This window comes from Soonwooa buanensis (assembly GCF_900167905.1).
GTDB classification, from domain to species: Bacteria; Bacteroidota; Bacteroidia; order Flavobacteriales; family Weeksellaceae; genus Soonwooa; species Soonwooa buanensis.
Genome location: NZ_FUYZ01000005.1, coordinates 173,015 through 230,685 on the forward strand (window position 1 = coordinate 173,015; position 57,671 = coordinate 230,685).

Here is a 57,671-nt window from a genome sequence, read left to right on the forward strand (position 1 = left end):
TTTTTTGAAAGTCTTAAGTTCTTCCGCAATATCTTCGTAATCTTCGTCGTCCGCAAGTGGCGTGATGTCCACGATAAAAAGTCTAATGTCCAAGCCGATTTGTGGCGCAGCAAGGCCAATGCCGTTAGCACCATTCATGGTTTCGAACATATTGTCTATCAAAGTCTGTAACTCAGGATAATCTTTGTCGATATCGTGAGCCACTTTTCTTAATATTGAATCGCCAAAGGCGCGTATTGGTAAAATCATTGTTGATCTAAAAAATTTTGCAAAATTATGGTTGCACTTACGCGGTCAATAAGACCTTTTTCTTGTCTTTGTTTTTTATTTTTTCCGCTTTGACTTATAAAAAATGAAGCCATTTTGGAAGTAAAACGTTCATCCAAACGATGTACTTTTTTATCAGGAAATTCAGTTTCAAAAACTTTTAAAAACTGCTGAATGTCCGTTTCTATTTCAGAAAGTTGTCCTTTGAGGTCGGTTGGTAAGCCAACAACAACTGCTTCTACATTATTCTTGCTGAAATAATCCTTTAGGAAATCGATCAACTTTGGCGTTTCAACGGTCGTCAATGCGCTTGCGATAATCTTAGCATCGTCGGTTGCTGCAAGTCCTGTTCTTACTTTTCCGTAGTCAATTGCGAGGATTTGTCCCATAGGTTTGCAAATTTACGAAAAATTTTAGGCTTTGAAAATTGTTTTAAAAGAGAAATGATTTAATGTTTAAGATTTAGTATTTTTGCCCTAGATATTTGTAAATAATGGCTTTAGATATTATAAATCTGACGAAGAAATTTGGTGACCAAGTGGCGCTTAATGATGTTAATATTTCAATTAATAAAAACGAAATTATCGGACTTCTAGGTCCAAATGGTGCAGGAAAATCAACGCTAATGAAATCTATTGTTGGTGCTTTGAAGATTGATGAAGGTCAAATTTTATTGGATCAAAAAGACATCACAACGCACGATATCGAAAGCAAAAAGAAGATTGGTTTTCTCCCAGAAAATAATCCTCTTTATCAAGAAATGTTCGTTAAAGAATATCTTCAGTTTGTGGCGAATATCCACGGAATCAAAAAAAATAGAGTAGACGAGGTTATCGAATTGGTTGGGATAACACCTGAGAAATCAAAAAAAATAAGTCAACTTTCTAAAGGTTATAAACAGCGTGTTGGCCTTGCACAAGCGATTCTTCATCAACCAGATTTATTGATTTTGGATGAACCAACCAATGGTCTAGATCCTAACCAAATTGTCGAAATCCGAAATGTGATTAAAGAAATTGGGAAAGAAAAAACGGTGATTTTGTCAACGCACATCATGCAAGAAGTGGAAGCACTTTGCTCACGTGTGATTTTGATTCATAAAGGAAATATCATTCAAGATTCTCCAATCTCAGAATTCAAAGGGAAATACGAAAGTCTCGAACAGGCTTTCCAAAGTTATACAGAAGCTAAACAATAAGAGTGAAAGAAGCGCGATGTCCTTGGACATCGCGCTTCGTATTTAATAATTAAGCTTGTAATTCTTCAACAAGTTTTTCGACTTTGTCAATATATTTTCCGTAATAATATTGAAACCAGAATTTTCCTAAAAGCCATAAAAATAGTAGTCCAGCCAAGATAGATCCGACAAAATAAATTGCTAATGCTAGGTCGGGCAAATCTCTAGATTTTGGAATAGATTCGATAACGATAATCATTTCGCCAACCAAAAATGGCACAAAGCTAATGTAGAACGATAAATAGTATTGCTTATTAAGATTAAATTGAGTTAACAAGTCTTTTAACGATGTTAAAGTTTCTAATTCGGGATTGCTGATTTCTTTGTAAAGTTTGAAAAATTTAGCATAGAAAAAGAAGGTAACCACAGTCATTGCTGCTACCAAAATTTCTAGATACAATCGGAATCTAAATGGCATCTGGATTCCCCAAATTGCAACCAAAACAAAGGCTAAAAGTATAACGGTTGACCAAAACTCCCAACGCATATTGCGACGGATTTTTTCTAAAGGTAGATTGAGGCTTTTTCTTTGTTCTAGGCTGACTTCAGGCGTGTTTTGGCCTTCGTCATTATCCCAAATATTTTTTAGTTCATCTATATTCATTTTGTTGTAATTTATGGATTAGATAAAATGTCTTTTAATTTATTTTTTGCACGATTCATTTTTACACGGACGTTGCCTTCAGAAATTCCCATTTGTTGCGCAATATCTTTTCCCGAAAAATCTTCGAGATAATAGAAGATAAAAGCTTTGTCAATGGGATTAAGTTGTTGGATGGCTTCGTACATTTTTTGTAATTTCTCTTCTTTTTCGTGGTTGTAATCTTCTTGTTCAATTTTAAAATTTGAGACTTCTACATTGTCGATAAAACTTCTTCTTTTCTCTGATTTTAAAAATACAATAGCAGTGTTAAGCGCTACACGATAGAGCCAAGTCGAAAATTCGCTTTCGCCTTTAAAACTCGAAAAAGCCTTCCAAACCTGAAATGTAATCTCCTGGAAAAGATCTTCCTGATCCTCCCGATTGTCCATATACATTTTCGAAATTTTGAAAATGATGCCTTTATGCTTTTCGATTTTTAGTAAAAACTCAGATTCTAGAGTTGTCATTTATTTTAGTTCTCACAAGGTTAGTGACTGATTCTTTAAAATGTTACAAAAAAATAATATTATTTTTTCGAGGCTCAAATTTGATAATTGATAATTTAGTTTTAAAATATTAGATTTGTATCACATCAAAGATAAAATTATGAAAAGAACACTTTTAGCATTGGCTGTAGTCAGCTTAGTTGCTTGTAAAAAAAATGAAGATGCTAACGCGAAAACTTCCACTTCGGTAGGTGACGTTGTCAACGGTGCAAAAACGCTCAACAACTTATCCGCATCTATGGATGATATCGAGAAAAAAATGGAAGAGTTGAAAACAACAGCTCCAGCAACTAATGATGAGCTAAAGTCTATTCTGCCAACAACCGCACTAGGCTTAGCAAGAACCGAAATAAGAGTAGGAGATAGCTCTATGATAGGATTGGCTTCGGCAGATGCAAAGTATAGCGACAACGCCGATAAGTATGTTGAAATTAGCATTGTGGACGGCGCAGGCGAAGCTGGTAGCGGCATGCTTGCTATGTTGATGATGGGGCTAAAAGCAGAGTCAGAAAAAACAGATGCTGAAGGTTATGAAAAAACGACCAATTTTAATAATGTACGTGCAAGCATTTCTGAGAAGAAAAATGGAGAAATTATGGAATCCGAAATTCAGTATCTTGTTAAAGACCGTTATGCAGTAAAAATAGAAGGCGAAGGTTACACGCTCGATCAACTAAAAGCTGTGATGAGCGAGATTAATACCTCTTCATTAAAATAAATTAAGAGTCTGTTTAAATTTTATTGTTAAATTTTGACTGCTATTTTGAGATGAATTTTTCACTTCGGATTTGAAGATTTGGTGGACTAAATCAAGAATACGAGGTGAAAAATTGGCTTAAAAGAGCTACAAAATATAGCAAAGATTATTTTAAATGTATATTAGCAAATTTCGTTAAAATTTTTAAATAGACTCTGTAGCTTCCGAAAGGAAGTTTTTTTTGTTTTAAATTTGATTTAAATTTAAAAAATAATGAAAGTTTTAAAAATATTAAGTTTCGGATTGTTGCTGGTTGTTGGATTTTCAAACGCTCAACAATCGACAGTATTAATGCGCGGTAAAGAAATAAAAACTTTTGCAAAACTTCCTAATGTTGGTACTGCAGCTCCTAATTTTGAATTGACAGATGACAAAATGGAAAGCAAAAGTCTTGAGAGTTACAAAGGAAAATATTTAATCCTAAATATTTTTCCGAGTGTTGATACAGGCGTTTGCTCGCTGTCGGTAAGAAAGTTTAATGAGATGGCTGCGGATCTTCCCAATACCTCGGTGTTATGTATTTCTAAAGATTTACCCTTTGCGCAAAAGCGTTTTTGTGGTGCAGAAGGTATCAAAAATGTTGTGATGTTGTCAGATTTTAGAACAGATTTTGGAAAACGTTACGGCGTCGAAATGATAGATGGCGCATCACGAGGCTTGTTAAGTCGCGCGGTGGTTGTTATTGATCCACAAGGCAAAATCGTCTACGAAGAGCAAGTCGCAGACATTAGCCAAGAACCTCACTATGATAAAGCTTTAGCAGCGATTAAAAAATAAAAAAACAGTCTCAAAATTTTGAGACTGTTTTTTGTTTAAAAAAGATTGTATTTATTTCAGTTTTTTCAAACCAAAAGCAAGCATGATTTGGAAAACACCAATCATAATAAATGAAATAGCGGTGTAGTACACAATTGTTAAACCTCCAAATACAGGATTTACAATCATTAGTATAGCGAATAATAATCCCAAAATACTAAAAATCATCACGGTTCCCCAAGATTTAATCCCAACTTTTTTTAATGCTAAAGAGGATCCAATCCCCATAATCGAACGAAACAAAATCGTAATCCCGACATATAACGGCAATATTGTCGCACTCAAAGCAGGTGAGGAGATTAGCATAATCCCTAAAATTAAATCAACAATACCTCCAGCTAACGACCATCCCCAATTGGGATAATGTCTGTTGCTAAAAGCGTTAACAACTTCCATGATACCTGTAACAAAAAAGATAGCTGCAAATATCATCGATAATGTTAAATAAGAAGCAAGCGGTGTACGGAAAATATATATTCCACTAATGATAAAGATAATCCCTGTAATTAACGGAAGATACCAGTATTTGTACGGATTTGTGTAGTTTTGACTCATTGTAATAATTTTTTGAATACCAATAGACTTGCAAAATATATACCTTACCCGACTTTCATGATATTTATTATGCGATACGTTAGATTTAAAATTTTGTCGTTTTTTTAAACTTTTATTAAATGAAATCGAGAAGCTTTAGTTTTATCTTTTATTTAATAAAGCATTAACATATTTTTGAAATTAAAGACAGTAATTTTATAATTCAAAAATCACAAAAAAATGGATACATTATCACAACTTAAAGAAGAATTAAAAAACGAATACGAAACAACTAAAGCATTTTTTGATCGTTTTCCTGAGGATAAAAATGATTACGCACCGCACGAGAAAAGTATGAAATTAATGCCGTTAGCGTCACATATTGCTGAGGTTTTTGCTTGGCCAAAATTTATTCTGAACACATCAGAGTTAGACTTTGGGAAAGGCGATTATCAACCAGTTAAGATTTCAACAAAAGCCGAACTTCAGCAGAAGTTAGAAGACGATTACAATGCGGGAATTGCGAGTCTAGAAGCGGCGACCGAAGATCAACTAGAACCAAATTGGGCTATAAAAAATAATGGCGAAACGATGATGGAATGGACAAAGTATGGCGCTATCCGACATGCGTTGAATCAAGCGACGCATCACAGAGCGCAGCTAGGCGTCTATTATCGATTAAATGATATTCCATTGCCACCAAGCTACGGACCATCTGCGGATACAGAATATTAATTTGTCCAAGTTTTAGGATGAAATATTAGCATCATTTCAAATAGATGTTGAAGTAACTCAATTGAGAGTAGTAATTATTAAATATTTAAAACTCGTAACAGATTTTGATTGAAAGATTAAAATTTTGGTGCGAGTTTTTTTGTTTTTAAAATCATATTTAGTTTTTCTTTATTTATTGATGATAGAAATGTTAAATTTCTATCAGGTTGATATTATTGAAATTAAATTGTTAAAAAGTGTATAAATTTAATTAAAATGACGATTGTTGTTAATGATTGTTTGTGTTGCCGAGAAAGGAATTTTATTTTTGAGTAAAATTTAAAAGTATGAAAAAATTATTATTCCTTTTATGCGCTTCACAACTAAGTTTTGCGCAGCAGTCTGTTTTCTCTCAGCCGCAAAAAGACCAACTTAATTCCTTTAATTCGCCATCTCTTAATGATACGACACAAAAAAGTATTTTTATTGCAGACGATTTCGAACTAGCAAAGGCAGTTAAGATTGAAAAAGTAAAGGTTTTCGCAAAAACTGATGCTGGCTTTTTAGATGCAGGAAATCTTATTTCTTGGAACATTTTAATTTTTCAAGATCAATCTGGCAAGCCATCTGCCATTCCAGGAAAAAATGAAACTGGCGTAGTTTACAAATTTAGCAAATTAGCTTCTCAAGGAGGTGTGACCGTAACGCAGGCTGGAAATGATGCTACTAATATTTCGGTTGAGTTTGATACGACTGATAATAGTTTTGTTTTTCAACCAAATACAAAATATTGGATAAGTGTGTTCCCAACTGTAAAAAGCGAAGAGAATTTTTTTAGCGAAAAGTTTTTCTATTGGGCGGCATCAACAACGACCACACCTAAGCTAGAACAAGCAAAAATGGTGGATCCTGATGATATTATGATGAATAGTTATACGACTTGGACCGACCTTAAAGGGCCTTCTATGGGGATTACAGGTATGGCTTTCGAATTGTACGGTAAAGATGCTTTGTCAGCTAACGACATTACTAAATCTGCTATAAAAGTCTATCCAAATCCAACTTCTAAAACACTTAGTATTAATGCTAAAAATGTTAAATCGACAGAAGTTTATTCTTTGGATGGAAAGTTGGTTTTAACATCAACAAAATCAGAAGTTAATGTTGAAACTTTAGCAAAAGGAACTTACACGCTGGTTGTGACTTTTGATAACGGACAAAAATCGACAGAAAAGTTTATCAAGAACTAAAATATTTTTTCCCTTTAAATAAAAAAAGCCAGTTGTCATCAACTGGCTTTTCTTTTATCTATCATAAAGTTTGTTGTAAAGATCCATAAAATGTTCTTTAATCACTTTACGTTTTAACTTCAAAGTTGGTGTCAACATTCCGTTTTCCTCAGACCAAATCTCGGGTGTTAATTCTATTTTTTTGATTTGTTCCCAATGACCAAGATTCTTGTTAATGTTCTCCATTTCTTTTTCGATGGCAGCTTTTAGTTCTGGACTTTTTGCAATCTCTTCAGGCGTTGTCCCAATGTTGACATTGTTGTCTTTCGCCCATTTTTTAGCATAATCGAAATCGGGTTGTATAAGTGCTGTTGGCATTTTTTCACCTTCGCCAACAACCATAATTTGTTCAATAAATAAAGAAGCCTTCGCAAGATTTTCGATGACTTGTGGTGCAACATATTTACCGCCCGACGTTTTGAACATTTCTTTTTTTCTATCGGTAATAAAAAGGAATCCATCTTTATCCAAATGTCCAATATCACCTGTTTTGAAGTAGCCTTCATTATCAAAAGCATCTTTAGTTAATTCTGGATTCTTGTAATAACCTTGGGTTACAGTTGGTCCTTTAACCGTGATTTCGCCATCTTCCGCTATTTTAACGTTAACATTAAAAAGAGGTTTTCCGATGGAACCCATTTTCATAAATTCGAAACTGTTAACCGAAATTACAGGCGAAGTTTCTGTCAAACCATAACCTTCCTGAATCGGAATGCCAGCTGCCTGAAACATAATATTAAGACGTGTAGAAAGTGGCGCAGAACCAGATACTAAAGTTAAAATATTACCTCCAATACCAGCTCTCCATTTCGAGAAAACTAATTTGTCAGCAATCTTGTGGAAGAAACTTTTTGGTGCACCAAGTTTATAATTTTCGGCAATTTTGAGTGACCATAAGAAAATACTTTTTTTGATGCCGCCAGCTTCGGTTCCTTTTTTATAAATTGAATCATAAACTTTCTCGATAACACGCGGAACAACCGTCATATAATGCGGTTTTACTTCTTGAAGATTTTCACTAAGCTTGTCTGTGCTTTCAGCGAAATAAATAGCAAAACCATTGTAAGTAAAAAGGTAGAAAATCATCCTTTCGAAGACGTGACACATCGGTAAAAAACTCAATGCACGACTGTCGTTGCCTTGTCTGCGCGGGATTCTGTCTTCGCAACCAATGATGTCTTGGACGATATTGTTGTGTGTTAACATCACGCCTTTTGGTTTTCCTGTCGTCCCAGAAGTGTAGATAATCGACACTAAGTCGTCTGGATAAATTTCCTTTTTAATATCGTCAACTTCAGCTTGAAGGCTGTCATCTTTCCCAAGTTCTAAAATATCTTCCCAATGTTTAGCAGCATTAACTTTATCAAAAGTATAGATCTCCTTTATCAAAGGAAGTTGATCACGGATTTCATTAATTTTATTAAATAACTTTTCATCCGATACAAAGCAAAATAACGAATCCGAATCGCCAAGATTATAGACGCAATCGGCCTGCGAAATCGATGGATAGATAGGAACCGTGATAATGCCGAGTTGCAAAGCTGCTTGGTCGATAATGCACCATTCGGTTCTGTTGGTTGTGGTGATAAGTCCTATTTTGTCACCTTTTTTTAAACCTAATTTTATTAAACCTCTAGAAAATTGATTGCTTTTTGCAATGAAGTCTTCAGTTGAAAGATTTCTCCAACTTCCACCAATTTTGTCATTGATGTAGTCTTTTTTTGGAAATTTTTCTAGTGTAATATAAGGAATATCGAAAATTCGAGTTAATGTCATGTTGTTTGTAACAAAGATTGAATGCAAATATAACAATTATGAGTTTTTTCAAAAAAATAAAGCTATCCAATGGATAGCTTTTTATGTTAATTATTTTCTGTCGTACAACTTTTCATATAAATCGATGAAAGCTTCTTTGATGGCTTTACGTTTAAGTTTAAGAGTTGGTGTTAGTAGTCCGTCATCTATTGACCATACTTTTGGTGTGAGTTCAATCTTTTTAATCTGCTCCCACTTGCCTAATTTTTTATTAAGCGTTTCCATCTCTTGCATGATTCTTTCCTTTAGTTCTGGGCTTTTTGCCATTTCTTCTGGTGTTGTACCAATGTTGAGGTTTTTAATTTTAGCCCAATTTTGTGCGAAATTAAAATCTGGTTGTACCAAAGCGGTTGGCATTTTTTCACCTTCACCAACAACCATGATTTGCTCAATAAATTTTGAAGCTTTAGCATGATTCTCGATAACTTGAGGAGCAATGAATTTTCCTCCAGAAGTTTTGAACATTTCTTTTTTTCTATCGGTGATAAATAAGAAGCCATCGTCGTCAATGTGTCCAATATCGCCCGTTTTGAAATAACCATCCTCTGTGAAAGCTTCCTGCGTTTTTTCGTCGTCCTTGTAATAACCACCAAAAATAGAAGGTCCTTTAACTGTGATCTCGCCATCAGCAGCTATTTTAACATCAACATTACTTAGTGGAACGCCTACAGAGCCTAATCTCATTTTTTCGAAACTGTTAACCGAAATTACGGGTGAAGTTTCTGTTAAGCCATAACCTTCCAAAACTGGGATTCCCGCAGCTTGGAACATTCTGTTTAATCTTGAAGATAAGGCTGCCGAGCCAGAAACTAATGTTATTAAATTTCCGCCCAAGCCTTCTCTCCATTTTTTGAAAACCAGTTTGTCAGCAATAATATGCGCAAAAGATTTTGGCGCTTGTAGATTGTATTTTTCGGCAATCGAAATTGACCAAAGGAAGATTTTAGATTTAATACCACCAGCTGAAGTTCCTTTATTATAAATAGAATCGTAAACTTTTTCTACCAAACGTGGAACAACTGTCATGTAGTGAGGCTTGGCTTCTTTGACATTTTCACCAATTTTTTCGATGCTCTCGGCATAGTAAATCGATATACCATTATTAACGAAAATATAATATACCATTCTTTCAAAAATATGACAAATCGGTAAAAAACTTAATGCACGAAGGTCTTTATAGTTAATGCTTTTGTCTCTTGGGATTCGAGAATCGCTTCCCAAAACATTTGACACGATGTTTTTGTGTGTTAGCATCACGCCTTTGGGACGTCCTGTTGTACCAGAAGTGTAGATTAATGTCACCACGTCATCTTCTTGTATGCCTTTGGATAGATCTTCAACTTCTTGCTGTGTCGCATCATCTTCTCCAAGATCTAATATTTCTTTCCAATTAGGAGCGCCGTCTACATCATCAAAACAAAAAACACCAGCCAAAGATGACACCTCAGGCTTTACAACCTGCATTTTTTTGTATAAGTCAACATCTGATACGAAGCAATATTTTATTTCGGCATTATTAAAAATATACACATAATCTTCCTCCGAAATGGTTGGATATACAGGCACCGAAATAGCGCCGATTTGAGAAATTCCCAAATCCATAATGCTCCATTCTGTACGGTTGTTGCTTGTGATTAATCCGATTTTGTCACCAGGTTTTATCCCTAGTTTTAACAGTCCTCGAGAAATTTTGTTTGCTTGGTTAATAAACTCTAAGGTGGACGTTTTTTTCCATTCCCCATTCTTTTTCGTGACCAAAGCATCATTTTTAGGATATTGATTTAGAGCCTTATGAGCAAAATCAAACGTTCTTTTAACAGACATATCGTTAAATATTTGATAATTTTTAAATTAAATTTAATAAAAAGTAGGTTTTCGTAAATATAGTTTTTTTTAGTCAAATGGCAAAAATGTATTTTATTCGATACATATCGTTATAATTTTCGTAAAAATCGTAAATTTACAAGCAATTAATACTAGTAATTGATATGGATTTTAATTTATCAGAAGAACAACTGATGATTCAGCAGGCAGCTAGAGATTTCGCTCAGACTGAATTACTTCCTGGTGTTATCGAAAGAGATACACATCAAAAATTCCCGACAGAACAAGTTAAGAAAATGGGAGAACTTGGTTTCCTAGGTATGATGGTTGACCCAAAATACGGAGGAGCTGGTCTTGACAGTGTATCTTACGTTCTTGCAATGGAAGAAATTGCAAAAATTGATGCTTCTGCTGCAGTAGTAATGTCAGTTAACAACTCTTTAGTATGTGCTGGTCTAGAAAAATTTGCTAGCGAAGAGCAAAAAATGAAGTATCTAAAACCTCTTGCAAGTGGAGAAGTTATCGGTGCTTTCGCATTGTCTGAGCCAGAAGCTGGATCTGACGCAACATCTCAACGTACAACTGCTGAGGATAAAGGTGATTATTATTTATTAAACGGTACTAAAAACTGGATTACTAACGGTGGTAACGCATCTTATTATATCGTTATTGCGCAGACTGATCCAGAAAAGAAGCATAAAGGTATCAACGCCTTCATCGTAGAAAGAGGTTGGGAAGGTTTCGAAATTGGTCCAAAAGAAGACAAATTAGGAATTAGAGGAAGTGACACGCATTCTTTACTTTTCACAGATGTTAAAGTACCAAAAGAAAACAGAATTGGTGAAGACGGATTCGGATTCAACTTTGCAATGGCGGTTCTTAACGGCGGTAGAATTGGTATCGCGTCTCAAGCTTTAGGTATCGCATCTGGTGCTTACGAATTGGCGCTTAAATATGCTAAAGAAAGAAAAGCTTTCGGTACAGAGATTATCAACCACCAAGCGATTGCTTTCAAATTAGCTGATATGCACGTTAACATTACAGCGGCTAGAATGCTTTGTTTCAAAGCGGCAGTTGAGAAAGATGCGGGTAAAGATATCTCAGAAAGTGGCGCTATGGCAAAACTTTATTCGTCTCAAGTTGCGATGGATACAACTATCGAAGCGGTACAAGTACACGGTGGATATGGTTATGTTAAAGAATATCACGTAGAACGATTGATGCGTGATGCGAAGATTACACAAATCTACGAAGGTACCTCAGAAATCCAAAAGATTGTGATCTCTAGAAGTATTGCTAAGAAATAATTTGTTGTTATCTTTATCAATTAAACATAAATTATCATGAAATATTTTTGGATTTTTTTGGCAGCAGCAGTGCTTTTACTAGGCGGTTTTGTTTGGTATAAATTTTATTTTGTATTCGGAGAAGGCGTTAAATCTGGTTATCTAAACTATGCTGTTAAAAAAGGAAATGTTTTCAAAACCTATGAAGGGAAGTTGATCCAAGAAGGATTTGGCACGACCAAAGTTGGTGGTGCACTTGGAAGCAATCAGTTTGAATTTTCTATCGAAGATGAAGCTGTTTTCAAGCAATTAGAACTTAATAGCGGAAAGTATTTCGATTTACATTACAAAGAATATCATGGTAGCTTGCCGTGGCGAGGAAATACAGTGTATGTCGTTGATAAAGTTATCAGCATGAAATAATAAAAGAGTCCCTTTCAGTAATGAAAGGGATTTTTGTATTTTTAAACTTCGTATTAAATCATTATTAAATGAAATATCTAATCCTTTTAGCTTTTGCATCGATAAGTCTATATGCACAAGAAACGCAATTAACAGATGCGTTAGCAACTAAGTTATCCGAGATGCCTTTGAAATGCATTGAGCAAGAATATCCAAATAAGACTGCTCATATTATCAACTCTTTACAAGAAGTTAGCTTGTCACCAAAAGATCTGCATCCTTCTTTTTATGGTTGTTTTGACTGGCATAGCTCTGTTCATGGTCATTGGATGTTGTTGAAAATTTTAAAAGAAAAACCAAATCTTGCGCAATCTTGGCGTATTACAAAGATTTTAGACAAAAGTTTCAATGCCGAATCTCTTAAAAAGGAAGCACAATATTTTACTAAATATGATCTCGCAAAAAACTTTGAAAGAACCTATGGTTGGGCTTGGATCCTGAAGCTTGATGAAGAATTAGCCACTTGGGATACACCACAAGCTAAGACTTGGCATCAAAATATGAAACCTCTTACAGATGAGATTTTGCGAATGTGGAAAGATTATCTTCCTAAACAGACTTATCCTAACAGAACAGGCGTTCATCCCAATTCTGCTTTTGCAATAGGTTTTGCCATCGATTGGGCGAGAAAAATTGGCGATAAAGATTTTGAAAATCAATTGATACAAAAGGCTAAAAGTTTTTATTTAAAAGATGAAAAAACGCCTGCCTATCTAGAGCCAGATGGTTCGGACTTTTTCTCTCCAAGTTTGGAAATAGCCGATCTTATGCGTCGTGTGCTTTCTCAAAAAGATTTTGAAAATTGGTTGGATCAATTTTATGATAAGAGAAGTCTCGAAAATATTTCTCAAATACCAGTTGTAAGCGATTTGTCAGATTATCAAACGGTACATTTGGTGGGTTTATCTTTTAGTAAAGCTTGGTGTATGAAGGGGATTTCCAGAGCTTTATCTAATAGTCATCCACTTAAAAAACAATTTGAAGATACAGCGGAACATTTCTTAAAAAACGGAATGCCTTTAATGTTTAGTAGTAATTATGGCGGAGATCATTGGTTAGCTAGTTTTGCAGTTTTTGCTATTTCAAATGTAGATTAATTTTATTTTTTGCTATATTATTTCTATATTTACCGAAAAAGATGAAAATATTTACAACAATAGCAATTGGATTGTCTTTAATGTCATGTAATGGCACTTCTAGCATGCATGCGCAAAAAGGTAAAACAATGCAGAAAGTAGAATATACAGAAGAGCGTAGGTTGAACAAAGATTTTGATTCGAAAGAAATTTTTGCATTATCAACAATGGATGAAGTTACAAATCTCTATGGTAAACTGCAAGATCCACAATTCAAACGTTCTGCACCTATTCCTATTATAGAAGCTGGTGAAAGTCTATTAGTTGTAAAGCCAAAGGCAAGTTCTGCAACAGATTACTCAGATATTGAAATCGAAAGTATTCAAAAAGATGAAAAAAATATTATTGTAAAATATAAAAAAATTGAAAACTGGGAATATAAGGAAGCAAAACAAACGCATCCTGTTTTAATTTTAAAAATTGAAAGTAGTCCTAAAAATTTAATTTTAGAAAAAATAAAATAATATAATCGCAAAATAAATTTTAATGAAATCAAAATTATTATTGGGGTTAGGGGTAACTCTAATGTCTACTGGAGCTTTCTACGCTCAACAAAATTCTTGGATGAACATTGCTACAAAGAATGTGTCTAATGCAAGAGAAAGATCAATTACTGTAACAGACTACAAATTGTTAAGCCTTAACAATTCTCAGTTTGAAGCGCAGTTATCAGCTATCGGAAAAAACTCAGGGAAAACATTAATGAAGTTCCCTAATGAGCAAGGTACTACAGATACTTTTGAAGTGATAGAATCTTCTACAATGCACCCAGATCTACAAGCAAAATATGCTGATGTTAGATCTTTCACAGGGGTTAAAGTTGGAGATCCTTTAACGAGAATTACCTTTACTTATGATCCATATTTTGGACTTAATGCAAGTGTAAGAAGTGGAAAAGGTATCTATTATGTAGATTCTTACTCTAAGGATAACAAAATCTACATGATGTATAATCGTAAGAATGCATCTTCGGAACGTAATTTTAACTGTCTTTTTGATGAGCACGGCGAAAAAGAAATCCATCAAACAATGGAAAATGCTAGTCAAAGCAAAACAGTTAAAGACGGTCAAATGCGTAAGTATAGACTCGCTTTGGCTACTGCTGTAGAATACACATCATATACAGCAAATGCAGCTGGAGTTGGTAATGGAACTGACGCTGAGAAGAAAACAGCAGTTATGGCAGCTCTTAACTTAACAGTTAATAGACTTAACGAAGTATATGGTAACGATCTATCTGTTAAGCTAGAATTAGTGCCTAATAACGATTTGTTAATATTTATCGATTCGGATAATTATAATCCATTAAGTGCATCTTCTATGTTAGGGGCTAACCAAACGGCTGTTGATAACTTAATTGGAAAACCAAATTACGATATTGGTCACGTATATTTCCAAGCACAACAAGGAAATGACAATGGTGTAGCTTATCTTCGATCTGTTTGTAATAACAATTTGAAAGCAGGTGGGGTAACGGGTTCTGCAAATCCTGTGGGTGATCCTTTTGTTATTGACTATGTTGCACACGAAATGGGGCACCAGTTTGGAGCTAACCATACACAAAACAATAATTGTAACAGAAATGATGGTACTTCGATAGAGCCAGGTAGTGCTAGTACTATTATGGGCTATGCAGGTATTTGTTCGCCAAATGTACAAGGTAATAGTGATGCTTACTTCCACTCTGTGAGTATAAGAGAGATGTACGCTCATGTTACAGGTGCAGCTAGTTGTAGTGTTAACACGGCTACAGGTAATAATGCGCCAACTGCAGATGCAGGTCCAGATAGAACGATCCCTAAAGAAACACCTTTTGTACTTAAAGGGATTGGCTCTGACCAAGATGGTGATACCATTACTTATAACTGGGAACAAATCGACACTGGTGCTGCAACAATGCCTCCAAGACCTATTAATACTGTTGGTCCAATGTTTAGATCAATGACTGCGACAGTTTCTCCAGAACGTTACTTCCCAAGATTATCAACGATTATCGAAGGTTACAATCCTAATGTTAATGCACAAACTAACTATAGAGCATGGGAAAAACTTTCTAACGTAGCTAGACCTCTTAACTTCTCTCTTTTGGTTAGAGATAACAATCCAGTTGGTGGACAGTCTGGTAGAGATGACGTAAAGTTGACGGTATCTGTTGAAGCAGGACCTTTCCTTGTAACTTCTCAAAATGCTGCGGATATCGTTTGGGATTTAGGTTCGACACAAACAATTACTTGGGATGTTGCAAATACAAATGTTGCTCCAGTTAATACTGCCAATGTACAGATTTTATTATCGACAGATGGTGGTTTAACGTTCCCTCATGAGTTGGTAGCGAGTACACCAAATAATGGATCATATACATTTACAGTGCCTGGAGGATTAGGTGTTAGTGATGATGCAAGAATCATGATCAAGGCGATTGATAATGTATTCTTAAACGTTAACAAGGTTAAATTTAAAATTAACTCAGACTTAGCAACAAGTAATGTAGAGGCTGCTAAAGAGGTCGTTATCCATCCAAACCCTTCTAAAAATGGTATCTTTACTATCGAAGTAGATGCTAAAAATGTATCATACAGCGTCTTCTCAGCAGAAGGTCGTCTAGTAGCGATGAAAAAAGATCTAAAATCTTCTGGCAAGCACTTAGATAAAATTGATTTATCTCAATTAGGTTCAGGAGTTTACTTCTTAAAAGTTGATGCTGATGGCAAAGTTTCTTCTAAGAAATTAGTTATTGCTAAATAATCAGGCAAAAACACATAATAAGAAAGCTACTCAATTTTGAGTAGCTTTTTTTTGTTTCATTAATTTAATGAAAAGTTATTTTTTAATAATCTTTCTAGAGATTACATCTTTACCAGAGTAAATATTAACGATGTAGTTACCAGGAGTCAAGTTTTGTATATTAGCTTCAGAAGCTTTTGTTTCCAAAACGATATTTCCTGACATATCAAAAACACGGATTTTTTCGATATTACTAATTCCTTCAATTTTTATTAAATCAGAAGTTGGATTTGGGTAAATTTTTACTGCCGTTTTGTTAGCTTCAGAAGTAGCAAGTCCAGGAACGCCTTTTATTTTAATATCATCTATTCCGATAAAGGCAATATCTGTACAATTGTAATGTCTAAACACTAATTTAATATCTTGTCCTTGATATTCTGTAATCATAAGACTTATATTTTTTGCCGTTTGCGTATATCCTGCATCAAGCGTTTCTTCGAAAACTGGAGTTTCTGTTCCTGTAAAGCTTGCATCTGCAGGAATGATATAGACTGCATAATGTTCTTGAAAAAGTTCGTCATCAAAAGCACCAACCTTAAAAGTTAAGTTGTAAGCATCTAATGTAGGAGGTAATGTAATTTTAGGACTTACCAAAATGTTATCCGGCGTAAAGGCTTCTAAAAACCAAGACCACGAGGTTGCAAAATTCCCACTAAATGCTGGCATATCTTCTTCCTCCGCATTATAAAATTCCCACTTTTCGCCATCACCATCCCGGTCGATATTAGTCCATTTGTCGATGTCGGCTTGAGTATCAAATCCTTCTTGAAAAACTGTAGCATATTGTCCATACGCGCATGCCGCAATAGAAAATGTTGCAGTAAAAAATAGTTTTTTAATCATAAATAATATTTTAAGTTGACCAAATGTACTAAAAAACAAAACACTCGCCCAAGAGCAAGTGTTTCGACAATTTATTTTAAACTAAAAATTTAATTAAACATTAAATCTAAAGTGCATAATATCACCATCTTGTACGATGTATTCTTTACCTTCTACAGAAAGCTTTCCAGCCTCTTTTACTTTAGCTTCAGAACCGTAAGTCATGTAGTCGTCGTACTTAATAACTTCGGCACGGATAAAGCCTTTCTCAAAATCTGTGTGGATAACACCAGCCGCTTGCGGCGCCGTCCAACCTTTCCCGATTGTCCAAGCTCTAACTTCTTTAACACCTGCCGTAAAGTACGTTTGAAGTTTCAATAATGCATAGGCTTGACGAATCAATCTATTAACGCCTGGTTCTTCTAGACCTAGCTCTTCTAGGAACATTTGACGCTCTTCATAAGACTCTAGCTCGTTGATGTCAGCTTCGATTTGTGCGGCAAGAACAACAACTTCTGCGCCTTCATTTTTCGCCATTTCTTCGATTTTAGCAATCCAGTCGTTACCGTTTTTAATTGAGTTTTCGTCAACATTACAAACATAAAGAACAGGCTTGTTAGTCAACAATTGTACTTCGTCGATAATCGATTTTGTTAAATCATCAACTGGGAATTCTCTTGCGTTTTTTCCGTCCTCTACAAATTGTTGAAGCTTTTGTAAAGTTTCGTAAGTCAAGATATCTTCCTTCTTACCAGATTTGATGAATTTTTTTGCTTTGTCAACTGCTTTTCCGATTGTTTCAAGATCTTTAAGCTGAAGCTCGATATCGATAATCTCTTTGTCACGAAGTGGATCTACAGAACCTTCTACGTGGATAATATTACCATTATCAAAACATCTCAAAACATGGATAATAGCTTCACATTCGCGGATGTTAGCAAGAAATTGATTACCAAGACCTTCACCTTTGCTAGCACCTTTTACAAGTCCTGCGATGTCAACAATCTCAACAACTGCTGGCAAAACACGCTCAGGATTTACGATTTTTTCAAGTTCGAAAAGTCGTGGATCTGGTACCGAAACCGTTCCTAAGTTAGGTTCGATAGTACAGAAAGGGTAGTTCGCAGATTGCGCTTTGGCATTACTAAGACAGTTAAAAAGTGTTGATTTTCCAACGTTAGGAAGTCCTACAATTCCACATTTCATTATATGTCGATGTTTATTTAGTTAATATTTAATAATTTGAATATTGAATTTGCTTCAAATAATCGCGTGCAAAGATAGTGATTTTGTTTTTTAAATTTTAATTTTACATCGTCGCAGAAAAGCGATTAATATTGTTGAAAAGCTTTAATAATGGGAAAGAAAAAGAAGAGAGAGTTTTTGTCTTCGGAGTTGGTGAAAAGTTTTGCAAGAATCCATGGATTTGAGTCAAAACTTCGGGCTTTTGAAGTTAAAGATTTCTTGCAGGATTATCTTTCTACTGATCTTTTTAATGAAATAGAGTCGGTTAATATTGATGCAGATCAACTTTTAATAAAGATAAAATCACCTTTGTTAAAAAATGATTTTAGACTTCGAAAAAGTTTTTATTTAAATAAAATTAAAACCAATCTTGGCGACGATTTCGATTTTAAAGATCTTTTGGTTTTGTAGAAGATTTCGATTTTTCCATTAATTCTTGCGCTTTTCCGTCTAGTCTTGAACGTATCGGAATAAAGAATCTCAAAGGATTTTTGATAAAGTAATTAAAGATTTCTTTAAAGATGGCACCAACTTCGGCAGTATTCATTTTTCTTGAACGAAACGCCAAAATCATCGAAAGTCCAAAACTCACAATAAAGTTGAAGAATCCAATTAAAAATACAGTGATAAAGCTTATCCAAAACGTGTAAGAATCTACAGAAAAGTCTTTGCCATAAAGTCCTAGCGCAAAGTTACCAGCTGCAAAGGTAATGTGTCGAATATCGAGGTCTAATCCGAAAAATAAACCAATCGGCGCCGTCGCACCTAAGAAAACCCCGAACCAAAAGTTAGAGACAATCCCAGCCCAGTTTTTAGAATAATACTTAGAAAGGCTTTCTGCAAACTTGTTTCCGAAGAAATAATTGATAAATGGATTCTTCGCAATACGTTCTGGTATTTTATAAAATATAGAGTTGTTACCAATATTACCAGAAATAATCCCAGAAATAAATAAGAAAAAACCAGCAATACAAGCATGGAAAATAGCTTTTGACTCAAAAGGGTTGAGGTCGGTCAGCAACTTGGTCGATTTGTCGATTGCAAAATTTTGTTTAAATAAAACTTCGAGTCCATATACAATCGCCAACGCAATCGGGAATGCCAACAAGACGTTTCCAACAAAAGCAATAAACTGAGTTCTAAATAATTTTGAAACCAAATGCGCAAAATCTGTAAAGTTTGATTTTCTACTTTCTCCGTCTGCTAGCACTTTTGCCATAGTCGCCGCTGTCATTGCAGGCTGCTTGGTCGCAAGTGTAAAATGCATGAGGTAGATCATCACAAATCCCATCGCATAGTTAAGCGAGTACAAAAATGCGTGACTAAAATCGCTACCTTCGAGACTACCGTACAACATTTTGAGAACACAAAGTGCCCCAACGATAACACCGCCACCACTAGCTTTCCAAAACATTTTCATGTAATCTTTAGCGTTAGATGTGATGTAATGCGTTCCTGTTTCTGCCGTGTGGTTGGTAATCAGGTGTGACATCAATCGCGTACTGTCAGAGATCAAATCCTGTACATTATTCTTATGAGATTTGTAGCGAAGAATATTGAGAAACAACTGTTTTGATCGTACGACGTAATCTTCAGGCGTATCGATAACAAAGATTTGCAGAATATCGGACATTCTCGTCAACTGCTGACGAATCTTTAAAAGATAAAGATTAATCTTACTAGAAATCCCATATTTGCCGCTGTTCTTAAAAGCGATATTTACGAAATCTTGACATTGTTGTAGATAGACTTTTATCTGCTTGTAAACTTCATCCTTTGAGTTGAGCTGGAAGTTAGGATCTTCTTTGAATTGTGTTATTAAAATATCCAATTCGTTTTGTAAAGCCAAAAATGGATTATCGAGATTACGATACTTGGGTACCATCTTCATAACTTCCACATCCATCGCATTCCCGATAACGCGCCATGCTAAAACATTGAACGCAAAAAGCAATTCTCGTTTCACATGAGCATTAGCAACAAATCGGTCAACCTTCAAAAGTCTAAAAAGCTCACTCAGCTTATCTTCTTGCGAATTAATAAAAAAATCTAAATCTTTTTTTGGTGTAACCGAAACAAAATCCACGAGATACCAAATAGTATCTTCGTTTTCGATGCTTGGCAGAACTTTATTTAGAAGTCGTTTTTTCAGTTCAGGGAAGAAAGCGTTTTCGGATAAAATATCCGCTTCTGTTAAAGATAGATTGAATGGTTTATCTTTAAAAACGTTATGTATGTAATAACTAAGATTTTCTGTAATATCTTGGTTATCTTTAAGATAAGCTACAAAAACGCCGATGTCTTCTTTCTTTACCGCAGCTATTAATTCAGCAAGCGGATCTAGAGAAAAAGTTTCGTTTTTGGCACTAAAATATTTTTTTAGAACCGTACTAAAATTGTCTTTGTTTTTTAATCTTAAAGCCATAAGTCTTGCAAAGATAATTATTTCAGAACAATGTTATTCATTTGGCGCATTACCCAATTGTGCTTTTTGCGCAAATAAGGTGTCGGATTTTTTGGATCGTATTTTTTAGGATTAGGCAGTACAACAGCAATCCAAGCGGCTTCGCTTTTTGTTAAATCTTTAGCGCTTTTACCAAAGTAATAATTAGATGCTGCTTCTACACCAAAAACGCCTTGTCCCATTTCGATGGAGTTAAGATAACGCGCAAGGATAACGTCTTTGCCCCAAACTTTTTCGATAATAAATGTATAAACAACTTCCAATCCTTTTCGGAACCAACTTCTACCTTGCCACAAAAAAACATTTTTTGCAGTCTGTTGAGAAATCGTACTTCCGCCACGACGGATTTCGCCTTTCTTCTCGTTGTGTTTTAATGCCTTTTCTATGGCTTTTGTATCGAAACCATTATGCGTAAAAAATAATTGATCTTCGGACGCTATCACCGCTTTTTTTACATTATTTCCCATATCATCATAAGAAATATAGTCGCGCTCTAGCTTTCCGTATTTAATAATACCACCCAATTGCGTCCACGTTATTGGCGGATTAAAAAATATGCCAAGTGCTATGAATAGGATATTAGCAATGATTATTACTAAAATTAATTTCTTTAAAAATTTAAACATTTGATACTGTTTTCATGGGCAAAAATACTTAGATTTTAATAATTTTCAAATGATAAAGTATCAAGAAAAATTCATATCAATTCTAATTTTAGTTTTTGAATAAAAATCACGATTTTTGCAATCTGAAATTTTATTATGTCTTTAGAAAAAGAAATTAGCAAAAGAAAAACATTTGGTATTATCGCGCACCCCGATGCTGGTAAAACGACTTTGACGGAGAAGTTACTACTTTTCGGTGGAGCGATCCAAGAAGCTGGTGCGGTTAAGTCCAACAAGATAAAAAAAGGTGCAACGTCTGACTTTATGGAAATCGAACGTCAAAGAGGGATTTCTGTAGCGACGTCGGTGTTGGCTTTCGAATATAAAAATCATAAAATCAACATTCTCGATACGCCTGGTCACAAGGACTTTGCAGAAGATACCTACAGAACTTTAACTGCGGTTGACTCGGTGATTGTGGTTGTTGACGTTGCAAAAGGTGTTGAGGAACAAACTGAAAAATTGGTTCAGGTTTGTCAAATGAGAAATATTCCGATGTTGGTTTTCATCAACAAATTGGATAGAGAAGGGAAGGATGCCTTCGATCTTTTGGATGAAGTTGAACAAAAATTAGGTCTTAGCGTTGTACCACTTTCTTTGCCAATCGGTATGGGAAGCGACTTCCAAGGGATTTATAATATTTGGGAAAAGAACATTCAATTATTTTTAGAAGAGAAAAAACAAAAAGTTGGAGATTCGGTGAAGTTTGATGATATCAACGATCCAAAAATCGACGAAATGATTGGGGAAAAAGCTGCTGCCCAACTTCGTGAAGAATTGGAATTGATCGAATCTGTCTATCCAGAATTTGATAGAGAAGCTTATGTTAATGGTAATCAACAACCTGTTTTCTTTGGTTCGGCTTTAAATAATTTTGGTGTTCGCGAGCTTTTGGATGCATTTATTGAAATCGCGCCGATGCCACAACCAAAAGAGTCAGACCTTAGAATCGTAAAACCTGAGGAGAAAAACTTTACTGGTTTTGTGTTCAAAATCCACGCGAATATGGATCCAAAACACCGTGACCGTTTGGCTTTCGTGAAAATTGTGTCAGGAACTTTCAAAAGAAATGAAAATTATCTTTTGGTGAGAGATGGCAAAAAAATGAAATTTTCGTCACCTAATGCATTCTTCGCTGATAAAAAGGAAATTGTTGAAGAGAGTTTCCCAGGTGATATTGTTGGTCTTCACGATACAGGGAATTTTAGAATTGGTGATACTTTGACAGCTGGTGAAAAGCTAAACTTCAAAGGTATTCCGAGTTTCTCACCAGAACATTTCCGTTTCATTAATAACGATGATCCTCTTAAGGCTAAACAGTTGTCAAAAGGTGTTGATCAATTAATGGATGAAGGTGTTGCGCAGTTATTCATCATGGAAATGAATGGTCGTAAGATTATTGGGACAGTTGGGGCGCTTCAGTTTGAAGTTATCCAGTATCGTCTAGAACACGAATACGGTGCAAAATGTTCTTATGAGCCATTGTCGATCCACAAAGCTTGTTGGGTTGAGGCGGATGAAAAGTCTGAGGAATTCCGTGAGTTTGCAAGACTTAAACAACGTTTTTTAGCGAGAGATAAATACGATCAATTGGTGTTCTTGGCAGATTCTTCATTCACCATTCACATGACGCAGGAGAAATTCCCGAACATTAAATTACACTTCATAAGTGAATTTAGAAATCAAGATTAAATTTTATTTCAGATAAATTATAAAAAGCCAATTTGGAAACAAGTTGGCTTTTTTTGTTTTATTTATTTTGAATTTTAGGCTAAAAAAGATAGAAATAAAGCTTTGTTAAAATATTATAAAAGCTTTTAAAATATTATAAATTGTAAATAACTAAATAATAATTAACTATTAATATTGTTTTAATACAAGCTAAAAAAAAATTAAGTAATGAAAAAAAGTAGTAAAATTATTTACCTATTGTTGTTTGTATTAGGATTTACGATCTTGTCATGTCGAGATGACGATGATGATAATCCCTATAACCCAAATGACGCAGGGATACCAAAAATTAGTTTTGTAACTAATCTTGCCGATGACGCTAATGTTAAATTCTACATTACAACAAAAGATGATATCGAAGTAGATTTTGGCGATGGAAAGAAGATTAAACAAACTAAAAGTACAACGACTGACGAAATTATTGTAAATTCTAAATTACTAGGTAAAGAGGTAAAAATCTATGCGCCTAATGCTAATAGTATTTCAGAATTTTCGATTTACAACCAGAAGCTTGCAAGCGTAGATGTTAGAAACGCTGTAGAGTTAGAAGAATTGGATCTTGCAGGTAATGAGCTAACAAGTCTTGATGTATCAAAAAATACTAAACTAGATTATCTTGACTTTAGTGAAAATAAGATTAAACAAAGTGCTTCCAATGCAATTCTTAACGCTTTACCTAAAAGAACAACTGATGATAAGGGAGATGTTTGGGTATTTTATAACAAAGATGGAAGAGAACAAAACGAAATGCCTAGTCAACAAGCCATTGATGCGGCTATGGCAAAATTTTGGTCAGTTAATCATCAAGGTGGCGATGAAAAATCAACATCAACCAGTCCTAAAAAATCTCTAGGAAGAAACTAGAAGAGTTTGTGTTTTTTTAATAAAGAAGAAAGCCAGTCTAATTGCGGACTGGCTTTCTTTGTTTTGTGATTAAATAGGATTAACCTAAATAAGGATATTTATAATCTTTTGGAGATACAAAGGTCTCTTTAATAGATCGTACAGATACCCAACGTAGAAGATTCATTTTAGAACCTGCTTTGTCGTTAGTTCCTGATGCTCTACCACCACCGAAAGGTTGTTGACCAACAACAGCGCCAGTTGGCTTGTCGTTGATGTAGAAGTTACCAGATGCATTTTCTAAAGCTTTGTAAGCTTCGTCAATGGCATAACGACATTGTGAAAATACAGATCCAGTTAAAGAATATGGAGACGAAGAATCTACCAACTTCAATGTCTCTGCCCAATCTGCATCTTGGTAAACATAAACAGATAGGATAGGACCGAAGATTTCTTCAACCATACTTTCGTATTGAGGATTGGTTGTTTCGATAACTGTAGGATGTACAAACCAACCTTTAGCATCGTCATATTTACCACCAATTGCAACAGTTGCTTCAGAAGACGCATTTGCTCTATCGATGTAACCTTTACATTTTTCGAAAGAGTTTTTGTCAATAACAGCATTAACAAAATTAGAAGGATCTTCTGGAGAACCAACTTTAATAGTTGACATTTGGTTTTCCATTACTTTTTTAACATCGTTCCAAAGCGATTGAGGAATATAAGCTCTAGATGCCGCAGAACATTTTTGACCTTGGTATTCGAAAGCACCTCTTACCAAAGCAGTTGCAACAGCTTCTACATTAGCCGATGGATGTGCGATTACAAAATCTTTACCACCTGTCTCACCAACGATTCTTGGATAAGTTCTGTAGTTGTGGATATTATCACCAATCATTTTCCACATTCCTTGGAAAACTCTAGTAGAACCTGTAAAGTGTAGACCAGCAAAATCTCTGTGAGCCATTACTTTCTCAGCAGTTTCTTTACCGTCAGTGAAGATCATATTGATAACTCCGTCAGGAAGACCAGCTTCTTTTAGGACGTCCATAATAACTTTAGCAGAGTATATTTGTTTGTCAGATGGTTTCCAAACTACAACGTTACCCATCATCGCCATACAAGCTGGTAGGTTACCAGAGATTGCAGTAAAATTAAAAGGCGTCACCGCAAAACAGAATCCTTCTAATGGTCTGTATTCAACTCTGTTCCAAATGCCGTTATCAGAAATTGGTTGCTCAGCATACATTTCTGTCATAAACTCCGCATTGAATCTTAAAAAGTCAATAAACTCACAAGCAGCATCAATTTCAGCTTGGTGAACGTTTTTAGATTGACCAATCATCGTTGCTGCGTTGATGATATCTCTATAAGGACCTGCAATAAGGTCCGCCGCTTTTAAGAAGATAGAAACACGTTGTTCCCAACCTAGTGCATTCCATTTTGCTTTCGCTGCTAGTGCTGTATCAATTGCTTGGTCAACGTGCGACATATCACCTTGGTGATAGAATCCAAAATCATGTTGGTGATCTTGTGGCGATTGTAATCTAACGTGGTTGTTGGTTTTAACATCTTTACCATTGATAACCATTGGAATTTCGATCTTTTCTGCCCACATTTTTTTGTAAGTGGCGATTAAGCTTTTTACTTCTGAAGATCCTGGTTCGTAAGAATTTACAGGTTCGTTAATCGCAATAGGAACTTGCGAAATTGCTTTTGACATATTGTAGTATTTTTATTTTTGAATTTAAGTCTTACAAATTTACCCAATATTTAATGAAAGAAAAAATTAAAATACCTAATGTTTGGTACAGTTATCTTAAAGCGATGTTTTTTGTTAAATTTTTAAAATTTGATTAATACTGTTTTAAAATCCTATATAAATTATTTATTTTCGCACCGAATTAATTAGCTAAATATAAAAATTATGATTAAAAAATTACTTTTTGCTGGTGCTTTAGCATTAGCTTTTAACACAATGACCGCTCAAGTTCAAGTATGGAAAGATGATTTCGAAGACAAAGATATTTCTAACTGGACTTTATTAGATGAGGATGGAGATGGACATAATTTTATTCCTTATGATCCTTCAATTGCTCAAAACGGACAACGTAATTATATGTCATCAGTATCTTACGACAATGATACTCAATCTCCACTTACTCCAGATAACTGGGCTATTTCTCCAGCTATCAATGTAACAGGAGCGACAGGTCTTTCTTTATCTTATTTAGTTGGACCACAGGATCCAGATTGGGCTGATGAGACTTATACAGTTTATGTTTCAACAGGAAATACAAAAGCAGATTTTTTAGCTTCTGCAGTTAAATTTTCGGAAAATATAGGTGACGATCCAGATGCATTGTTTGGTGAATTGGTTGAGCGTACAATAAATTTATCATCATTTGAGAATAAAGAAAAAATTTATGTTGCTATAAGACATCATAATTCTAGTGACATGTTTTTGATTAACTTTGATGACGTTACAGTAAAGGCAACAACGCTTGCAGTTAGCGATGTTTCTAAAACAAAAGTTAGCATCTATCCTAACCCAACAACTGAAGTACTTAATGTTTCTGCTGGGTCAAAAGTATCAGCTGTTGAGGTATTCGACATGATGGGAAGAAAAGTATCTGACGCTACATTGGTTGATGGTAAAGTAGATGTTAAGAATCTTACAAAAGGTGCTTACGTTCTTAAAGTTACTGCTGAAGCAGGATCAACTTCTCACAAGTTTATTAAAAACTAATTTAGTTTTAAAATATTTCTTAAACGCTCCAATTATTTGGGGCGTTTTTTTTATTATTAAATTTAATCTAAAACTAAAACTAAAACTAAAACTCTGTTGGGAAGCTTTACTTTATCTCGCATTTCTTATATTTGAAATGCATAAAGTTTTTATTAAATGAAAAGGATATTCTTGAGTTTGGTCTTGGTGACGCAAGTTGCTATGGCACAAAATGTTGCAGATCAATTGGATAAATCGACGCAGAAACTTCTTAATTCTTCAGGAGCATATTCTGCAAATTTATCTTTCTATGTTGCTGATGATAGTGGGAATTTGGTGTACGAATATCAGCCAAATAAAGGTCTTTCTACGGCAAGTACGCAAAAGATTTTTACGGCAGCAGCAGCTTTAGAAACTTTAGGAAAAGATTATCGGTACACGACGATGGCAAGTTACTCTGGACAGATCAAGAATGGTAATTTGGAAGGCGATCTTTGGGTGAGTTCTAACGGTGATCCAACTTTGGGAAGTTGGCGCTATGATGATTACAAACCCGATAAATTTAAAGAAAAACTTTATCAAGCTTTACAACAAAAAGGTATAAAATCTATTGCAGGGAATATCATAATCGATGATTCTTATTTCGATTTTCAGTCGGTGCCAGGGGGTTGGCCTTGGGACGATATCGGGAATTATTACGGTGCCGGAACTTGGGGAATCAATTGGCGCGAAAATCAGTTTGACATCAATACCAACGGAACGCAGTTTAAGAATTTTTCTTATGATTTAGAAAATGTAAAATGGATTAATGAGTTAAAAGCTGCGGGTTCTTCAGATCAAAGTTTGATTTTTACAGCGCCACATTCGGATGTTGCTTTAATTAATGGAAGTTTGCCAGCAGGGAAGGCGATGACGGTTTCTGGTTCTGTTCCCAATCCGCCTTTGCAATTAGGAGTAGAATTAAAATCTTTTTTAAATTCTAAAAACATTAGTGTTTCTGGAAATGTGGAAACCTATTACGGCAACCAACTTTCTGGTAAAAAAATGGACGCTTATCCTGTTAAAAATAATTTTTTCGAATACCAGTCGCCGACTTTGGACAAAATGGTATTTTGGTTTTTAAGAAAGAGTATCAACTTCTATGGCGAAACTTTCTTGAAAACGATGGCAAAAGAGAAGAAAGGAAATTCGTCTTACAAAGTTGGCGTTCAGTTTTTAAGAGATTTTTGGAAGTCAAAAGGTATTAACGCATCCATGATAAATTTTGCGGATGGAAGCGGCTTATCACCACAAAATTATGTGTCAGCAAAAGCGGAAGTTCAAGCTTTGTTATACGCGCAAAAGCAGCCGTGGTTTTCGGCTTATTTTGAAGGATTTCCAACACAGAACGCCATGAAAATGAAAAGTGGAACCATCCGCGATACCAAATCTTTTGCGGGTTATCACACTTCGAAGGCGGGCAAAAAATATGTCTACGCGATTATTCTCAACAACTATCAATCGGGCGATATCAGCCAAGCTTTGTTCAATGTTTTGGATAATTTGAAGTAAATGTCAAATCGTATTTCTTCATTTCCGCCAGTTATTAATAAGGATTCCGAAATTTTGATTTTAGGATCAATTCCAGGTGTTAAATCTTTGGAAATGCAAGAATATTACGCGCATCCTCAGAATAAGTTTTGGACGATTATTTTTGAATTATTTAATGAAGATTTTACCAAAGATTATCAGCAAAAACTTCAAATTTTAAAAAAGAATAAAATTGCGCTTTGGGATGTTATCGACTCTTGTGAGCGCAAAGGAAGTCTCGATTCCGAAATTAAAAACGAAACGGGAAATGATATTTTAAAACTTTTAAAAGATTATCCTAATCTCAAAATTATCTTTTGTAATGGCCAGAAATCTTACAAAAATTTAATAAAAACTTTCGGAAAAAATATTGAAATACCAATTGTTGCTTTGCCTTCTACAAGTCCGTTACATACGATTTCGTTTGATAAAAAGTTGAAAGTTTGGCAGCAGATTAAAGATCGTACTTCATCATGCCTTTCAGAAGATTAATTTGATTTTTTGCACGGACAAGATTTTGACCTTCGTAACTCGAACCGTAATAGATATCGCCTCTTAGATAATCAACCAAAAATCGCATGGCTTGGATGTGGACAATAATTTTCGCTGCAAAATTGAAGTGCTCAATTTCTAGTGGCGATAACAAACTTGCGGAATGATGCAAAAAACCTTCTTTGATGGCTTTATAAATTTCAAAATCGAAATTGTCAGTTGTGCTAATATCGTCTTCTTCTAGTCGATTGGTAAAAGAGCGCGCCATATCGCCAAAGTCATACAAAATTGGTCCCGAAAGTACCGTATCTAGGTCGATGATCGCAATTGGTTTTTGTTCAGAATTAAACAAAATATTACTGATTTTTGGATCAGCATGTATAATTCGATTTGGCATATTTTTACTTCTCAACTCTATCCAAAGATTACAAAGATGCTTGTATTTTGATATGAAAAGTAGCTCGTTAACGCAGTTTTCAGCACGTTTATCGATTAGATGTTGATTAGCTTTTTCGAAATCGCCATATCTTTTTTCAAAATTTGTAAACTCTGGGATACTTTCTTCTAAACTGATATTTTGGTCAGAATTGATACAATAATGAAAATAACTTAAGGCTTTGGATGCCTCAAAAGCCATTTCTGGAGAAGCTACTTTTTGATAGGTTACACTGTTGTCAATGTATTCTGTAAGGCGCCAATGTTGGTTGTCTGTAACAAAAATAAGTTGATTATCACGGGTTTTTATCGGATTAGAAAGTTCAAATTTATAATTGACTTTGCTTAATCCTTCATTAATTTTTAAATGATTGCGGACAAGGATTTCTGGATTTTGAAAAACCAAATCGTTAATATGTTGAAGAACATAAGATTTTTGACTAGTCTCAACAAGAAAAGTCTGATGGATAAGGCCATTGCCGATTGGACTAACTTTATTAATTTTAGTTTCGGGTAAAAAATTATTTATGATTAAATTTAGTTCCATAAATCTTTTGGATAATCGCCAGCTTTAATTTTTTCTTCAATAAAAGTTTTCAAAAGCGCTTTGTCTTCGGCATAAGTAACGCCCATCCATTCGGACGGAGATTCTTTGATCAATACTTTCGCTTTTTGTCCTTCTATTAATTTCTGAATAACATTTGGTATTAAATATTCAGCTTTTTCGTGTGGATTTTCATTTAAAAATTGCTCAAAATAAAATTGTAAATGTTCAAAAATACTTGGATGAAAAATGGAGTAATTCATCGATACTAAAGTGTCCAACGCAACTTCTTCAATTTCATCCTCTTCTTTAAAATAAGCTTTTCCGTTTTCTTTAAAAATTTGCGTTCGCTCGGTTACTTTTTCTAAATAATCATTGTCATTGTACTTGCAAATACCACGTGAGACAGAACCGTTATCACTCAACGTCGCATGGAGAGGATAGGCTATAATGCCATATTGATCGGTGTTTATCTGTCCATTGTTGATGATTTTTGCCGCGTTTTTATAAATTTCTTTTCCATAGAAATCATCGGCGTTAATCACAACAAAAGCGTTGTTGACTAAATCTTTTACACATAATAATGCATGTCCAGTTCCCCAAGGTTTTTCGCGGTTTCCACGATTATAATTTTCTGGAAGGTGATCATCTATATCTTGAAAAATCCAATGGAAATCTATGTTTTTATCTTTTGAAATCTTTTCTAAACGGTCAATAAAGCTGGTAGGGATTTTTTTATTTAAAATCACAACAACTTTATCAAAACCAGCTTCCAAAGCATCATACATCGAATATTCCAAAATTGGAGAATTGTTGTCCGTAATGCCATCAATCTGTTTCAGACCTTTGTAGCGGCTGCCAAGTCCACCCGCCATGATGACTAATGTTTTATTATAACTCATCACTTAATCCAAATACAGGTTTTCTATTCTTCCAAGCACCATTTGTAAAATCAGGAATTTCCATAACTTTCCCTTGATGTTTAATAGATTTTTCACTTAAAGGCGTTATCGAATACCAAGTTGCAAGATCATAAACATCTAGCGGGAATTCAATATTACGTTTGATACATTCAATAAAAGTATTCATCACGAAGAAGTCCATTCCGCCATGTCCAGCACCTTTGGTGTCGTTTTCATATTTTTTCCAAAGTGGATGATCGTTTTCTTTTAACCATTTTTCAGAATTGTCCCATTTGTGCGTATGGTTCATCATTTTTTCGAAATAAATGTGACCTTGGTCAAGGCCTCCAGATCCGAAATCTTGCCAAAGACCTTCGGTACCTTGCACACGGAATCCCAAATCATAAGGACGTTGTAAACTTGTGTCGTGTGTTAACAAAATTGTTTCGCCATTAGCGCAGGCAATTTGAGTCGTTACAACATCACCTTGATTGAATTTTACTTTCGCATTTGGGTGATTTTCGCCACCTTTTGGATGATCAACAATATATTTATGTAAGCCTAAAGCTTTGCTAGAAAATGACGAAAGATGTGTCAAACTATTTCCTCTGTTAATGTCCATCATAGCGGCAATTGGCCCCAGACCATGCGTTGGATAAAGCTCTCCATTACGATCTACATAATGTTGCGTGCGCCATTTGGCTTCACTAAAACCTTTTGCGCCAAACTCAACACCAGAGTTGTAAGGTGTAACACCATCATTAAATAATACACCTCTCAAATCATGTTGATAACCACCACGACCATGCACCAATTCTCCAAACATGCCTTTTCTTACCATGTTAAGAACAGCCATTACATCACGACGATAATTCACATTCTCCATTGCAAATAAAGGAACTTTGGTACGTTCGTAGGTTTTGATGTAATCCCAGCATTCGCCCAGAGTTATAGCGCCGCCAACTTCCATACCGACGATTTTCTTCGATTGCATGGCTTCGATTCCTTGTTTGTGATGCCACTCCCAAGGCGAAGCGATAACAACCGCATCAATATTATTTAACTGAAGAAGATTTCTGTAATCATAGTCGCCATTTGAAAATTCTTTAGCAGCAGGTCGATTGTATTTTTTAAGAATATCCTGAGCGCTTTTTAGCATAATTGTGCTAGGATCAGCAAAAGCAACAACTTCCACGTCATCTCTTTTTGCAAGAAGTTCTAAGTGATTTTGGCCACGTAGACCAACGCCGATAAGACCAACTCTTACTTTTTGAAGTTTAGAATCTTTGGGATAAATAATATTCCCGAACATTGTATTTGGTAAGACTAGAGCGCCAAAGCCTGCAAGACTGGCTGTTTTTATGAAATCTCTTCTGTTAGTTGCCATATTGATTTTTGTAAAAGTGGATTAAATTTAGAAATATTATTCTTAAAAAAGATGTTTTTCAGAAAAAATATTTTGAATGTTTTTAATAATTAGATCCGGTATAAGTTTGTCATTTGTATGCCAGTGTATTACGAAATTCTTAATAACACTTATCCGTTTACAAACGACTACAAACGATTTTAAATACTTTATAACCGACTAATGTTTTCTTATTCTCGCAACTTTGTCACAGAGATTCAGGAAAAGAAATGACGACCAGAATCTAGTTGTTTAATTAAAATTTTAAAATCATGTCTTTAAGAAATCGCGTGACACTTATCGGTCGCACAGGAAAAGAAGTAGAAATCCACACTTTCGAAAGTGGTACAAAAAGAGCAAATGTTAGCCTTGCAACATCTGATTTTTATATTAACCAAAATGGAGAAAAAGTGGAAGAAACTCAATGGCATAACTTGGTCGGTTATGGGAAAATAATCGACATTTTAGAAAAATATGTACCTAAAGGAAAAGAAATTGCCATCGAAGGCAAAATTATGTATCGTAATTACGAAGATAAAGATGGGGTAAAACGACAAATAACCGAAATCCGAATTGAAGAGATTTTATTATTAAGTAATTGATCTTAAAAAAATAACACAGAACTAATCTTCTGTGTTATTTTGATTTTTTAATCGATCATCAACATATTCGATTTGTGTTTTGCCGTGTGCGACTGGTTTTCCGTTTTCGCCTAAAGCAACCATCACAATTTTATCAATGGTGATAATGGTTTGATGAGTCATTTTGTTTCTAACCTCACACTTTAGAGTGAGAGAGGTGTGTCCAAATCCGATTGGCATAAGTCCGATTTCGATAATGTCGCCTTGTTTTGCAGAGTTTACAAAATTAATTTCAGACATATATTTGGTTACAGTTTTTTGATTTTCTAGCTGGATAATAGCATAAAGAGCAGCTTCTTCATCAATCCATTCCAAAAGTCTTCCTCCAAAAAGTGTATGATTTGGGTTGAGGTCTTCAGGTTTTACCCATTTTCTAGTGTGGTATTTCATAGCAAGATTATTTTGATGACAAAGCTAAGTATTTAGGCTGGTTTTATCGACGATTCTTGATGAAGTTAATCTATTCTAACAAGTTTTAAAACTGATAATACCTACAACAAAAATCAAAATCGAAAATTCTTAGAATATTAGTAACTTTGCTTTTATCAAAAAGAAGAATTTTTCAAAGCATGAAACCGAGTTTAGCAAAAGGAACAAGAGATTTTACATCGCAAGAGGTATTTCGTAGAAAATATATCATTAATAAACTTCAAAAGAATTTTGAACTATTTGGTTTTCAACCTTTAGAAACACCAAGTTTTGAAAATCTTGCCACTTTAACAGGAAAATATGGTGAAGAGGGCGACCGTTTAATTTTTAAAATCCTGAATTCTGGAGATTATGCTTCCAAAACTAAAGAGGAAGATTGGTCAGCGAAAAATTCTCAAAAATTGATTTCTCAAATTTCCGAAAAAGCGCTTCGTTATGATTTGACAGTGCCTTTTGCAAGGTTTGTAGCAATGAATAATGGACAGTTGACTTTCCCGTTCAAGCGTTATCAAATTCAACCCGTTTGGCGTGCTGATCGTCCACAGAAAGGTCGTTACAGAGAATTTTATCAATGTGATGCAGACGTTGTTGGGAGCACAAGTCTTTGGCAAGAAGTGGAATTGTTGAAGTTGTATTTTAAATCATTTTCGGATCTTAATTTGCCAGTTTCAATCCACATGAATAACCGCAAAATTCTTTCAGGTTTGGCGGAATATGCGGGAATTTCGGATCAATTGATTGACTTTACGGTGGCTTTGGACAAGTTGGACAAAATCGGTAAAGATGGCGTGGTTAAAGAAATGTTGGAGAAGAATATTTCTCAAGAAGCCATCGCAAAACTGGATTTCCTTTTTGAACAAGGAAGCGATGCTTTAGAAAATTTGCTTCAATTAAAAGAACGTTTTGCCAATATCGAAATCGGACTTCAAGGTGTTGACGAGTTAGAATTTGTCATTTTAAAAGCCAGAGATTTAGGAATTGATGCGGAAAATTTGGTATTTAACATCACTTTGGCTCGTGGTTTAGATTATTATACAGGCGCAATTTTCGAGGTTAAAGCGGATGGCGTCGAGATGGGATCTATTGGCGGTGGCGGTCGTTACGATAATTTGACAGAAGTTTTTGGCGTTAAAGATATGCCCGGAATAGGGATTTCTTTTGGTTTGGACAGAATCTATTTGGTTTTAGAAGAGTTAGATTTATTCCCAAGTTTTAATGACAATCAAGTTCAGTATTTGTTTGCAAATTACGGCGATGCAGAAGCGATTGAAGCTTATAAAATTATTTCTAAACTTAGAGATAAAAACATCGCAGCAGAGCTTTATCCAGACGCTGCGAAACTAAAAAAACAATTTACTTATGCTGAGAAAAAAGGAATTTCAAGTCTTGTTTTTCTAGGTCAAGAAGAAATTGAAAACGAAACCTTGACAATTAAAAATCTTACAACTGGCGAGCAAAGAACTATTCGCCAAGAGGATTTTTTGAATATTGAATTATAAAATAAATGACAAATTCAAAGGTTTTTCATGTTCTTAACGGTGATTGTCTTGCTGAGACGCTTGAGAATGTTGTCGATAAATCTCAGTTAATAATTTGGCGAGAATGTCTTATCGAAGGACCTGTTAAAGAAGAAAATTTTTGGATAAACCGTCAAAATTTTATTGCTCAAACTTATGCTGAATCTGAGTTAGATTATCAGCAAAAAGTGTTTTCAGAATTTCAAAAGTTTGAAAATATAGAAGATGCTTCTGTAATTTATTTTTGGTTTGAAGACGATGTATTTTGTCAACTCAATTTTTGGTTTTTACTAAGTGAAGTCAAAAAAGATTTAAAGCTTTTCCGTGTTTTTCCAAAAGAAGAATCTTGGGACGGTTTTGCAAATCTTGAAGCAACAGATTTTGAAAATCAAATTAAAACTGCGATCGAAATTTCAGAGCGAGATATTGCATTGGCGAAAAAACTTTGGAAAGCATTTTCAGAAAACGATTTAGAAGAATTAAAAAGACTTTCTTACGAAAACTCAAAAGTCTTTCGAAAGCTAGATTTAATAATAAATTCAATTATTGATCTAAAATCCGGCAAAACAAAATCTGAATTAAAACAACTTTCAGAAAATTATAAAAACTTTGAAGATCTTTTCAAAGAAGTAAAACTAAAATACGGCGTTTTTGGATTTGGAGATTTACAAGTTCAAAACCTTATTAAATAACAAAAAAAGACGGCAAAAGCCGTCTTTTTTACTTCTCGAAAGAAAAATTATTGAGCCGCGTTTTCAACATCTTGCTTCAATTCTCCCGCTTTATTTTTTGCTTGGTCAACTACATCGTTCGCTTTCGACTTCAAATCGTTGCCGAATTTCGTCATTTATTAATCATCAATAGAATTTAAAATTAAATTCTAAAAACATTAGAGTTAAAGCCTTTTGTATCTAGTTTTTAATGAATTTTTCTATCTTTTGGCCATTGTTTATTTTTAAATAATAAACGCCTTTTTCAAGATTCGAAATATCTATTTTCGCTGAGTTTTCAGTTTTAAGAAGTCTTCCTAGATTATCAAAAATTTGCGCAGTTTCGATTTTAGAATTGGTTTTAATTTCGATAAAATCTTTAGCAGGATTTGGATAGATGCTAAAGTTGCTTTGCTTCACATTATCCACCATTAAATATTGATTATAGGCTTTTTCAAAATTAACAATACCATAACCTTGTTGGTCTGTTGGTGCAGTTGCGAGAGAAGCAGTCGAACGAAGTTTATTTTTAACATCATCAAGATTGACACTTTTTGGTAGCGCTTGTAGCAATGAAGTAACACCTCCCGCTGACAAAGGATTTGCCAACGAAGTTCCACTTGCTTGGGTCACATTATTATTGAAAACAGTTGCTGTCGCCACACCTCGAGCACAAACATCCGGCTTAATAACGCCGACAGAATTGGGGCCGTAGGATGAAAAGCTTGCGCTATCACCATTATAATCGACAGCACCAATAGAAAATACTTTTGCATTGTCGGCTGGCGTTATGATGTAAAACCAAGAATTATCGGCTTCGTTACCAGCCGCAAAATTAATGAAAATTCCTTTTTCGTAAGCGATTTGCGCACCACGAGTAATAAAACTAGTTGTGCCATTCATATCTGCGTAGGTGTAATCGTAGCGACTATCATCAAACTCATAATAGCCCAACGAAGTCGAAATAAGATCAACGCCTTTTCTGTCAGCTTCTTCGGCGGCTTCGATCCAATAGAGTTGCTCTTCTGGGATTTCGATGTCTGCATCTTCAGAAACATATAAATAAAAATTAGCATCTGGCGCAGAACCGACAAATTGATTTTGGATAAAACCGCCCATTGTTCCTAAACAAACCGCACCATGCGAGTTGAGATTTTGATTATAAATATCGTTGTTTTTTGAAACGAAATTATAACCACCTTTTATTTGTCCATTATCTCTCAACCTTTTGAAAGCACTTCCTGTATTTACACTAGGAAAGCCAGTGTCGATAACCGCAACCGTCATCCCAGTACCAGTGTAACCAGCAACATGTAAAGGTCTTAGGTTCATTTGGTCAATTTGTGAAGCAGCTTCACCATAATTAAAGTTGGCTTTATTTGCTTCTAAATTTTGCCATTTGTTAGGACGTTCGGCTTCCGATTTTTTTCCGCCGTTGGGGTTTCTCACAAAAGATTCCACATGCGAGACGTACGACTGAGATTTTAAAGTTTGGATTTGTGCTGTGGTTGCATTAACCGCGACACCATTTAACCATTTGGAATAGTCTTTAACAATGAATCCTAAATTTTTTACATTTTGAATGTAAGAGGCTTCGATTGGCGCATCTTGATCGTTGAGAGCAATCGATTTTTGAGTTCTTCTATCCAAAGATTTTTGAGTCAATTCGGATAAAGGATTCGCGTAAAATGTTGCTTTGTTAGGTTTATCTTTAAAAAAGACAAAAACCAATTCCGTTTGTTGGGCTTGGGCGAAAAAGAGTCCGCCGAGCATCAAGCTGGTAAAGATTTTTTTCATAGATTTATGACAGGTTATTTTTTGTAAGAACTAAATTAAGCTTAAATTTACAAAATCAAAGTTTCGTTATGAAAAAAATTCAAATGGTTGACCTTCAAAGTCAATACTATAAAATAAAAAATGAAGTGGATAACGCTGTAATCAATGTGATGAATTCGGCAGCGTTTATTAATGGACCAGAAGTTAAATTTTTCCAATCAGATTTAGAAAATTATTTAGATGTTAAGCATGTTATCCCGTGTGCAAATGGGACAGATGCTTTGCAAATTGCGCTTATGGCGCTGGATCTGAAAGAAGGAGATGAAGTTATCACTGCAGATTTTACATTTGCTGCAACAGTTGAAGTTATTCATTTATTAAAATTAAAATCTGTTCTAGTAGATGTTAATTACGATACATTTACCATCGATCCAGAACAAATTAGAAAAGCAATCACTCCAAAAACTAAAGCGATTATTCCTGTGCATTTGTTTGGACAATGTGCGAATATGGAAGAAATTCTAAAAATTGCTAAAGAACATAATCTTTACGTTATCGAAGATAATGCCCAAGCTATTGGTGCAAATTACACATTCTCAGACGGTACGGTTAAAAAATCAGGAACTATGGGAACGATTGGTACGACGTCATTTTTCCCTTCTAAAAATTTAGGTTGTTATGGTGACGGTGGAGCGATTTTTACTAATGATGATGATTTAGCGCACAGACTTCGTGGTATTGTTAACCACGGCATGTACGAAAGATATTATCATGACGAAGTTGGTGTTAACTCTCGATTGGACAGCATCCAAGCGGTTGTATTAAGACAAAAACTTCCATTATTAAATAATTACAACGAAGCGCGTCAATGGGCGGCTAATTATTATAACGAAGCATTTGCGGATCATGCGGATATTTTAACACCAGTTACAGCTGATGATACTAACCATGTTTTCCACCAATATACTTTAAGAATCATGAACGGAAAACGTAACGAACTTCAAAAATTCTTGTCTGAAAAGGATATTCCTGCGATGATCTATTATCCAGTTGCACTTAGAAAACAAAAAGCTTATTACCAAGAAAGTAACGATGCAGATTTTGTAAATACAGATAAACTTTTGAATGAAGTTATTTCTCTACCGATGCATACAGAGCTGGACGAAGAGCAACTGAAATATATTACAGACGCCGTTTTGGAATTTATGTCTGCGGAATAATTTCGAACTAAATAAAACACAAAAAATTAATGGCAATACTAGTAACCGGAGGATTAGGTTATATTGGTTCGCATACGGTTGTAGAACTTCTTAACAATGATTTTGAAGTGGTAATTGTTGACGACTTATCTAATTCTGAAAAATTTATTTTAAATAATATTGAAGAAGTTTCGGGTAAGAAACCGATTTTTTATCCATTTGATTTAAGACGAAAAGAATTATTATCTCAAGTTTTTGAAGCGCATAATATTGAAGGTTGTATTAATTTTGCAGCTTTTAAAGCGGTGGGCGAAAGTCAAGAAAAACCTTTGGAATATTATGAAAACAATTTGTTTTCGTTGATTAATATTTTACAAGAGTTTAAAACTAGAAATGTATCTAATTTTATTTTTAGTTCTTCTTGTACAGTTTATGGTCAAGCGGATCAAATGCCGATTGACGAAAATACGCCGCTCAAAATGCCAGAAAGCGTTTACGGAAAGACTAAACAAATGGGCGAGGAGATTCTAAAAGATTTTGCTTTAGCGAATCAAAAGAAAATCACTTTGCTAAGATATTTTAATCCAATTGGAGCGCATCCATCAGCTAAATTGGGTGAATTACCAATCGGAGTTCCAAATAACTTGGTGCCTTATGTAATGCAAACTGCCGCGAAAATTCGTGAGAAGTTAAGCATTTGGGGAGATGATTATCCAACAGAAGATGGTACAGCAGTGCGTGATTATATTTATGTTGTAGATTTGGCGAAAGCTCACGTTGCTGCACTTAAAAAACTAATCGATTCTAAAGAAGAAACAGTTATAGATATTTATAATTTAGGAACTGGAAAAGGATCATCGGTTTTGGAAGTTGTTAAAGCTTTTGAATCGGCGAATAATGTTGATGTTCCGTATCAGATTTGTGATCGTCGCGCCGGCGATATTACAATTGCTTATGCTAACGCTGACAAAGCTGAAAAAGAACTAAATTGGAAAGCTGACACTTCACTAGAAGAAGCGCTGAGAACAACTTGGCAATGGCAAAAATATTTAGAAACAAGATAAAACAAAAAGCGATTCCTACGAATCGCTTTTTTTATTGAGTTTTAATTTTTATTGAGCTAAAATTAATTTTTAATTATCTTTTGGTTGGATGTTTCACCATTTTCAAAAAGGATATTCAAGTTATAGACGCCCTTATTCAATTTAGAAATATCAATTTTGTTCGATTGGTAATTATTTAGTTTTTTACCATCAATACTATATAATTCGATGTTTTTAATTTTATCGTTTGATTGGATATTAACTTCTTTTTGACTAGGATTTGGATAGATGCTTACATCTTTTTTAGAAGTTTCGCTCGTTCCTAATACAATAGTTTGTGATAAAACTGGACCAATCCACAGACTTTCTTTGTTAATATCTGTACATTTTGATTTGATGTAATTTTCATAAGTCCAATATACCGTTAAATTATTCACGCTTAGATTACTTTGGTCTGTGTCAACATAAGTTTCCAAACTTGTAGAATATCCGCCTCGGCGTCCATACAAAACTTGCGATTGTACAGCAGTTGGATTTGGTGTCCAGCTTAGATCATAGCTTTGATTAACCTGATTACTTAGCTTAAAATTAGTCGGACCATTACAAATAACCTCACCGTTACTAGCATTTTGAAGATACATCGAAATAGGGAAGTAGCCTTCATTATTGGCGAAAACAGCATCAGGAACTTTTAGTTTGATCGTATGTTGTCCCGCAGCTAGATTTCCAAGTTTTATCTCTCGATTTGGAATGGCATCTCCAGGACACCAGTTGCTGAAAGATAGCCAGTTGCGTAATGTTTTTTCGGTCGAACCGTAGATGCCGTTGCCTTGTGTATTTACAACACGGAAGGGTTCGCAAGACTTGCCACCAGGTTTGTATTGATGCACAAGATTATCATCGAGATAGACATAATGCTCACGTCTTACATATTCTTCGCCATTGGTATTGGCACCGTGATTGGACGAAATTAAATGTAAAACTGCATTGTCAACAGGAGTATTTAATGTGAAATTTACGGTTCTTGTTGTAGTGCCAGGTTCTTCTGTTGAATTGTATTTATTAAGATTTGAACGATAAAGTAAAGGCATGAAAAAATTAGAATTGGTCGGCGCAGAACCAGTAGAGACGAATCTTAAATTCCCTCTAAAAACATCTGTTCTATCTGCACAACCAGCAACTTGTGTGTTAGCTGCAGCAGAATAACCATCTGCACGGAATTCAATCCAAATGTCATAATTCTGAGTTATCGAGGTATCGTGTAAAAGATTCGCAAGATTATCAGTTTTAAATTGATAAGGCACCGTGGTTGGCGTTTTATTCTTGTTCATAAATGGCGTGATAAAACGACCAAGCTCGATACGTTTAACATCCGTTTGCTCCCAAGTATAAGTCGTCAAACCTTTCGGAACTAAAGCTATATTAATACCAGCTAGACGATCATAATTATCACATGCCGCGATAAGATCAACCTCGACAGAAACGCTGCTGCCAATACTTTCGATTTCTTCGGGCGTTAATTTTCTAGAAATTATATCACGCTCATAACCGTGAAGTCGGATGGCACCTGTCGGAATTTGTGAGTAAGCTTCAGGCGGAAGACTTTGTCCTTCACCCAAATAATGGTACATGCTGTAGAACGGAACATCATTAAAAACTGTCACATTTTGAGCGTTTAACGATAGTCCAAGACTTAGCACAGCGATGCCAGTTAGTAGTTTTTTCTTCATATTAGATTTGGTTGTAAAATTGAATCTAAATATAAAAAAAATACCAACGTATTTAATTTTAATTACGAAAAATAAAAAGAATTAAGAAATTTCTAGATGATTTCGGTATTCATCCCAAATGATTTTGAACCACTCCGTATAACGCTCGGGGAATTCTTCAATTTCGCGTTTTAGCTCGTTGATGGAGATGTATTTTATGTCCGCCACTTCTTCAGGATTCAGTGTAAAATCACCGTTATATTCCCCTGTGAAAACATAGTCCAACTCATGCTCCCAAAGACCTTGCCCAACATCAGCTTTATACAAAAAATTAAAACGCTCTGTCAACTCTGCCGAAATTCCTAGTTCTTCTTGTAGACGGCGTTTTGCGGCATCTAGGTAAGATTCGTTTTCGCGCGGATGGCTGCAACATGCATTAGTCCATTGTAGCGGCGAATGGTATTTTCCGGCGGCACGTTGTTGCAATAGCATTTCACCTTTGTCATTAAACAAAAACACCGAAAAAGCCCGATGTAGCAAAGCATTTTCATGCGCTTGCATCTTCTCCATCAATCCCAAAATCTCGTCCTGTGGATTTACTAAAACTACGCGTTCTTCCATAACACAAAGCTAGTCAAAATTTTCAAAACATTTTTTAGGAGCTATTCCTGCTGTTCGCTGTATCTTGACGAGCTCGCTCGGACGGCTCCGCTGCGCTCCGCCGCCTCACTCGCCGCAAGGATGCCGCTTCCATCAGGGCTAGAATATTCTGCGCATTAGAAAAATTAGAGTTTTTATTGAAGATTTATGATTTTAGAATCACCAATTCCCAAGCTTGATATATACCAATTGAATAACAGATCGATACATTATACAATTCAACATTTTTAAAAAGCTAATAATTAGTGGAAATACGATGATAATTAAGGTAACAATAAAAAATGCTTTCCAGTCGATATATAAAAACCATTGCGAAGCTTCTCGAGGTTTTGATTCAATGTAAAAACTGCCCGTTATAAAAGTAGTAAACTGTAATAAAATTAAAATTAGGTTTGATAACAAATATTTATTGACGGCTGTTTTGTTTAAGGCAGTGTTCAAAATTTTTGTGTTTATAAGTTTTTTATTGTGACGTCATTTTTTTCAAGATTTTTTTTAAAAAATTTTAAAAAAAAGATTATAGCCTAAATAATTGAGGCGTGTTTTAGCACGAATCAGGGACGACGAAGTCGTCCCTGATTCGGGTTTATTTTATTTAAAAATAACAAACTTTCGAAACTTTCGAAACGAAACGTCATCTTTTAAAAACTTATTTAGAAGGATATTTTTGCATTAAAGCTTGTAAGATAGCCCAAGTCTCCATGTCTAAGATTCCGTCTGATTTTTCAGGTCGAAAATGATACTGAAAGGCTTCTATTGTTTGCTTCGTTTGCTTATCCCAAGCAGTTGTATTGTCAAGTTTGTATCCGAATTTATTTAACGCTGTTTGGATTTTATAAATAAATTGCGGTGTATTATATTGTGCTAAAAAATCTTCTTGTGTCGTTGTTGCTAAAAATGTAGCTTTTGTCGCATCATCATACCACATACCAACTTGGTATTCATCATACAACTTTTTCCAAGGGAACATTGGACCTGGATCTTGTTTTCTAGTTGGGGCAATGTCGGAGTGCGCAAGGATGTTAGTAGGAGGGATGTTGTAACGTGTTGCAATGTCTTTAACAAGGCTAGCTACTTTTTTTACTTGCTCTTCCGGAAAACCAGGGAAACTTTTTGTTCCTGTTGCGTCTGCTGCCCAACCGCCATTTACGATTTCAATACCAATTGAGATGTCGTTCAGATTTTGGTCATTTCTCCAATTGCTAACACCAGCGTGATAAGCACGTTTATTTTCATCAACCAAAAGATAGATCTCGTTATCATCGTAAGAGTTTACAAGATAATGTGCACTTACAGATTGTTGCGTCAGTACAGATACAGACTTATCATTGTCCAAAGCAGTATAGTGTAAAATGACATAGCGTTGACGAAAATTTTGTGCAACTGCAGGAAAGTATGTTTTCACAACTTTATAATTATTAGGCTTTGCAGCAACAATTGATCCGTAGCTAATCGTATTATCATTCTTGGTAATGTCCGCAATGTTTACTTTGAAGAAGTCGGCTTCTTCTTGTTTAACAGGTGGCTTTACAACTGGAGTAGTTGGACTTGTTGGTTGAATTTTGGCAACAGGCTTTGGCGTCGCTGCAACTTTTTTAGAATTATTTTGAGAACCACAAGAAACTAAAGTGATTCCTAATCCTATGACATATAATGAATTACGCATACATGGGGCTTTTATTGTGTTTTACTGTGTCAAAAATATGAAAAAAAATTACAAAAATAATTTGGTACATATTAAAAAGTGTTCTATATTTGCACTCGCAATTCAGCAGTTAAACGATCATTAAAATTAAATAAAAGTAGGAGGGTTGCCGGAGTGGTTAACGGAGCAGTTTGCTAAACTGTCGACCCGAAAGGGTCGCGTGGGTTCGAATCCCACACCCTCCGCACTTATATTATATTTCGGGGCGTAGCGTAGTCCGGTCATCGCGCCTGGTTTGGGACCAGGAGGTCGCAGGTTCGAATCCTGCCGCCCCGACTTTTTAAAAATAATGAGAGTAATCTCTGGAAGGGTGCGTAGCTCAGCTGGATAGAGCATCTGCCTTCTAAGCAGACGGTCACAGGTTCGAATCCTGTCGCGCTCACAAAAAACTCACAACTTGTTTGTGAGTTTTTTTATTAAAGTTTCGTTGACCTCGGGGCGTAGCGTAGTCCGGTCATCGCGCCTGGTTTGGGACCAGGAGGTCGCAGGTTCGAATCCTGCCGCCCCGACGGAAAAGCCACTTCAATTTTGAAGTGGCTTTTTTTATTTCCGTCTCATCGCGTAAATCAAATAAAACAAAAACGGAAGGATAAAAAGGGAACCAATTAAAAGCGCCCAAGCCAATGCATTAATGGTTGCTTCTGGTGCGGCGTGTTCTATCAAAGAATAATGATTTCCGTTTCCTAATAAAACAATATCTGGATAATGCTGATAAGTCGCTGCTACTAAGATTAAAACCACTTGTAATCCTGCAAATAATCGGATTGGAAGGAGTTTTCGGATTTTCATGCAATAGAAAATTAAACCTAACAAAATCGTTGCAACAACAACGGCTGCAATTCCTAAAGGTTTCGAAAATATCCACTGAAATAATGGGATCCCTGAATAATAAGCGGCACCAAAGACCATTGCGCCTGTCAAGACTACAAGAAGCATTGCTTTTTTAGATTTTCCGATCATCATCGTTACTTCGTCATCACTTCGGCTTTCTCGGATAGAAAGAATACACGCCAAATACGAACAAATTGCAATCGTGAAAAGTCCCACCGCGACTCCAAAAAGATTGAGCCAACTAAAAATATAGAGATCCAAAAAGTTAGTTGCATCAGGATTTATTGATGATGAAACGGTTGCTGCTGCAATAATGCCTAAAAAGAAAGGCGTCAACAAACTTGCTGCATAAAATATTCTCGAGTACAAAACCTGCCATTGATCTTCGACTGCATCGTAATTTCTAAATGTAAAAGCCGTTCCACGTGCGATAATTCCCACTAACATCAACACCAAAGGAATATGAAGATAAGTTGAAATTCCGGCATAAATCTGCGGAAAACCTACAAATAAAACCACAATTGCGATAATCAACCACATGTGATTGGCTTCCCAAACTGGCGCAATCGCATCGTGCATAATGTCGTGAACTTTCTTTTTCGTGTTTTTTCCAGCGAAAAGTTCGACAATTCCGCCACCGAAATCAGCGCCACCAAAGACAACATACAAGCAAACGGAAAGCCATAGAAAGGCGATAACTACGTAGATCATGACTTTTTAGTTTTAGGTGAATAATTTGGATCGGTTGGGTCGTATAATTTCGGAACCATTTTAATTTGTCTTGACAATAAAAACGCTAAAATCATCGCTAAAGTCACGAATATAAACGTGAAAAAGTAAAACGAATATTGTATTCCTGGCATCGGCGTTACGGCATCAATGGTTTTCATGACACCATAAATAATCCAGGGTTGTCGCCCAACTTCGGTTACCGTCCAACCTGCTTCGAGAGCGATATAACCAAATGGCGTCGCAATAAAAAACATTTTAAGAAACCATGTTTTGGTCATCCATTCTTTCTTTTTGTACAAGGCGAAAAGATAAATTCCACCCATCAACATCATGACAACACCAAAGAAAATCATAATCTGAAAAGCGTAATGAACGACAGCAACCGGTGGCCACAAATCTCTTGGAAATTCATTCAAACCCTTCACTTCACCATTAAAATCGCCTGTCGCAAGAAAACTTAAAACTTTTGGAACTTTAACGGAATATTTTACTTCACCCGTTTTTTCATCAGGAATTCCGCCCAAAACGAAAGCGGCACCTTTTTCAGTTTCAAAATGCGCTTCCATCGCAGCTAGTTTGATTGGTTGTCTTTTGGTAACAGATTTCGCAGCGATATCACCACTTAAAGGCGCTCCAAAAGCTCCAATCAATGCAAATCCCATCGCAATTCGGAATGCTTTGGTGTGAAACTCGACATTTTTCTTTTTTAAAATTAAATAAGCATGAACGCCAGCAACCGCAAATCCAGTCGCACAAAATGCAGCAACAGTCATGTGAAAGGCTTGTGGAAACCAAGCTTCGTTAAACATCGCTTTTATGGGATCAATATTGATGTATTCTCCATTCACAAAATCAAATCCAGCGGGACTATTCATCCACGCATTAGCGGCGACAACAAGAATTCCCGATGCCAAACCACTAATCCCAACAATTAATCCGCAAATCCAATGAAACCATTTGTTTAATCGGTCCCAACCGTACAAGAAAAAACCTAAAGCGATGGCTTCAATAAAAAATGCCGTTCCCTCAAGCGAGAAAGGCATTCCGAAAATAGGACCTGCATGTTCCATAAATTTTGGCCACAATAAACCTAACTCGAAAGAAAGCATCGTCCCTGAAACCGCACCTGTCGCAAAAAGAATTGCAACACCTTTACTCCAAGCTTTGGTAAGTCCTTTGTAGATTTCGCTTCCCGTTTTTAGATATTTCCAATGAGAGTAGGCCATAAGAAAAGGCATTACCATCCCAACACAAGCGAATATGATGTGGAAACCTAATGATAGAGCCATTTGCGACCGAGCCGCGATAAAATCATCCATCCTGTTACTGTTTTGAATGATTAAAGCTAAGAATTATAACTTATTCATACTTACATTATTATGGAATAATTTCAATGATAAATTTCATCTATTAAAATATAATTTATTTAAGCATGTTGACTATATTATTTAACTAATTTTTGAATGCTAAAAACTTTCAAAACCCGAAAATTTTCACGATATTTGTAGGTCTTTGCACAGCGCAAAAATTAAAAATTTTATATGAGTCAAAAACAATATACAGCAAGTAGTATTCAGGCATTGGAAGGAATGGAGCACGTACGTATGCGTCCTTCGATGTACATTGGTGACGTGGGCACAAGAGGTCTTCACCATTTGGTTTATGAAGTAGTGGACAACTCTATTGATGAGGCTTTGGCAGGTTATTGCGATACGATTACCGTAACCATCAAAGAAGGCAACGGAATCGAAGTGACCGATAACGGTCGTGGTATTCCGGTTGACTTTCACGAAAAGGAGCAAAAATCAGCTTTGGAGGTTGTAATGACCAAAATTGGAGCAGGAGGTAAGTTCGATAAAGATTCGTATAAAGTTTCGGGAGGTTTACATGGTGTTGGGGTATCGTGTGTTAATGCACTTTCTAACGACATGATTACAACGGTTTTCCGTGACGGAAACGTGTATCAACAACATTATCAAAGAGGAAAAGCTCTAGAAGATGTTAAGCAAGTAGGAAATACAGACAAGCGTGGAACAATGCAGTTCTTCCAGCCGGATGATAGTATTTTTACTGAGTTGGTTTACAATTACGATACATTAGCAAATCGTTTAAGAGAACTTTCTTATTTAAATAAAGGAATTACAATCACTTTAACCGACGAAAGACAAGTTTTGGAAGATGGAAGTTTCAAGCACGAAGTTTTCCATTCTGAAGGTGGTCTTAAAGAATTCGTTGAGTATATCGATGGAAATCGTGAATCGATCATGGAGCACGTTATTTATATGGAAGGTGATCGAGAAGGTATTCCTGTAGAAGTTGCGATGCGTTATAACACGTCATTTAACGAAAATCTTCATTCGTATGTTAACAATATTAATACACACGAAGGAGGAACGCATTTAGCTGGTTTCCGTAGAGCATTAACAAGAACTTTGAAAAAATATGCTGATGAACTTGGTTTACCAGCAAAAGAAAAAGTAGAAGTTACAGGAGATGACTTCCGCGAAGGACTTACAGCAGTGATTTCTGTTAAAGTTATGGAACCTCAATTTGAAGGTCAAACGAAAACAAAACTAGGGAACTCTGAAGTTTCGGGTGCGGTTGATAAAATCGTTGGTGAAATGCTGACGAACTTCTTAGAAGAAAATCCGGGAGAAGCAAAAATTATCGTTCAGAAAGTTGTTTTGGCAGCGAAAGCGCGTCAAGCAGCTAAGAAAGCGAGAGAAATGGTTCAGCGTAAATCGCCAATGGGTGGTTCTGGGCTTCCTGGAAAACTATCCGATTGTTCTTCAAAAGATCCAGCAGAATCAGAATTATTTCTAGTAGAGGGAGATTCCGCGGGTGGTACGGCAAAACAAGGTCGTGACCGTCATTTCCAAGCAATTCTTCCTTTGAGAGGTAAGATTTTGAATGTTGAAAAATCGATGCTTCACAAAGTATATGATAATGACGAAATTAAAAATATCTACACAGCTTTAGGTGTAAGTGTGGGTACGGAGGAAGATTCAAAAGCTTTGAATTTAACAAAACTTCGTTATCATAAAATTGTGATTATGACCGATGCCGATATCGATGGATCTCACATTTCGACGTTGATTTTGACGTTCTTCTTTAGATATATGAAAGAATTGATTGAGAATGGATATATCTATATCGCTCAACCACCTTTATATTTATTGAAAAAAGGGAACAAAAAAATCTACGCCTATAACGAAAAAGAGCGTGAAGAAATTACTTTAGAAATGTCACCAGACGGAAAAGGAGTAGAAGTACAACGTTATAAAGGTCTTGGGGAAATGAATCCTGAACAGCTTTGGGATACAACGCTTAACCCAGAACACAGAACTTTGAAGCAAATTACAATTGAAAATGCGGTTGAAGCTGACAATACATTCTCCATGTTGATGGGAGACGAAGTTCCACCAAGAAGAGAGTTTATTGAGAAGAATGCAATTTATGCAAGAATCGATGCTTAGTTTTTCTTTTAAAATTTAAAATAAAACATTAAAACCTTCCACTTTTGGAAGGTTTTTTGCTATCAAAAAGCAAAATTTTAAATTATGAAGTCATTAGTTGGAAGTTTAGTTTTAGGTTCGTTGGTGTTATTTAGTTGTTCAAAAAAGCAAACAACAGAGGTCAATATCCCTACGTTTGATAAAGATACCATTGCCGCGGAAGCAGCATTTAAGATGGATTCTATCAAAATTTCGGACTCGATAAAAGCTGGTACTAATCTAACTTTGGCTTATGATAATAGCGTTTTGTTATTTCCGACGATTACTGATAAAACGGTTTTGGATAGCATCTATGCGCCAACATTATTAAAGACAAATGATTATTCTAAAACAGGATTTGCAACGGCTTTCGAAGAAGATAAATCTAATTTTTATAAAGAAAGTAAACCAAAAGATTTTCAACCAGCCTCGCATCAGACTTGGGATACTCAATCGCACATGTCCGTGTTTTCTAACCAAGATGACATGTTAACAATTCGATATACAAACGGCGGTTTTTCAGGTGGTGCACATGGTTATTATAACGAACTTTATAAAGTTTTTGACCTTAAAAACAATAAAAGTATCCTACTTTCTGACGTTGTCAAAAACCCAAAAGATAAAATCTGGAATCAGCTCTTGATGGACAGTTTTACGAAAAATGATAAAGATGGTCAAAAAGATATGTTGTTAGAAAAAGTAATTCCACTTAATACTAATTTCTATTTTGGAAACAAGTCGATAACTTTTGTCTATAACCAATACGAGATTACCGCTTATGCAGCGGGTGTAGTCTATATTACTTTAGATTATAAAGATATTAAAGACCAACTAAAACCTGAATTTTTACAACGCGTACGATTTAATTAACAATTAATTAATAAAACGTATTTTTGCAATATCAAAACTCCGAATTATCGGAGTTTTTTATTAGAATTTATCCATGAAAACAGCTTACATTATCAATCCTTTTTCAGCCAAAAAAAATTATAAAAGCTTTTTGACAGCTTTAGAATCGAGAGTTGAAAATCCTTTGGTTTTAGTTTCAAAATCGATTGAAGACAGTTTTGATTTTATTAAACAAAATTGGAATGATGTTGATGTTTTTGTAGCAATTGGCGGCGATGGGACAATCTCTACGGTTGCGAGTAAATTGGTGAATTCTGATAAAATTTTAGCGGTTTTTCCAGCTGGTTCTGGTAATGGTTTTTCTAATGAAACTAATTTTTCTAAAAACATCGATTCTCTTTTAACAAAGCTAAAAAAGAAAGATTTCAAATTGGTAGATTCTTTCTCGGTGAATGGTAATTTGTCGATTAACGTTTCTGGCGTTGGTTTGGACGGTAACATCATCGAAGGATTCGAACATTCTGAACGTGGTTTTAGCAGTTACATCAAAATTACGGTAGAAAAGTATTTTAAATTTAAACCTATTAAAGTTCAGTTTGAAGAAAAATACAAACAATTCGACGGCGAATATATGATGGTGAATGTCGCTAACAGTCGTCAATTCGGGAATAATGCCTACATTGCGCCACAAGCAAATATGTCGGACGGAAAAGTAGAAATCGCTTTGGTTAAGAAATTTCCGTTGCCTGCAGGACTTTCATTTGCATACCGAATGTTTACAAAAAGCTTAAAACCTGGAAAATATTTACAATATATTTCTACCTCGAAAATTTCTTTTACTGTAGATTCGGAAGCGTGGCATCTTGATGGTGAATATCACAAAATAAAATCGCCAGTTGAGGTTAAAGTACTTCCGAAAAGTTTGAGAATTTTGGTTTAGATTAAAATGTTCTCGAAATAAAATTTTAAAAATAAATTAACAAGCCTTTTTTTTGAACTTTATCAAACTTGCAAAATGTTTTGGCTTTTGTGGTTTAATTCAACTTACGATTATTTTAAAAGTAAAGGTTCATTGATAAGCATCAAGGCTTTCTCCAATACTTCGTCGCGCTTTTCCAAAATACCTTTAACAGTAGGTTTGACTTCGATGTTGGGAACAAGACCGATTCTTTGCGTTTCTCGACCATCAGGGTAGAAGGCTCCTAAACCAGAATATTGCGTTTCAGCATTTAGCATTTTTAATCTTACAACATTTCCATTAGCGCCAGCTGTGTTACTTCCAATAACAGTACAATTTGGGTGTTGTTTCAGCATCATGGTAAGAGTCTCAGCTTGACTTTGAGTTGTCTCATTAACTAGTGCTATAACTTTTCCTTTGTAATTGTTAGCATTTTTTCTACCAACGTATCCTTTCTCCTCATAGTATTTTCCTGGATATTGAAGATCAGGAAGCATCCAAGAATAATAGTTTGTGATTTTAGGAATTAACTGAAAAGAAAATGCTTGTGTTGTTCCTTTTGGGTAATTGCGAATATCAAAAATAATAGCTTCTGTATTTTTTAAATTTTTAAAAATTCCCGCAACATCATTGATTTCAACTGCGCCGACATTTATGTAACCAATTTTTTGCTCTTCGTCTAGGAATTTCCATTTTTCTACATCAGCCTTTTGAGGTTTAATTATATCATTTATAAAGTAAGTTTTAGCATCGATATTTTGAACAATTCCTTTTCTTTCAATTTTTAAATTAATATTAGGATTATTACTCCACAAAACTAAATTTTTAATGCTGCGTAGTTTTCCCCAAGAGTTAGATGCGGAAATGTACTTAGAATATTTATTAACCAAATCAGGAATCGTTTCACCATTGATTTCTAGGATAACGTCGTCGGTTTGCAAAGCGACTTCTTCACCAGATTTTCTATCAAGAACTTTAGAAACAACAATTTTGTTTTCCGCGCTTACAACCTCAATTGGTAGCTTTCGCGTTCCAAAAAGATACTTTGTTGAATCAGAACTTTTGAGAACCACATGCGAGTCATCCGTTTTGGCAAGAAGTTCAAAAGTTGCCAAAGCATAGTCTTTTTGATTATTGGTATTAAGAAATTTTGGAATCATTTCTGGTAAAACCGAACTCCATTTTTGATCCGTTTGATATTTGTACGGGAAGAAATATTCAATCAAATTCCAATACCTGAAAAGTTCCACCAATCTCAATTCTTTAGTTGGATAAAGATCAGTTGTATATTTTTCATTTTGAATACCAATCTTTTCAAGTTTTTTGTCAAAAAAGTAATAGTGATTTTCCGCTTGATTTCGGTTTTCTTCAATGTAATTTAATTTGTTGATAACATCGTCCGAAAATATATTTTTATCATCCGTCCAACTAAGATCAAAGTTTTTTAAAAAATATTTTTTGTCAGAATTTTTTTTGCAAGTTTTACATTTTTTGACTTCGCCGAGTTGATCGATCCAATTAGCGAGCAAGGCATTGAATTCTTTTTTAGTATTTGTATTTTCAGACTCTTGGATTTTTGAAATCAGTTGTGCGTCCCAGTCAAAAGTTCCTACTGCAACTTGCGGATGATAATATTTTAGAAAACCCCAAACCTTGCAAAGTTGTTCTAGTTTTTGATTTTCGGATAATTGTTCTTGCGAAAAAAGAAATTGGCAATTAAATAATAAAAATGCGACTCCGAGAAAATAGTTTTTTAACATAGTGAGTTTTTGAATTTTTCAAAAATAGAAATTGCTCTTCTTAACTTTATCGTAAAGCAGTCCTAAATAAAAGTTAAACGGAATTTCGTTAGCTTTGTAATCATTATCAACAATAGTTTACGATGCTTAACAAACTCAAAATTATCAACGATCCAGTTCACGGTTTTATCAAGATTCCACACGAGATTCTTTATGATGTGATCGAACATCCTTATTTCCAGAGACTTCGCAGAATTTCTCAGACAGGATTGTTGTCGTTGGTTTTTCCAGGCGCTAAACACACTAGATTTCATCATGCTTTAGGCGCGATGCATTTGATGTTTACGGCACTCGAAACTTTGAAGTTAAAAGGCGTTTCCATTTCCAAGGAAGAAGAAAAAGCGGCTTTGTTGGCGATTTTGTTGCATGACGTTGGCCACGGACCATTTTCTCATGCGCTAGAAAACAGATTGATGGACAATTGGCACCACGAAAAGTTGTCCTTGTTGTTAATGACAAAACTAAACGAAGAATTTTCGGGTGAGTTGACTTTGGCGATTGAGATGTTCAAAGGACAATATTCGCGTAAGTTTTTTAATCAGTTAATTTCGTCGCAGTTGGATGTCGATCGTTTGGATTATCTAAAGCGCGATAGCTTCTACACGGGCGTTTCCGAAGGTAATGTCAATACGCAACGTATTATTTCGATGCTTAATGTGTCGAACGACGAGTTGGTCGTTGACTCTAAAGGCATTTACTCGATCGAAAATTATTTAACGGCGAGAATGTTCATGTATTGGCAGGTTTATTACCACAAAACGGCGGCTTTGTCAGAACATCTTTTGGTGAAAATTTTGGGAAGAGCAAAGAAGTTGGTTTCTGAAGGAATGTCGTTGGACGCGCCAAAATATTTAAAATATTTCTTAGAAAATCAGCATTTCGAAGAAGAGAACGAACTCAACTTGAAAAACTTCACCATGTTGGATGATATGGACGTTTTTCAAGCTATAAAATCGTGGACAGAATCGGAAGATTTTGTGTTGTCTTATCTTTGTAAAGCTGTTATTTATCGTCATTTTCCAAAAACGATGTCGTCATCGCAATATTTTTCTGAGGACTTTATTCAGACCAAAATTCATAAGACCAATCAACTTTTCGGAATCGATAACGGTAACGAGTTGGTGGACCAGATTTCACGAAGTCTTTTGCCTTATGACACCGAAAAGCAACCAATATTTTTGTTAGATAAATCGGGCAAAAAAATCAAATTGGAAGATTCCGAAAATCAGATTTTGTCGTCGTTTATCAATCAAGTCAATACAAAATATATTCTGTCTTTTCCTCGCGAAGTAATATAATATTTGGGCAATCCCTTGCGGATTTCGCCTAGCTTTTCCGATGCCCAATCCGCAAGGTCGGGCTATTCGCTCTATCTTTAACTTGGCTGCTCGGACGGCTCCGCTGCGCTCCGCCGCCTCGCGCCAAGCCAAAGGATGCCGCTTCTATCCCTATTGCAGAAATAATTAGAAAATAAAGTCTCCAAAATTTAATAATATTTTAATTTCATTGACAATTCAAAAAAAGAAAGTCTAGTTTGCATTTTTTAGAAAATTAATGAAGAAAAAAATTATGTATTTCCAATAGTTTTTAATTCAATAAAATCAAAAAATTTCCAGTTTTAGTATGTATTACTAATCAGATTATCTGTGATAGAAAATTATTTAGAAAAAATTATCTTTCAAAAAAATCTAGAGAATTTAGTAGATCAAAAATATTTGACAAAATTGTAAAAAGTTATCAAAAATGTAATGTGTAATTAAGAAATTGTTATCTTTGCACGATATGGAATTTACTGCAGAGCAAATTGCTAACTTTATAAATGGTAAAATCATCGGTGATAAAAATACAGTTATTACTGGGGTTTCTCCTATAGAAAATGGCCAAAGTGGTCATTTATCATTTGTAGCACAAGAGCGTTTTTCACATTTCATAGACACTACAGATTGTTCTGTACTTATCGTGTCACAAAATCTCTTGAACGAAAACCAAACCTATTCACCAGTTATTATTGCGGTGGAAGATGCCTATCTTTCGTTTCAGATTTTGATGAATCTTTACAACGATCTCAAAAAGAAAAAGTCAGGCATCGAACAGCCGTCTAGCGTTAGCCATTCTGCGGTAATTGGCGACGACGTGTACATCGGTGCATTTACTTATATTTCGGATAAGGCGGTTATCGGCGATAATTGTCAAATCTATCCACAAGTCTACATCGGCAAAGGCGTTAAAATCGGAAAAAATTGTAAAATTGATTCTGGTGCGCGCATCTACGATGGTTGTGTTATTGGTGATAATTGTATCATCCATTCTAACACAGTTATTGGTGGTGATGGTTTCGGATTTCAATTAAGTCCGGAAGGATTCAAAAAAATTCCTCAATTAGGAAATGTTATTTTGGAAGATGATGTTGAGATTGGTTCTAACTGTAGTATAGATCGTGCAACCATTGGTTCAACCGTAATTGGAAAGGGGACGAAAATCGATAACCTTATCCAGATTGCACATAATGTGAGAATCGGTCAGAATAACGTCATTGCTGCACAAGCTGGTATTGCAGGTTCAACCAAAATTGGAGACTGGAACCAAATCGGCGGTCAAGCTGGTATTGTTGGACATATCGAAATCGGGAACCAAGTCAAAATCCAAGCTCAAAGTGGCGTTAATAGTAACGTGAAGGACAAAGAAGTTCTTTATGGTTCGCCAGCTATTCCTGCGGGAGATTATCGTAGAAGTTATGTACATTTCAGAAACTTTGGCGATATTATAACGAGAATTAATAATTTAGAAAATAACAAAAAATAAAATTTGTTAAAAAAATATCTTTGCAATGAGTGATAAACAAAAAACTATACAAGAAGAAATACATCTGTCAGGTATAGGACTGCACACAGGAAAAGAAGTGAATCTTACCATGAAACCAGCTAAAGAAAATACTGGTTTTGTTTTCGTAAGAACAGATTTGGAAGGTCGCCCACAAGTTGAAGCTGATGTTAATTATGTAACAACTACTGAACGTGGAACGACTTTAGAAAAATTAGGAGTCAAAATCCACACTTGCGAGCATCTTTTAGCGGCGTTAGTTGGGATGGATCTTGACAATGTTATCTTGGAAATGGATAGCTCGGAGCCGCCAATTTTAGATGGATCTTCTAAGTTTTTTGTAGAAGCTATCGAAAAAGTTGGTGTTGAAGAACAAGCTGCGAACAGAGAATATCTTGTTATTAAAGAAGTTCTTAGTTATGTTGATCCTAACACAGGTTCAGAGATTACAATTATTCCGTCGGAGAATTACGAAGTGACAACGATGGTGGATTTCGGCACTAAAGTTTTGGGAACTCAAAATGCAAGCTTAAAAAATCTTTCTGACTTTAAAGAAGAAATTGCTTCGGCAAGAACTTTCAGTTTTTTACATGAACTTGAGCAATTGTTAGATCATAACCTTATCAAAGGTGGAGACATTAGCAATGCGATCGTTTATGTTGATAAAGAATTAACACCAGAAACAACAGAAAAACTGAAAGTAGCTTTCGGTAAAGAAGATGTTTCTATCCGTCCAAACGGTATTTTGGATAACTTAACGCTTAACTATCCTAACGAAGCGGCACGTCACAAATTACTTGATGTAATCGGTGATTTGGCTTTAGTTGGTGTTAAAATAAAAGGTCGCGTTATCGCTAACAAGCCTGGACATTTTGTAAACACACAGTTTGCGAAAAAACTTAACAGACAATGGAAACTTCAGAAGAAGAAAAATGTTCCAGATTTTGATTTAACAAAAGAGCCGGTGTTTGACATTAATGGTATTATGAAGTTGATGCCTCATCGTCCGCCATTCTTGTTGTTAGACAAGGTTTTAGAATTGTCAGATACGCACGTGGTTGGTCTTAAAAATGTAACCATGAACGAACCTTTCTTCGTGGGACATTTTCCTAAAGAACCGGTGATGCCAGGCGTTTTGCAAGTAGAAGCTTTGGCACAAGCTGGAGGAATTTTAGTCTTAGCAAGCGTACCAGATCCAGAAAATTACTCGACATATTTTATTAAAATTGATAAAGTAAAATTCAAGAGAAAAGTTGTTCCAGGAGATACGCTTATCTTTAAAATTGAATTAATTGAACCAATAAGACGTGGTATTGTACATATGCAAGGTTACGGTTATGTTGGCGATTCTGTTGCATTAGAAGCAGAACTTATGGCACAAGTAGCAAGAAATAAAGTAGACTAAATGGTACATCAGTTAGCAGTCGTAGACAAACGTGCCAAGATTGGCAAAAATGTAGTTGTGGAAGCTTTTACCACAATTAGCGGAGATGTAGAAATTGGAGAAGGAACGTGGATTGGTCCTAATGTCACCATTATGGATGGTACCAAAATCGGAAAAAATTGCAAAGTTTTTCCAGGTGCCGTTTTAGGTGGTATACCACAGGATCTAAAATTTGATGGTGAGGATACGTTTGTGTATATCGGCGATAACACGGTGATTCGCGAAGCCGTAACAGTTAACCGTGGCACCAAAGCTTTGGGCTATACTAAAATCGGAAACGATTGTTTGGTTATGGCAACAGCGCATGTCGCTCACGATTGCGTATTGGGTAATAATGTTATTATTGCTAACGCTTGCGGAATTGCAGGTCACGTAGAAATCGGCGATTACGTTGTGATGGGCGGATTGAGTGCCGTTCAGCAGTTTTGCAAAATCGGAAAACACGTGATGATTTCTGGAGGATCGTTGATCAGAAAGGATATTCCGCCTTATGTTAAAGTAGCGAGAGATCCAATTTCGTATGCTGGTATTAACTCGGTTGGACTTAGAAGACGTGGTTTTAGCAATGATAAAATTTTTGAAATTCAGAAGATTTATCGTGCCATTTTTCAAATGAAAATGAACACAACACAAGCCATCGAATTCATCGAAAAAGAAATGCTACCAACGGTAGAAAGAGACGAGATTTTAACCTTTATCCAAAACTCACCGCGAGGTATTGTTAAAGGCTATGGCTCATCAAAAGATTAAATTTAAAAATCATAAAATAAAGAAATAAATATTAATGGCAACAACAGCTGATATTAAAAAAGGTCTTTGTATTGAATACAGTAACGACATCTACAAAATCATCGATTTTCAACACGTTAAGCCAGGAAAAGGTCCTGCTTTCGTAAGAACAAAATTGAAAAGTGTAACCAACGGAAAAGTTCTAGATAACACGTTTTCTGCAGGTCACAAAATCGATGAAGTTAAAGTAATTACTAGAAAATTCCAGTATTTATACGATGACGAAAATGGTTTCCACTTTATGAATAACGACGATTTTTCTCAACTTTATATCAATAAAGAAATGATTGAAAACGCACAATTCATGAAAGCTGGAGAAGAGGTAACTATCGTTTTGAAAGAAGCTGATGAGACGCCACTTTCTGCTGAGATCCCACCAACAGTATATTTGGATGTTGTAGAAGCTGATCCAGGTGTTAAAGGTAACACAGCAACTAACGCTCTTAAAAATGCAATTGTTGAGACAGGCGCAAGAGTTTTGGTTCCGTTGTTTATCGAAGCTGGAGATAAGATTAAAGTTAATACAGAAGACGGTTCTTATCTGGAAAGAGTAAAATAAATAATATAAGCGTTTTGATTTCCAAAGCGCTTTTTTTTGATAAATAGTTATTGTTATGACATTTAGCCAACCACAGACGCTTAAGTCTA

The 57,671-nt window shown here is 35.3% G+C and carries 53 protein-coding genes and 4 tRNA genes (2 of these 57 running past the window's edge); 34 read left to right on the top strand and 23 right to left on the bottom strand.

Features of this window, described 5'->3' with window-relative positions; all coding sequences use genetic code 11:
• Both def and ruvX read right to left on the bottom strand, forming a co-directional pair.
• Positions 1-249, bottom strand: the start of a protein-coding gene (gene def / locus B5X62_RS08890) for a peptide deformylase (RefSeq protein ID WP_079667078.1). It extends 324 nt beyond the left edge of the window; only the first 249 of its 573 coding nucleotides appear in the window; its start codon is at positions 247-249; its stop codon lies off the left edge, out of view.
• Positions 246-656, bottom strand: coding sequence for a Holliday junction resolvase RuvX (ruvX, locus tag B5X62_RS08895; protein ID WP_079667079.1), 411 nt, complete (start codon positions 654-656; stop codon positions 246-248). The genes def and ruvX overlap by 4 nt, the downstream gene beginning before the upstream one ends.
• Positions 657-760: 104 nt before the next feature.
• Here ruvX and B5X62_RS08900 point away from each other — a divergent pair, with 104 nt between their 5' ends.
• Positions 761-1,465, top strand: a complete 705-nt coding sequence (locus B5X62_RS08900) for an ABC transporter ATP-binding protein (protein ID WP_079667080.1) — start codon at positions 761-763, stop codon at positions 1,463-1,465.
• Positions 1,466-1,514: 49 nt separating this feature from the next.
• Here B5X62_RS08900 and B5X62_RS08905 read toward each other — a convergent pair whose 3' ends face one another.
• Positions 1,515-2,108, bottom strand: coding sequence for a hypothetical protein (locus tag B5X62_RS08905; RefSeq protein ID WP_079667081.1), 594 nt, complete (start codon positions 2,106-2,108; stop codon positions 1,515-1,517).
• An 11-nt stretch (positions 2,109-2,119) separates the two neighbouring features.
• The gene (locus B5X62_RS08910) at positions 2,120-2,614 is read right to left on the bottom strand and encodes an RNA polymerase sigma factor (protein WP_079667082.1); all 495 of its coding nucleotides are present in this window, start codon (positions 2,612-2,614) and stop codon (positions 2,120-2,122) included.
• 139 nt (positions 2,615-2,753) lie between these two features.
• Here B5X62_RS08910 and B5X62_RS08915 point away from each other — a divergent pair, with 139 nt between their 5' ends.
• A complete protein-coding gene (locus B5X62_RS08915; RefSeq protein ID WP_079667083.1) occupies positions 2,754-3,371 on the top strand; it encodes a hypothetical protein in 618 nt (205 codons plus the stop codon).
• A gap of 252 nt (positions 3,372-3,623) precedes the next feature.
• The gene (gene tpx / locus B5X62_RS08920) at positions 3,624-4,187 is read left to right on the top strand and encodes a thiol peroxidase (RefSeq protein WP_079667084.1); all 564 of its coding nucleotides are present in this window, start codon (positions 3,624-3,626) and stop codon (positions 4,185-4,187) included.
• A gap of 51 nt (positions 4,188-4,238) precedes the next feature.
• Here the strand turns inward: tpx and B5X62_RS08925 are convergent, their stop codons facing one another.
• Positions 4,239-4,781 carry an HdeD family acid-resistance protein gene (locus B5X62_RS08925; protein WP_079667085.1) on the bottom strand — a complete coding sequence of 181 codons (543 nt, stop codon included), beginning with the start codon at positions 4,779-4,781 and terminating at the stop codon, positions 4,239-4,241.
• Between the two features lie 219 nt (positions 4,782-5,000).
• Here B5X62_RS08925 and B5X62_RS08930 point away from each other — a divergent pair, with 219 nt between their 5' ends.
• Together B5X62_RS08930 and B5X62_RS08935 are read left to right on the top strand one after the other, a co-directional pair.
• Positions 5,001-5,495, top strand: coding sequence for a DinB family protein (locus tag B5X62_RS08930; protein ID WP_079667086.1), 495 nt, complete (start codon positions 5,001-5,003; stop codon positions 5,493-5,495).
• A gap of 326 nt (positions 5,496-5,821) precedes the next feature.
• Positions 5,822-6,724 carry a T9SS type A sorting domain-containing protein gene (locus tag B5X62_RS08935; RefSeq protein ID WP_079667087.1) on the top strand — a complete coding sequence of 301 codons (903 nt, stop codon included), beginning with the start codon at positions 5,822-5,824 and terminating at the stop codon, positions 6,722-6,724.
• 54 nt (positions 6,725-6,778) lie between these two features.
• Here B5X62_RS08935 and B5X62_RS08940 read toward each other — a convergent pair whose 3' ends face one another.
• Together B5X62_RS08940 and B5X62_RS08945 are read right to left on the bottom strand one after the other, a co-directional pair.
• The gene (locus B5X62_RS08940; protein ID WP_079667088.1) at positions 6,779-8,539 is read right to left on the bottom strand and encodes an AMP-dependent synthetase/ligase; all 1,761 of its coding nucleotides are present in this window, start codon (positions 8,537-8,539) and stop codon (positions 6,779-6,781) included.
• Between the two features lie 90 nt (positions 8,540-8,629).
• Positions 8,630-10,402 (bottom strand): AMP-dependent synthetase/ligase, encoded by a 1,773-nt coding sequence (locus B5X62_RS08945; RefSeq protein ID WP_079667089.1) that lies wholly within the window; start codon positions 10,400-10,402, stop codon positions 8,630-8,632.
• Between the two features lie 164 nt (positions 10,403-10,566).
• On the opposite strand from B5X62_RS08945, the gene B5X62_RS08950 reads away from it, so the two are divergent.
• The 5 genes from B5X62_RS08950 to B5X62_RS08970 all read left to right on the top strand — a co-directional run bounded on the left by B5X62_RS08950 (position 10,567) and on the right by B5X62_RS08970 (position 16,031).
• The gene (locus tag B5X62_RS08950; protein WP_079667090.1) at positions 10,567-11,709 is read left to right on the top strand and encodes an acyl-CoA dehydrogenase; all 1,143 of its coding nucleotides are present in this window, start codon (positions 10,567-10,569) and stop codon (positions 11,707-11,709) included.
• Positions 11,710-11,745: 36 nt separating this feature from the next.
• Positions 11,746-12,111, top strand: coding sequence for a hypothetical protein (locus B5X62_RS08955; protein ID WP_079667091.1), 366 nt, complete (start codon positions 11,746-11,748; stop codon positions 12,109-12,111).
• A 68-nt stretch (positions 12,112-12,179) separates the two neighbouring features.
• Complete coding sequence (locus B5X62_RS08960; protein ID WP_079667092.1) at positions 12,180-13,247, top strand: DUF2891 domain-containing protein; 1,068 nt, start codon at positions 12,180-12,182, stop codon at positions 13,245-13,247.
• A 41-nt stretch (positions 13,248-13,288) separates the two neighbouring features.
• Positions 13,289-13,750: a hypothetical protein gene (locus tag B5X62_RS08965; protein WP_144038344.1), complete on the top strand. Its 462-nt coding sequence runs from the start codon at positions 13,289-13,291 to the stop codon at positions 13,748-13,750.
• Between the two features lie 22 nt (positions 13,751-13,772).
• On the top strand, positions 13,773-16,031 hold the full coding sequence (locus tag B5X62_RS08970) for a zinc-dependent metalloprotease (RefSeq protein WP_079667094.1): 2,259 nt from the start codon (positions 13,773-13,775) through the stop codon (positions 16,029-16,031).
• A 75-nt stretch (positions 16,032-16,106) separates the two neighbouring features.
• On the opposite strand, the gene B5X62_RS08975 is transcribed toward B5X62_RS08970, so the two are convergent.
• Together B5X62_RS08975 and ychF are read right to left on the bottom strand one after the other, a co-directional pair.
• Positions 16,107-16,913, bottom strand: a complete 807-nt coding sequence (locus tag B5X62_RS08975; protein ID WP_079667095.1) for a T9SS-dependent choice-of-anchor J family protein — start codon at positions 16,911-16,913, stop codon at positions 16,107-16,109.
• 93 nt (positions 16,914-17,006) lie between these two features.
• Positions 17,007-18,098 carry a redox-regulated ATPase YchF gene (gene ychF / locus B5X62_RS08980; RefSeq protein ID WP_079667096.1) on the bottom strand — a complete coding sequence of 364 codons (1,092 nt, stop codon included), beginning with the start codon at positions 18,096-18,098 and terminating at the stop codon, positions 17,007-17,009.
• Positions 18,099-18,248: 150 nt separating this feature from the next.
• Here ychF and B5X62_RS08985 point away from each other — a divergent pair, with 150 nt between their 5' ends.
• A complete protein-coding gene (locus B5X62_RS08985; protein WP_079667097.1) occupies positions 18,249-18,548 on the top strand; it encodes a hypothetical protein in 300 nt (99 codons plus the stop codon).
• Here B5X62_RS08985 and B5X62_RS08990 read toward each other — a convergent pair.
• Positions 18,526-20,562, bottom strand: coding sequence for a recombinase (locus B5X62_RS08990; RefSeq protein WP_079667098.1), 2,037 nt, complete (start codon positions 20,560-20,562; stop codon positions 18,526-18,528). The genes B5X62_RS08985 and B5X62_RS08990 overlap by 23 nt on opposite strands.
• 17 nt (positions 20,563-20,579) lie before the next feature.
• Positions 20,580-21,227, bottom strand: coding sequence for a monofunctional biosynthetic peptidoglycan transglycosylase (gene mtgA, locus B5X62_RS08995; RefSeq protein WP_079667099.1), 648 nt, complete (start codon positions 21,225-21,227; stop codon positions 20,580-20,582).
• Positions 21,228-21,362: 135 nt separating this feature from the next.
• Here mtgA and B5X62_RS09000 point away from each other — a divergent pair, with 135 nt between their 5' ends.
• Entirely contained in the window at positions 21,363-22,958 is a 1,596-nt protein-coding gene (locus B5X62_RS09000; RefSeq protein WP_079667100.1) for a peptide chain release factor 3, read from the top strand.
• 207 nt (positions 22,959-23,165) lie between these two features.
• Positions 23,166-23,861 carry a hypothetical protein gene (locus B5X62_RS09005; protein WP_079667101.1) on the top strand — a complete coding sequence of 232 codons (696 nt, stop codon included), beginning with the start codon at positions 23,166-23,168 and terminating at the stop codon, positions 23,859-23,861.
• Positions 23,862-23,940: 79 nt separating this feature from the next.
• Here B5X62_RS09005 and pruA read toward each other — a convergent pair whose 3' ends face one another.
• Positions 23,941-25,566: an L-glutamate gamma-semialdehyde dehydrogenase gene (pruA, locus tag B5X62_RS09010; protein WP_079667102.1), complete on the bottom strand. Its 1,626-nt coding sequence runs from the start codon at positions 25,564-25,566 to the stop codon at positions 23,941-23,943.
• Between the two features lie 204 nt (positions 25,567-25,770).
• Between pruA and B5X62_RS09015 the strand changes: the two genes are divergently transcribed.
• From B5X62_RS09015 to B5X62_RS09025, 3 genes are all read left to right on the top strand, one after another.
• Positions 25,771-26,592, top strand: coding sequence for a T9SS-dependent choice-of-anchor J family protein (locus B5X62_RS09015; protein WP_079667103.1), 822 nt, complete (start codon positions 25,771-25,773; stop codon positions 26,590-26,592).
• 156 nt (positions 26,593-26,748) lie between these two features.
• Positions 26,749-28,122, top strand: coding sequence for a D-alanyl-D-alanine carboxypeptidase/D-alanyl-D-alanine endopeptidase (dacB, locus tag B5X62_RS09020; protein ID WP_079667104.1), 1,374 nt, complete (start codon positions 26,749-26,751; stop codon positions 28,120-28,122).
• Entirely contained in the window at positions 28,123-28,632 is a 510-nt protein-coding gene (locus tag B5X62_RS09025; protein ID WP_079667105.1) for a DNA-deoxyinosine glycosylase, read from the top strand.
• On the opposite strand, the gene B5X62_RS09030 is transcribed toward B5X62_RS09025, so the two are convergent.
• From B5X62_RS09030 to B5X62_RS09040, 3 genes are read right to left on the bottom strand one after another with little or no spacing between them, the layout of a single operon-like run.
• Positions 28,595-29,614, bottom strand: coding sequence for a phosphotransferase enzyme family protein (locus B5X62_RS09030; protein ID WP_079667106.1), 1,020 nt, complete (start codon positions 29,612-29,614; stop codon positions 28,595-28,597). The two genes, B5X62_RS09025 and B5X62_RS09030, sit on opposite strands and share 38 nt — an antisense overlap.
• Complete coding sequence (locus B5X62_RS09035; protein ID WP_079667107.1) at positions 29,605-30,513, bottom strand: nucleotidyltransferase family protein; 909 nt, start codon at positions 30,511-30,513, stop codon at positions 29,605-29,607. Before B5X62_RS09035 ends, B5X62_RS09030 begins: the two co-directional genes overlap by 10 nt.
• Entirely contained in the window at positions 30,503-31,900 is a 1,398-nt protein-coding gene (locus B5X62_RS09040; RefSeq protein WP_079667108.1) for a Gfo/Idh/MocA family protein, read from the bottom strand. The genes B5X62_RS09035 and B5X62_RS09040 overlap by 11 nt, the downstream gene beginning before the upstream one ends.
• Before the next feature lie 290 nt (positions 31,901-32,190).
• Between B5X62_RS09040 and B5X62_RS09045 the strand changes: the two genes are divergently transcribed.
• Entirely contained in the window at positions 32,191-32,520 is a 330-nt protein-coding gene (locus tag B5X62_RS09045) for a single-stranded DNA-binding protein (protein ID WP_079667109.1), read from the top strand.
• A 21-nt stretch (positions 32,521-32,541) separates the two neighbouring features.
• On the opposite strand, the gene B5X62_RS09050 is transcribed toward B5X62_RS09045, so the two are convergent.
• On the bottom strand, positions 32,542-32,949 hold the full coding sequence (locus B5X62_RS09050) for an acyl-CoA thioesterase (protein ID WP_079667110.1): 408 nt from the start codon (positions 32,947-32,949) through the stop codon (positions 32,542-32,544).
• A 179-nt stretch (positions 32,950-33,128) separates the two neighbouring features.
• Between B5X62_RS09050 and hisS the strand changes: the two genes are divergently transcribed.
• Both hisS and B5X62_RS09060 read left to right on the top strand, forming a co-directional pair.
• Entirely contained in the window at positions 33,129-34,487 is a 1,359-nt protein-coding gene (gene hisS, locus B5X62_RS09055; RefSeq protein ID WP_079667111.1) for a histidine--tRNA ligase, read from the top strand.
• A 5-nt stretch (positions 34,488-34,492) separates the two neighbouring features.
• Positions 34,493-35,197 carry a DUF1835 domain-containing protein gene (locus B5X62_RS09060; RefSeq protein WP_079667113.1) on the top strand — a complete coding sequence of 235 codons (705 nt, stop codon included), beginning with the start codon at positions 34,493-34,495 and terminating at the stop codon, positions 35,195-35,197.
• Positions 35,198-35,416: 219 nt separating this feature from the next.
• Here B5X62_RS09060 and B5X62_RS09065 read toward each other — a convergent pair whose 3' ends face one another.
• Entirely contained in the window at positions 35,417-37,012 is a 1,596-nt protein-coding gene (locus B5X62_RS09065; RefSeq protein WP_079667114.1) for a S8/S53 family peptidase, read from the bottom strand.
• A 68-nt stretch (positions 37,013-37,080) separates the two neighbouring features.
• On the opposite strand from B5X62_RS09065, the gene B5X62_RS09070 reads away from it, so the two are divergent.
• Positions 37,081-38,211 carry a DegT/DnrJ/EryC1/StrS family aminotransferase gene (locus B5X62_RS09070; protein ID WP_079667115.1) on the top strand — a complete coding sequence of 377 codons (1,131 nt, stop codon included), beginning with the start codon at positions 37,081-37,083 and terminating at the stop codon, positions 38,209-38,211.
• 29 nt (positions 38,212-38,240) lie between these two features.
• A complete protein-coding gene (gene galE, locus B5X62_RS09075; RefSeq protein ID WP_079667116.1) occupies positions 38,241-39,254 on the top strand; it encodes a UDP-glucose 4-epimerase GalE in 1,014 nt (337 codons plus the stop codon).
• A 62-nt stretch (positions 39,255-39,316) separates the two neighbouring features.
• Here the strand turns inward: galE and B5X62_RS09080 are convergent, their stop codons facing one another.
• The 3 genes from B5X62_RS09080 to B5X62_RS09090 all read right to left on the bottom strand — a co-directional run bounded on the left by B5X62_RS09080 (position 39,317) and on the right by B5X62_RS09090 (position 43,268).
• Positions 39,317-40,963 (bottom strand): peptide-N-glycosidase F-related protein, encoded by a 1,647-nt coding sequence (locus tag B5X62_RS09080; RefSeq protein WP_079667117.1) that lies wholly within the window; start codon positions 40,961-40,963, stop codon positions 39,317-39,319.
• 81 nt (positions 40,964-41,044) lie between these two features.
• Positions 41,045-41,563: an isopentenyl-diphosphate Delta-isomerase gene (idi, locus tag B5X62_RS09085; RefSeq protein ID WP_079667118.1), complete on the bottom strand. Its 519-nt coding sequence runs from the start codon at positions 41,561-41,563 to the stop codon at positions 41,045-41,047.
• Between the two features lie 688 nt (positions 41,564-42,251).
• Entirely contained in the window at positions 42,252-43,268 is a 1,017-nt protein-coding gene (locus tag B5X62_RS09090) for an N-acetylmuramoyl-L-alanine amidase (protein WP_079667119.1), read from the bottom strand.
• A 139-nt stretch (positions 43,269-43,407) separates the two neighbouring features.
• Between B5X62_RS09090 and B5X62_RS09095 the strand changes: the two genes are divergently transcribed.
• The 4 genes from B5X62_RS09095 to B5X62_RS09110 all read left to right on the top strand — a co-directional run bounded on the left by B5X62_RS09095 (position 43,408) and on the right by B5X62_RS09110 (position 43,816).
• Positions 43,408-43,492, top strand: a tRNA-Ser gene (locus B5X62_RS09095).
• Positions 43,493-43,508: 16 nt separating this feature from the next.
• Positions 43,509-43,583, top strand: a tRNA-Pro gene (locus B5X62_RS09100).
• Between the two features lie 32 nt (positions 43,584-43,615).
• A tRNA-Arg gene (locus B5X62_RS09105) sits at positions 43,616-43,689 on the top strand.
• Positions 43,690-43,741: 52 nt separating this feature from the next.
• Positions 43,742-43,816 (top strand) — tRNA-Pro (locus B5X62_RS09110).
• A 34-nt stretch (positions 43,817-43,850) separates the two neighbouring features.
• On the opposite strand, the gene B5X62_RS09115 is transcribed toward B5X62_RS09110, so the two are convergent.
• Together B5X62_RS09115 and B5X62_RS09120 are read right to left on the bottom strand one after the other, a co-directional pair.
• Entirely contained in the window at positions 43,851-44,849 is a 999-nt protein-coding gene (locus B5X62_RS09115; protein ID WP_079667120.1) for a cytochrome d ubiquinol oxidase subunit II, read from the bottom strand.
• On the bottom strand, positions 44,846-46,189 hold the full coding sequence (locus B5X62_RS09120) for a cytochrome ubiquinol oxidase subunit I (RefSeq protein WP_079667121.1): 1,344 nt from the start codon (positions 46,187-46,189) through the stop codon (positions 44,846-44,848). The genes B5X62_RS09115 and B5X62_RS09120 overlap by 4 nt, the downstream gene beginning before the upstream one ends.
• Positions 46,190-46,411: 222 nt before the next feature.
• Between B5X62_RS09120 and gyrB the strand changes: the two genes are divergently transcribed.
• The 3 genes from gyrB to B5X62_RS09135 all read left to right on the top strand — a co-directional run bounded on the left by gyrB (position 46,412) and on the right by B5X62_RS09135 (position 50,153).
• Positions 46,412-48,346 carry a DNA topoisomerase (ATP-hydrolyzing) subunit B gene (gene gyrB / locus B5X62_RS09125; RefSeq protein WP_079667122.1) on the top strand — a complete coding sequence of 645 codons (1,935 nt, stop codon included), beginning with the start codon at positions 46,412-46,414 and terminating at the stop codon, positions 48,344-48,346.
• 84 nt (positions 48,347-48,430) lie between these two features.
• On the top strand, positions 48,431-49,234 hold the full coding sequence (locus B5X62_RS09130; RefSeq protein ID WP_079667123.1) for an RsiV family protein: 804 nt from the start codon (positions 48,431-48,433) through the stop codon (positions 49,232-49,234).
• A gap of 73 nt (positions 49,235-49,307) precedes the next feature.
• Positions 49,308-50,153, top strand: coding sequence for a diacylglycerol/lipid kinase family protein (locus tag B5X62_RS09135; protein ID WP_079667124.1), 846 nt, complete (start codon positions 49,308-49,310; stop codon positions 50,151-50,153).
• Between the two features lie 110 nt (positions 50,154-50,263).
• Here the strand turns inward: B5X62_RS09135 and B5X62_RS09140 are convergent, their stop codons facing one another.
• Positions 50,264-51,931, bottom strand: coding sequence for a S41 family peptidase (locus tag B5X62_RS09140; protein ID WP_079667125.1), 1,668 nt, complete (start codon positions 51,929-51,931; stop codon positions 50,264-50,266).
• Between the two features lie 122 nt (positions 51,932-52,053).
• Between B5X62_RS09140 and B5X62_RS09145 the strand changes: the two genes are divergently transcribed.
• From B5X62_RS09145 to B5X62_RS09170, 6 genes are all read left to right on the top strand, one after another.
• Entirely contained in the window at positions 52,054-53,268 is a 1,215-nt protein-coding gene (locus B5X62_RS09145) for an HD domain-containing protein (RefSeq protein ID WP_079667126.1), read from the top strand.
• 484 nt (positions 53,269-53,752) lie between these two features.
• The gene (gene lpxD, locus B5X62_RS09150) at positions 53,753-54,772 is read left to right on the top strand and encodes a UDP-3-O-(3-hydroxymyristoyl)glucosamine N-acyltransferase (protein ID WP_079667127.1); all 1,020 of its coding nucleotides are present in this window, start codon (positions 53,753-53,755) and stop codon (positions 54,770-54,772) included.
• Positions 54,773-54,797: 25 nt separating this feature from the next.
• The gene (locus tag B5X62_RS09155; RefSeq protein WP_079667128.1) at positions 54,798-56,195 is read left to right on the top strand and encodes a bifunctional UDP-3-O-[3-hydroxymyristoyl] N-acetylglucosamine deacetylase/3-hydroxyacyl-ACP dehydratase; all 1,398 of its coding nucleotides are present in this window, start codon (positions 54,798-54,800) and stop codon (positions 56,193-56,195) included.
• Positions 56,196-56,984 carry an acyl-ACP--UDP-N-acetylglucosamine O-acyltransferase gene (lpxA, locus tag B5X62_RS09160; RefSeq protein WP_079667129.1) on the top strand — a complete coding sequence of 263 codons (789 nt, stop codon included), beginning with the start codon at positions 56,196-56,198 and terminating at the stop codon, positions 56,982-56,984.
• 34 nt (positions 56,985-57,018) lie between these two features.
• On the top strand, positions 57,019-57,582 hold the full coding sequence (gene efp, locus B5X62_RS09165) for an elongation factor P (RefSeq protein WP_079667130.1): 564 nt from the start codon (positions 57,019-57,021) through the stop codon (positions 57,580-57,582).
• A 55-nt stretch (positions 57,583-57,637) separates the two neighbouring features.
• On the top strand, positions 57,638-57,671 hold the beginning of the coding sequence (locus tag B5X62_RS09170) for an LpxD N-terminal domain-containing protein (protein WP_079667131.1). It continues 866 nt past the right edge of the window; only the first 34 of its 900 coding nucleotides appear in the window; the start codon lies at positions 57,638-57,640; the stop codon falls past the right edge of the window.

Excerpts from the sequence above, each read along its gene's own strand:
- ruvX (WP_079667079.1), bottom strand. The coding sequence starts at position 656 with ATGGGACAAATCCTCGCAATTGACTACGGAAAAGTAAGAACAGGACTT.
- B5X62_RS08900 (WP_079667080.1), top strand. The coding sequence starts at position 761 with ATGGCTTTAGATATTATAAATCTGACGAAGAAATTTGGTGACCAAGTG.
- B5X62_RS08905 (WP_079667081.1), bottom strand. The coding sequence starts at position 2,108 with ATGAATATAGATGAACTAAAAAATATTTGGGATAATGACGAAGGCCAA.
- B5X62_RS08910 (WP_079667082.1), bottom strand. The coding sequence starts at position 2,614 with ATGACAACTCTAGAATCTGAGTTTTTACTAAAAATCGAAAAGCATAAA.
- B5X62_RS08915 (WP_079667083.1), top strand. The coding sequence starts at position 2,754 with ATGAAAAGAACACTTTTAGCATTGGCTGTAGTCAGCTTAGTTGCTTGT.
- tpx (WP_079667084.1), top strand. The coding sequence starts at position 3,624 with ATGAAAGTTTTAAAAATATTAAGTTTCGGATTGTTGCTGGTTGTTGGA.
- B5X62_RS08925 (WP_079667085.1), bottom strand. The coding sequence starts at position 4,781 with ATGAGTCAAAACTACACAAATCCGTACAAATACTGGTATCTTCCGTTA.
- B5X62_RS08930 (WP_079667086.1), top strand. The coding sequence starts at position 5,001 with ATGGATACATTATCACAACTTAAAGAAGAATTAAAAAACGAATACGAA.
- B5X62_RS08935 (WP_079667087.1), top strand. The coding sequence starts at position 5,822 with ATGAAAAAATTATTATTCCTTTTATGCGCTTCACAACTAAGTTTTGCG.
- B5X62_RS08940 (WP_079667088.1), bottom strand. The coding sequence starts at position 8,539 with ATGACATTAACTCGAATTTTCGATATTCCTTATATTACACTAGAAAAA.
- B5X62_RS08945 (WP_079667089.1), bottom strand. The coding sequence starts at position 10,402 with ATGTCTGTTAAAAGAACGTTTGATTTTGCTCATAAGGCTCTAAATCAA.
- B5X62_RS08950 (WP_079667090.1), top strand. The coding sequence starts at position 10,567 with ATGGATTTTAATTTATCAGAAGAACAACTGATGATTCAGCAGGCAGCT.
- B5X62_RS08955 (WP_079667091.1), top strand. The coding sequence starts at position 11,746 with ATGAAATATTTTTGGATTTTTTTGGCAGCAGCAGTGCTTTTACTAGGC.
- B5X62_RS08960 (WP_079667092.1), top strand. The coding sequence starts at position 12,180 with ATGAAATATCTAATCCTTTTAGCTTTTGCATCGATAAGTCTATATGCA.
- B5X62_RS08965 (WP_144038344.1), top strand. The coding sequence starts at position 13,289 with ATGAAAATATTTACAACAATAGCAATTGGATTGTCTTTAATGTCATGT.
- B5X62_RS08970 (WP_079667094.1), top strand. The coding sequence starts at position 13,773 with ATGAAATCAAAATTATTATTGGGGTTAGGGGTAACTCTAATGTCTACT.
- B5X62_RS08975 (WP_079667095.1), bottom strand. The coding sequence starts at position 16,913 with ATGATTAAAAAACTATTTTTTACTGCAACATTTTCTATTGCGGCATGC.
- ychF (WP_079667096.1), bottom strand. The coding sequence starts at position 18,098 with ATGAAATGTGGAATTGTAGGACTTCCTAACGTTGGAAAATCAACACTT.
- B5X62_RS08985 (WP_079667097.1), top strand. The coding sequence starts at position 18,249 with ATGGGAAAGAAAAAGAAGAGAGAGTTTTTGTCTTCGGAGTTGGTGAAA.
- B5X62_RS08990 (WP_079667098.1), bottom strand. The coding sequence starts at position 20,562 with ATGGCTTTAAGATTAAAAAACAAAGACAATTTTAGTACGGTTCTAAAA.
- mtgA (WP_079667099.1), bottom strand. The coding sequence starts at position 21,227 with ATGTTTAAATTTTTAAAGAAATTAATTTTAGTAATAATCATTGCTAAT.
- B5X62_RS09000 (WP_079667100.1), top strand. The coding sequence starts at position 21,363 with ATGTCTTTAGAAAAAGAAATTAGCAAAAGAAAAACATTTGGTATTATC.
- B5X62_RS09005 (WP_079667101.1), top strand. The coding sequence starts at position 23,166 with ATGAAAAAAAGTAGTAAAATTATTTACCTATTGTTGTTTGTATTAGGA.
- pruA (WP_079667102.1), bottom strand. The coding sequence starts at position 25,566 with ATGTCAAAAGCAATTTCGCAAGTTCCTATTGCGATTAACGAACCTGTA.
- B5X62_RS09015 (WP_079667103.1), top strand. The coding sequence starts at position 25,771 with ATGATTAAAAAATTACTTTTTGCTGGTGCTTTAGCATTAGCTTTTAAC.
- dacB (WP_079667104.1), top strand. The coding sequence starts at position 26,749 with ATGAAAAGGATATTCTTGAGTTTGGTCTTGGTGACGCAAGTTGCTATG.
- B5X62_RS09025 (WP_079667105.1), top strand. The coding sequence starts at position 28,123 with ATGTCAAATCGTATTTCTTCATTTCCGCCAGTTATTAATAAGGATTCC.
- B5X62_RS09030 (WP_079667106.1), bottom strand. The coding sequence starts at position 29,614 with ATGGAACTAAATTTAATCATAAATAATTTTTTACCCGAAACTAAAATT.
- B5X62_RS09035 (WP_079667107.1), bottom strand. The coding sequence starts at position 30,513 with ATGAGTTATAATAAAACATTAGTCATCATGGCGGGTGGACTTGGCAGC.
- B5X62_RS09040 (WP_079667108.1), bottom strand. The coding sequence starts at position 31,900 with ATGGCAACTAACAGAAGAGATTTCATAAAAACAGCCAGTCTTGCAGGC.
- B5X62_RS09045 (WP_079667109.1), top strand. The coding sequence starts at position 32,191 with ATGTCTTTAAGAAATCGCGTGACACTTATCGGTCGCACAGGAAAAGAA.
- B5X62_RS09050 (WP_079667110.1), bottom strand. The coding sequence starts at position 32,949 with ATGAAATACCACACTAGAAAATGGGTAAAACCTGAAGACCTCAACCCA.
- hisS (WP_079667111.1), top strand. The coding sequence starts at position 33,129 with ATGAAACCGAGTTTAGCAAAAGGAACAAGAGATTTTACATCGCAAGAG.
- B5X62_RS09060 (WP_079667113.1), top strand. The coding sequence starts at position 34,493 with ATGACAAATTCAAAGGTTTTTCATGTTCTTAACGGTGATTGTCTTGCT.
- B5X62_RS09065 (WP_079667114.1), bottom strand. The coding sequence starts at position 37,012 with ATGAAAAAAATCTTTACCAGCTTGATGCTCGGCGGACTCTTTTTCGCC.
- B5X62_RS09070 (WP_079667115.1), top strand. The coding sequence starts at position 37,081 with ATGAAAAAAATTCAAATGGTTGACCTTCAAAGTCAATACTATAAAATA.
- galE (WP_079667116.1), top strand. The coding sequence starts at position 38,241 with ATGGCAATACTAGTAACCGGAGGATTAGGTTATATTGGTTCGCATACG.
- B5X62_RS09080 (WP_079667117.1), bottom strand. The coding sequence starts at position 40,963 with ATGAAGAAAAAACTACTAACTGGCATCGCTGTGCTAAGTCTTGGACTA.
- idi (WP_079667118.1), bottom strand. The coding sequence starts at position 41,563 with ATGGAAGAACGCGTAGTTTTAGTAAATCCACAGGACGAGATTTTGGGA.
- B5X62_RS09090 (WP_079667119.1), bottom strand. The coding sequence starts at position 43,268 with ATGCGTAATTCATTATATGTCATAGGATTAGGAATCACTTTAGTTTCT.
- B5X62_RS09115 (WP_079667120.1), bottom strand. The coding sequence starts at position 44,849 with ATGATCTACGTAGTTATCGCCTTTCTATGGCTTTCCGTTTGCTTGTAT.
- B5X62_RS09120 (WP_079667121.1), bottom strand. The coding sequence starts at position 46,189 with ATGGATGATTTTATCGCGGCTCGGTCGCAAATGGCTCTATCATTAGGT.
- gyrB (WP_079667122.1), top strand. The coding sequence starts at position 46,412 with ATGAGTCAAAAACAATATACAGCAAGTAGTATTCAGGCATTGGAAGGA.
- B5X62_RS09130 (WP_079667123.1), top strand. The coding sequence starts at position 48,431 with ATGAAGTCATTAGTTGGAAGTTTAGTTTTAGGTTCGTTGGTGTTATTT.
- B5X62_RS09135 (WP_079667124.1), top strand. The coding sequence starts at position 49,308 with ATGAAAACAGCTTACATTATCAATCCTTTTTCAGCCAAAAAAAATTAT.
- B5X62_RS09140 (WP_079667125.1), bottom strand. The coding sequence starts at position 51,931 with ATGTTAAAAAACTATTTTCTCGGAGTCGCATTTTTATTATTTAATTGC.
- B5X62_RS09145 (WP_079667126.1), top strand. The coding sequence starts at position 52,054 with ATGCTTAACAAACTCAAAATTATCAACGATCCAGTTCACGGTTTTATC.
- lpxD (WP_079667127.1), top strand. The coding sequence starts at position 53,753 with ATGGAATTTACTGCAGAGCAAATTGCTAACTTTATAAATGGTAAAATC.
- B5X62_RS09155 (WP_079667128.1), top strand. The coding sequence starts at position 54,798 with ATGAGTGATAAACAAAAAACTATACAAGAAGAAATACATCTGTCAGGT.
- lpxA (WP_079667129.1), top strand. The coding sequence starts at position 56,196 with ATGGTACATCAGTTAGCAGTCGTAGACAAACGTGCCAAGATTGGCAAA.
- efp (WP_079667130.1), top strand. The coding sequence starts at position 57,019 with ATGGCAACAACAGCTGATATTAAAAAAGGTCTTTGTATTGAATACAGT.